Raw genomic sequence first — 53,995 nt, 5'->3', positions numbered from 1 at the left:
CGGCGAGGGTCAGGTACCGCTTGCCCTCGCGCAGGTACCCCTCGCCGACGAGGCGCAGCAGCTCGGCGTACCGGTCGACGAACTCCTTGGCGCCCGGCTGATCGAGGACGTAGTCGCGCACCTGGGGGTCGCGGCCGGTGAACGGCCGCAGCGCCTCCACCCAGTGCGGGTTGGCCAGGAAGCGGCAGTCGGCGACCAGGTCCGCGTCCAGCGGCAGCCCATAGCGGTAGCCGAACGAGATGACCGTGGCGTTGAGCCGGTTGCCACCCGGCTGCCCGAAGGCGGCGTCGATCTTCGAGCGCAGCTCGTGGACGTTGAGGTCGGTGGTGTCGAGCACCAGGTCGGCCTCTCCGCGCAGCTCGGCGAGCAGCGCCCGCTCCCGGCTGATGCCGTCGACGACCCGGCCGTCGCCCTGCAGCGGGTGCGGGCGGCGGACGTGGTCGAACCGGCGGATCAGCGCGTCGTCGCTGGCTTCCAGGAACAGCACCCGCGGCCGGGTGCCGGCGGCGTCGAGCGCGTCGAGCGCCGCCCGCAGGTCGGCGAAGAACGCGCGGCCGCGCACGTCGACGACGACCGCGATCCGGCTGACGCCGCCGCCGGAGCGCCGGCCCAGCTCGGCCATCGTCGACAACAGCGCCGGTGGCAGGTTGTCGACGACGAACCAGCCCAGGTCCTCCAGGCACTTGGCCGCGGTGCTGCGGCCGGCGCCGGACAGCCCAGTGATTATCGCGAGATCCAGCGGCCCGCTGGGTGCGGCGGCGGTCACGGCGTATTCCCCCCTGTCACGGCGTGCTCTCCCTCTGTCGTCGAGTTCTCTGTCGTCGAGTTCTCTGTCGTCGAGTTCTCCGTCAGGACCTCGCCCGTGAGCGGGTCGACTGCCGGCGCGGGTGCGGCGGGCGCCCCGAGGGCGCTCTGGGCGAGCGCCGCGACGACGGCGGCGGCGGTGCGCGGGCCGATCCCGGGCACGCCGGCGATCTCCTCGACGCTCGCCGCCCGCAGCTTCGCGACCGAGCCGAACGTGCGCAGCAGCGCCTTGCGCCTGGTCTCGCCCAGTCCCGGCACGCCGTCCAGCAGCGACGCCGTCATCGACGCGGACCGCTTCTGCCGGTGGTAGGTGATCGCGAACCGATGAGCCTCGTCCCGCACCCGCTGCAGCAGGTAGAGCGCCTCGCTGGTGCGCGGCAGGATGACCGGGTCCGGGTCGTCCGGCAGCCAGACCTCCTCCAGGCGCTTGGCGAGCCCGCACAGGGCCACCCCGCCAGGCCCCGATTCGATCCCCAGGTCCGCCAGCGCCCGCGCCGCCGCGGCGACCTGCGGGGGCCCGCCGTCGACGACGACCAGGTTCGGCGGGTAGGCGAACCTGCGGGGCCGCCCGTCGACCACCAGCGGCTCGCCGGCGGGGAGCTCGCTCGACCCCAGGGTCCCTGCCGGATCGGCGGACGGGGTCCCTGCCGGATCGGCGACAGGGTCCCTGCCGGATCCGGGGTCCCTGCCCGATTGGCGAAGCCGATCGGGGAGGTCTGGGAGCCGATCTGGGAGGTCGGCGATCTGGGAGGTCGTGATCCGGGAGGTCAGCGCGCCCCCGCCGTCCTCGACGGTCAGGCCGGCTGGCCCGGCCTCGCTCCGGGCGTCCTCCTCCGTGCCGGGCAGCTCGCCTGTACGCGACCGTTCGGCCAGGTACCGGCTGAACCGCCGGCCAACCGTCTCGTACATGCTCGCGACGTCGTCCTGGCCGGCCACTCCCCGGATGGAGAAGCGCCGGTACTCGGACTTGCGGGGCAGGCCGTCCTCGAAGACGACCATGCTCGCCACGACGTTGGTGCCCTGGATGTTCGAGATGTCGAAGCACTCGATCCGCAGCGGCGCGTCGGCGAGGCCGAGCGCCTCCTGCAGTTCGGCGAGCGCCTGGCTACGCGCCGTCAGGTCACTCGCGCGCCGGGTGCGGTGCAGCATGAGCGCCTGCTTGGCGTTGCGCTCCACGGTCTCGAACAGCGTCCGCTTGTCGCCGCGGCGCGGGACGCGCACCTCGACCCGCCCGCCGCGGTAGCGGCCGAGCAGCTCGGCCACGGCCTCGGCGTCGGTCGGCAGCTCCGGGACGAGGACCTCCCGCGGGATGTCGGCCCGCCCCTCGCCGCCCGAAGGGGCACCGTCGCCCACGTCCTTGTCCCCCAGGTACTCCTGGGTGAGGAACTGCTCGACGAGGTCGGGGGTGCCAACGTCCGCCAGTTTGTCGACGACCCAGCCGCGCTGGCCGCGCACCCGGCCGTCGCGCACGTAGAAGACCTGGACCGCCGCCTCCAGCTCGTCGTCGGCGAACGCGACGACGTCGGCGTCGGTGCCATCGGGCAGCACGACAGCCTGCTTCTCCATCGCGCGGCGCAGCGCGCCGGCGTCGTCGCGCAGCCGGGCGGCCCGCTCGTAGTCCTGGGCGTCGGCGGCGTCCCGCATCTCCTTCTCCAGCCGGCGCAGGAACCTGCCGGTCTGGCCGCCCATGAAGTCACAGAAGTCATCGACGATCTGGCGGTGCTCGCTCGCTGTGACCCGTCCGACGCAGGGCGCGCTGCAGCGGTCGATGTAGCCGAGCAGGCACGGCCGGCCGACCTGCCCGGCGCGCTTGAAGACGCCGGCGGAGCAGGTACGCGCCGGGAACACCCGCAGCAGCAGGTCCAGCGTCTCCCTGATGGCCCAGGCGTGCGCATAGGGGCCGAAGTAGCGGACACCCTTGCGCTTCGGCCCGCGCATGACCTGGAGTCGCGGGAACTCCTCCTGCAGCGTCACGGCGAGACTCGGGTAGCTCTTGTCGTCGCGGTAGCGGACGTTGAACCGCGGGTCATACTCCTTGATCCAGGTGTACTCCAGCGCGAGCGCCTCGACCTCGGTGGACACGACGGTCCACTCGACGGAGCTCGCGGTGGTGACCATCGTGCGGGTGCGAGGATGCAGCGCATAGACGTCGGTGAAGTAGTTGGCGAGCCGGGCGCGCAGGTTCTTGGCCTTGCCGACGTAGAGGACGCGGCCATGAGGGTCCCGGAAGCGGTACACGCCCGGGGTCTCGGGGATCGAGCCCGGCGCGGGTCGGTAGGACGCCGGATCAGCCATAGGTCGAGCCTACGGCGGCCCGGGTCACGATCAGACAGCGCCTCCACGTAACCATTTCATCACGCAGAGCGTCGATACCCGCCTAGGGGTGCCCCGCGAACCCGACCGCTCCGTGTCCTTACCGTGTCTCGCGCACGGCGTACCGGGCCCTCACAGCCTTATGAAGTCCCTCGCGCGCCGCGTTCCTGGCGGCCCACGCGCGTCGCGGCACCCGTCCGCCGCGCCGCCGTTCCCGGGCGCGGCGGTCGGCGCGGCGCGCGCACGGGTGAGCGGCCACCGCCCGCGAGAGCCAGGTCAGCCCGGCGAGCGGCGCGCCAGCGCCGAAAGACAGCTACAGGTGTGTGGCCGCCGATCGGGCGGGGCGGGGCCGCCGCCCCGTGGGACAGGCCGCCCGCACGGGCCTCTTTTCTTTACCGCCCTTTCCCTACCCGTCCAGGCGCGGGCGAGGAGCACCACGTATCGTGGACGTAGCGTGCTTGCGCGAGTGCGCGCCGCCGCTGGGGGGTGGCGGCGCGCAGCGTGGCCGGCGTTGCCGCCGGGCGGATGGTGATGTCGCCGCAAGGCCTATGGCAGTGGGGCCGGAAGGCGCGCGTCGGTATTGCCATACCGCGTACGGCAGCAAGGGCGCATCACCGTAAGGGTGCACGGCTATAGGGGCGCATCCGCTGTCGGGGACCTCCCGCGAGAGCGCCACCAGGAAGACAGCACAGCGGCGATGACGCCGCGGGGCGCGGCTGCCTGTCGGCAAGCCGTCCGCATCCGGCTGGCACCTGGGACGCGACGCTGCGACCCTCAAATCAGCAACTGGGAAACTTGGCTGCTGGGAGAAAGCGTCGTCGTCGGCCTGGCAGGCGCATCAAGGGAGGGACCCACCCGTGCAGGGTCTGGACGTCAGCACCGAGTTCGTCGTCGACGACGCGTCGACGAGCGGGCGGGTCACTGTCCTCGTGGTCACCTGGCGTGCCTGCGACCCGCTGGCCGTCAGCATCACCCTGGTCTCCCGGCCCGACCACCCGGCGCTGCCCCAGGGCAACTGGGTGGCCCCGCGGGACGCGCTGCGCGCCGGGCTGGAGAAGCCCACTGGCGACGGCGACGTGCGCTTCACCCCCGACCCGCGCCGCGCCGAGGTGCAGCTGGAGCTCACCGACGGCGCCTCGCGCTCAACCGTCATCCTCGGCGCCGAACCGCTGCGCGACTTCCTGGAGCGCACCGAGCGGGTCGTCCCGGCCGGCCAGGAGCACCCCGAGCGCGAGCTCGACGCCGTCCTCGACGAGCTTCTCCGCGCCTGAGCGGGCGGTCAGCCCACAGGCGACGTCCGCCCGGCTGGCGCCGCCGCTTAGCTCAGTCCGAAGTCGCCAGGGTGCCGCTTGAGCACCCACTCAAGCGGGCGCGGTCCCGAGGCGGAGTAACGGCCCGTCGCCAGGGTTCGAAACGTGACCGGCTGGGTGCCGCCCTGCTCGACCGTCCAGTACCGCTCGATGCCCGCCCGGGCGTACTCACTGGCCTTGTCCACGAGGTCGTTCTGCCGCGACCCGCGAGAGACGACCTCGATGACGACCTGAAGCCCGTCCACCGGGACGTAGACCGAGGCGACACCGACGTCGGGCGCGGCGTCCGACCACACCGTCAGGTCGGGCTGGCGACCGCCGCCCGTGTAGATGCCAAGGTCGGTCCGCAGCCGCTCCTCGTCGGACCCGTTCCGCAGGAACCAGGCGGTCAGCCGCATGACGATGCGGGAGTGCTCCGGTGTCGGCGTCATCATGACCCGCAGCTCCCCCTCGTCACTGAGCTCGTAGCGATGCAGTTCGTCGGCCTCCCCCATGGCGGCCACATCGCCAAGCGTGATCTCAGCGGGAACACTGATCATGGTCATGCGCCGATTGTCCCCGCTCACGTCCTCGATCGCCACCAGGACGCGGTAGTGCATGATCGTAGAGGCGGCCTGGCCGGGCCGGGCACGGAGGGTGAGGGCAGATGACGGCGGCGGGCAGCCCGGCGGCGGATGAGGATCGGCGCCCGACGGTGCGGTCGCGACCGGGTCGGGGCCCGACCCGGCTGACCTGTCTCGGGCGGGAGGCCCGGCCGGCGTTCGAGGCCGTGACGAGCGCCTCGGTGGTCGCCGTCGACGACGACGGCCGGTTGGTGCTCGCGGAGCTCGCGCGCGGGCTCGACCTGCCCGGCGGGCACGTCCAGTGGCGCGACACGTCGCCCGAGGAGACGGCCCGCCGCGAGGCGCTCGAGGAGATCAGGGCCGAGCTGGGCGAGCTGACGCTGGTCGAGGTCATCGAGTCGGACTACTTCGGCCCGGACGACCTGACCTATATGATCATCTATGTCGCCCGGGTCCACCGCCTGCTCCCCTGGACGGGCGGTCACGAGTCGGCGGGCCGGGTCCTCCTGCCGCCCGCCGGGTTCCTGGCCGGATACCGCGGCACCCGGCCCGGCCTGATGCGCCACCTCGTCACGTCCGCCCTCGCCGCGCTGTCCGCCGGCTAGAGGGCCAAAGGGTGTGCGAAAATGATCTTCCTTCGCACACCCGGCGGCCGTTGTCCCCAGGATCACTAGAGGGCCAAAGGGTGTGCGAAAATGATCTTCCTTCGCACACCCGGCGGCCGTTGTCCCCAGGATCACTAACAGACCGGATCAGGAGACTCCCGGCGGCCACGACTGTCGCCGGGCCCATACCGGCCGCTCTCGGCCGGCTCGGCACGGAAGGTGCCGGCCGGGTCGACAGCGCCGCCGGTTCTGGGCCGCCGTCAGTCGACGCCGGCGGCGGTCATGCCGCGGAGCTCCTTCTTGAGCTCGGCGATCTCGTCGCGCAGGCGGGCGGCGAGCTCGAACTGGAGCTCCTTGGCGGCCTCGTGCATCTGGTCGTCGAGCTGGCGGATCAGGTTGGCCAGGTCGTGGCGGGGCATGCCGGCGAGCTCCGCGGCGTAGCGGCCGACGGCGTCCTGCCTGCCGGTGCGCGACTTCATGCCGGGCACCGGGGCCTTGCCCCGCGACTGCGCCCGGCCGCCGCCGTACAGCTCACCCTCGGCGTTCTCCCGGACCATGTCGTCGAGGATGTCGATGACCTTCTTGCGCAGTGGCTGCGGGTCGATGCCGTTCTTCTCGTTGTAAGCGACCTGCAGCGCGCGCCGGCGGTTCGTCTCCTCGATCGCGGTCCGCATCGAGGGGGTGATCTTGTCGGCGTACATGTGCACCTGGCCGGCGACGTTGCGGGCCGCGCGGCCGATCGTCTGGATCAGTGACCGCTCGGAACGCAGGAAGCCCTCCTTGTCGGCGTCCAGGATCGACACCAGCGACACCTCGGGCAGGTCGAGGCCCTCGCGCAGCAGGTTGATGCCGACCAGCACGTCGTAGTCGCCGCGACGCAGCTCCGTGAGCAGCTCCACCCGGCGCAGCGTGTCCACCTCGCTGTGCAGGTAGCGCACCCGGATGCCGAGCTCCAGCAGGTAGTCGGTGAGGTCCTCGGACATCTTCTTGGTGAGCGTGGTGACGAGGACCCGCTCGTCACGCTCCGCCCGCTGCCGGATCTCGTGGACGAGGTCGTCGATCTGGCCCTTCGTCGGCTTGAGGACGATCTCCGGGTCGATCAGCCCGGTCGGCCGGATGATCTGCTCGACGACACCGTCCGCGCACCCTAGTTCGTACGGGCCGGGTGTCGCCGACAGATAGACGGTCTGGCCGATGCGCTCCAGGAACTCCTCCCAGCGCAGCGGCCGGTTGTCCATCGCCGACGGCAGCCGGAAGCCGTGGTCGACCAGGTTGCGCTTCCGGGACATGTCGCCCTCGTACATGCCGCCGATCTGCGGCACCGTGTTGTGCGACTCGTCGATGACCAGCAGGAAGTCGTCGGGGAAGTAGTCGAGCAGCGTGTGCGGCGCGGTGCCGGCGGCGCGGCCGTCGATGTGGCGCGAGTAGTTCTCGATGCCGGAGCAGAACCCGACCTGGCGCATCATCTCGATGTCGTAGGTGGTCCGCATCCGCAGCCGCTGCGCCTCCAGCAGCTTGCCCTGCCCCTCCAGCGTCTCCAGCCGGGCGGCCAGCTCCTCCTCGATGCCGGCGATCGCCCGTTCCATCCGCTCGGGGCCCGCGACGTAGTGGGTCGCCGGGAAGACGTGGACCTGCTGCACCTCGCGGACGATCTCGCCGGTCAGCGGATGCAGGTACGAGAGCCGTTCGATCTCGTCGCCGAACAGCTCGATGCGCACCGCCAACTCTTCGTACACGGGGAACACCTCGACCGTGTCGCCGCGCACCCGGAACGTGCCGCGGGTGAACGCCAGGTCGTTGCGGGCGTACTGGACGTCGACGAGCCGGCGCAGCAGGATGTCGCGGTCGATCTCCTCGCCGACGGTCAGCCGGACCATCCGGTCGATGTACTCCTGCGGAGTCCCGAGGCCGTAGATGCAGCTCACGGAGGCGACGACGACCGTGTCCCGGCGGGTGAGCAGGCTCATCGTCGCCGAGTGGCGCAGCCGCTCGACCTCCTCGTTGATCGAGGAGTCCTTCTCGATGTAGGTGTCAGTCTGGGCGATATACGCCTCAGGCTGGTAGTAGTCGTAGTAAGAGACGAAGTACTCGACCGCGTTGTTGGGCAGCAGCTCGCGGAACTCGTTGGCCAGCTGGGCCGCGAGCGTCTTGTTCGGCGCCATCACCAACGTCGGGCGCTGTAGCTCCTCGATGAGCCACGCCGTCGTCGCGGACTTGCCGGTGCCGGTCGCGCCGAGCAGGACGACGTTCTTCTCGTCGGCTCTGATGCGCCGCGCCAGCTCCTTGATCGCCGCCGGCTGGTCGCCGGACGGCTGGTAGTCGGAGACGACCGTGAAGGGCGCGCTGGAGCGCTCCACGCTCAGGGTGGGGCGTTCGAACGTCGTGCTCATGTCTTCCAGAACACCACAAGGCTCCGACAAGTTTCCGAGGCGAGTGGCCGGATCCGTTGGAGGAACACATGATCCCTGGTACTGGAGGCGAGATCGCCGGTTCGGGCGGGAGGGCTAGGGGCACGACAGACGTTGAGTGAGCGTAGGGCAACAGCGCAGGGCAAATCTGCGCAGGCAACCTCGAAAGGAGCCGCAGGCGCAATGACCACCCATGACGCGGGCCGGGGCGGGCGGCTGCCCCGGATCACCGTGCGTCCGGGGCTGGCTGTCTCGGTCGCGGTCGTCACCGCGCTGCTCGGCTGGCTGACGCTGCCGGTCACCGTCCCGAACCGGACGGGGTCCGCGTACTTCAGTGCCGGCCTGCTGGGCGCTCTCCTGCTGCTGGCGATCCTGGTCGCCGCTGACCTGCTACGGTCCGTCGCGGCCCGGCGGGCCGGGCTCGACGTCCACGCGATCGTGCTCGGCGCGTTCGGCAGCCGGCTCGTGCTCGCCCGGCCGTCAGCGCCGGGCGGCTGGCACCGCCCCGACGACGAGATCGTCTGGGGAGTCCCCGCGGAGCCCTACCCGGCGGAGCCCTCCAGCGGCGCGCAGCGGCCGGGCACGCCGGCCGAGCCTCGCGAGGCGGCCGGCGGGAGCCAGCCCTGGCCGGGCGGGCTCGACCCGCGGGCGGACGCGGCCATCGCCCGCGCGGGCCTGCTGACAACGGGCCTGCTCGGCGCGGTCCTCGTGACGCTCGGCGCGCTCGCGCCCGGGGGGACGCTCGCCCTCGCCGCGCAGGTGGCGCTGTGGGTGGGGACGTTCATCCTGCTCATCACCCTGGTCGATCTGCTGCCGTCGCCCCGCACCCCGGGCGGGCGGATCCTGGCCGCGTTCGTGCTGCGCCGTACCGGAGACCCCCGCCGGGCCGAGGCGGTCGTCGCGCGGACCGGCGTCTTCATCGGGTGGACGATGATCGCCGCGGGTGTCGCCGCCTGCTTCCTCGTCGGGCTGATCGGGCTCTGGGCGGTGCTGCTGGGCTGGATGGCGCTGGGCACCTCCCGGCTGGCGCAGGCGCGCCAGCGCGCCGGCACCGCGCTCGAGGGCGTGTTCGTCCGCGATGTCATGCTCCCGCCGCCACCCCGGCTGTCGTCGTGGCAGACCGTGGACGAGGCCCTGCGCTCCGTCGCGGCGCCGGGGAGTGCGGTGTCCAGCGTGTTCACCGTGCATGACTTCGACGAGTCGCTGGCCGGGGTCGCGCTGGCGCGTGCCCTGGCCGCCGTGCCGCTCGACGACCGCGGCCTCGCCAGGGTGAGCCGGGTGACGATCCCCCTGTCCTCGGTCCCCACGGCGCGTCCCGACGAGCCGCTGACGATCGTCGCCCCCCGGCTCGCCAGCCGGCCCGCCGCCGGCTACGTCCTGGTCCTCGACGAGGAGCAGCCCGACGAGCGGGGACGTCCCCGGGTGGTCGGGCTGGTCGGGCCGGCGGAGATCCGCCGCGCGATCGAGACGGCCCCGCTGCGCGGCCGCACCGTGATCCCCTCCAGCTTCGGCCGCCCCAACCACCACCCCGGCCGCTGAGCCCGCCGCCCGGCGCCCGGCCACGGAGCCGGGCGCCGGGGCGCGCCGCGCCGGGGCGCGCCGGCCTCGGGCTCAGGCGCGGGGGCTGGGGGCCGGGTAGACGGAGAAGGCCACGCGGGGCTGGATGGGCGTGGTGGTGAGTTCGGCGCGCTCGATGCGGTCCCAGCGGAACCAGCGCGGCGCGTTCTTGTCCAGGCACCACGTCATCAGGTACCAGTTGCCGCGGGCATAGGCGAAGGCGTGCGGCTCGATCCGCCGGTGGCTCGGTTTCCCGGCCGCGTCGACGTAGTCGATGCTGACGGCGACCCCGTCGCGCATGGCGTCCTCGATGACCGGGGTGGCCGGCGTGCGCGGCAGCCCGTCGGGCCGGTTCCACGTCCGGGAGGCAAGCTCCGTGACCTTGTCGTGGCCCGCGGGGCCGAGCGCGGTGAGCACCTTGTGCAGCGCCTCCCGGGCGGCGTCGCTCGCCGGGCCCTGCGGCAGCGCGACCAGCGCCACCGCGGCGGCGGCGGCCTCGTCCTCGGTCAGCACGACCGGAAGCGGCTCAGCACCGGCCGCCGACGGCGCGGCGACGGCGGCCGCTCGCTCCTTCGACTTCTCCTTGCTCACATTGTCAGCCTGCCACGTTTGCGCACGTCGCAAGCCCAGGGCTCCCGACTTCACCCGACCTGCCGACCGCCCTACCAGCCGCGGGTGCGCCATTCGGCCAGGTGGGGGCGCTCGCGGCCAAGGGTGCTGTCCTTGCCGTGGCCCGGGTAGATCCAGGTGGTGTCCGGCAGTGGGCCGAAGACCTTCGTCTCCAGGCCGTCCATCAGGGAGGTGAAGGCGGCCGCGTCGTTGCGCGTGTTCCCCGGCCCGCCCGGGAAGCCGTAGGGACATAACCGGCTAACATCTCCGGTCATGGGCGACGACCCCGAACCGGCCCTCAACTACGGCCGCATCTCCGACGACCCCCTCGGCATCGACAAAGGCGTCGATGGCCAGCTCGCCGACGGCCGCGCGCTCGCCCCTCGCTACGCGCTGCGGATCGTCCAGGAGTTTCGCGACGACGACATCTCCGCCCTTCGAGGCGCGCACCGGCCCGGCTACGAAGCCCTCGTCGCGGCGATCAGCGCCGGCACCGCCAAGGTCATCATCGTCTACCAGACGTCCCGGCTATGGAGGAACCGCGAAGAGCGCGCCGCCGCGATCGGACTGTTCGGCCGCCACGGTGTTCGGATCATCGCTACGAAGGGGCCGCATCTCGACCTGTCGACCGCCTCCGGCCGTGGACTTACCGGCCTGCTCGGAGAGTTCGACACCATGGAATCGGAGATCAAGTCCGAGCGGGTGACGTCGGAGGCGGCGCGGCGCGCGGCCGAAGGACGGGCGAACGGGATGGTCGCTTACGGGTGGGCACGCGAGTACCTGACCGACGACCGCGGCCGGCGGGTCGGCTGGCAGGACGTCGAGCACCCCGAGCAGGCCGGGACCGTCCGCTGGATCGTCGACCGCCTGCTCGCCGGCGTCTCGCTCAAGGCCGTCACCGCCGACCTCAACGCCCGCGAGGTGGTCGCCCCCGGCGGGAAGGCATGGTTGCCGTCCGGGGTCCGCAAGGTGGCGCTGCGCCCCGCGAACGTGGCCCGGCGGATCTACCGGGGCGAGGACGTCGGGCCGGCGGCATGGCCTGCGATCGTCGACCCGGCAGACCACGCCCAGGTCGTCGCCCTGCTCGGCGATCCTGGCCGTGTGACATCCCGGTCGGGCGCGCGGCGCCACATGCTGACGTATGCGGCCGAGATCGCGGTGTGCGGTGCGTGCGGGGCGGAACTGCGGGTTGGCAAGGTCGGTCGCTACGTCCTGTACCAGTGCATCAAGGGCTGCGTCGGCAGGAATCAGGCGAGGGTCGACGACCTCGTGGACCTGGTCGTCATCGAGCGGTTCAGCCGGCCGGACGCCGCCGCCCTGTTCGTGCGCAACGACGACGGGGCACGCGCCGCACAGAAGGAGCTCGCGCGACTGCGCGCGAAGCTCGCGACCGCGACGGATGACTACAACGCCGATCTGATCGACCGGGAGCAGTTCATCCGGATTACCGCGGACCTGCGACCCAAGATCGAGAAGGCCGAAGCGGAGGCCCGGCGAACCGTGCCCGGCGTCGGTGCCGAGGTGATCCGGCGGCTGATCGACGATCCGGAGGTGACCTGGCTCGACATCGACGACCAGGCCCAGAGGCACGCCGTCCTCCGGAGCATCGGGCTATTCGTCCGCATCCTGTCGACCCGGCAGGGCAAGGGGTTTGACCCGCGGTCGGTCGAGGTCACGTGGCCGGAGGACCGGGCTCGCCCGTGACCTCGCCGCCGGTCCGGGCGGCACGGACTCGGGCCTCCGACCGATCCACGGCCCGAGACACGACGGCCGACAATTCGGCGAACCTGGCGTCGGACGGCGGCACGGACAACGCTTCTCCCGCCTCCGCGATCAGGAGCCGGGTCATGCTGCCCCGCTTGGCGCGCAGCGTCTTCGACGTCATCGCCGATGTGTCGCCGAGTCGTCGGTCACGCTCGTCTTCCAGGGGACGGCCCCAGAGGTATTCGGCGATGCCGTGGGCCGCCTCCGGCGTGGTGTTGTAGGCCCGCGCGAGCTGGAGTGAGCGGGTCTCCCCGTCGGTGAGCGGGCGTGGCTGGAGATGGAACCCGTGCGCGGGTAGATGCGGGAGCCCGGGCGGGCGCCCCGTCCCATGCCGGACGCGGGAGTCGTCGTCGGGTGCGTCGCCGTCGGCACGACGGGGTAGCCGGTCGCCGCGCAGCGCCCGCCGCAGGTCGTCGCGGGTGACCGTGACGGTGTCGCTGACGCGAATCTCGCCGGGGCCGTCGAACCAGTGGCCGAGCGGGACGTCGTAGGCCATCGACAGCCCGACGAGGTCCCGGAGCGTCATGGTCTCGCGCCGCCCGTTCTCGATGGTGGCGACGGTGTCCTTATTCCAAGGCAGTCCATGGCGCCGCAAAAAGTCTGCACATGCCGCCTGGGACTGTCCGCGCAGCGTGCGGAGCCGCCGGAGCGCCTCGCCGACCACGACGCCTTCGGGCAGAGCTTGGACCAGATCCACCGTTCCGATTCTGACATCATCGAGAGATCTTGGACGACGTCCAACATCATCGTCAAACGGCCTCGGCCAGCTTGGCAACATCATCGGTGGTGTTATCCATGCTAACAGGCATGATCGCGGGCATCTGGAATTTGACGCGCGGCTGCACAGCGATCACACTCTCATTCATGCAGATGGCCACAGACCATGAGCACGGGTCGCGCCTCCGTGCATGGCGGCTCACGCGTGGATGGCGCCTGGCCGACGTCGCAGACCTGACTGGCTACTCGATCTCGATGATCTCGCTCGTCGAGCGCGGGCAACGCAACCTCTCCGCCGCCGACAAGGTGCGGATCGCACAGGCGCTCCGCTGCCGCGTCTCGGACCTCTTCGACATCGGCGCTGGCGACGGGCAAGCCGCGTGACCGCCCGCCGGGAGTGGAGTCGCGAGGAGCTGCGGGCCTATGCCCGCGAGATTGCCGCGAAGGCGCCGCCGTTTACGCCGGCTCAGATCGTCAGGCTGCGGCGCCTGCTGGGCACCGACGGTCCTGGCCCGGCGCTCGCTGTGCGTATCCGGCCCGCCGAGCGGCCTCCCGAGGACATCATTTCGGCCGCCTAGCGGCCCAGCAACACAACCCGGCCGGGAGTGCCGCCACACCTCCGCGCCGCAGACAGCAGCACCCCCGTGCCCGGCCTCACCAGCCGGTGACGGGCCCCAAACAGCAAGGCAGCCGGCCCCCGCCAGGGAACCGGCTGCCCAGAATCAGGGAGCCATCCGACTATGGCCACCACCGATCCACCACCGGGTGCCAGTCTGCCAGACCGGGCGGGTGCAAGGCCACCGCGCCGGCCGGAATCGCGCCTACCGCGGCCAGTCGGGCGGCACGCTCGCATCGAGCTGTCCGACTGCGAGATCGCGGTCTTCGCCCCCTACAGCAATGACCTGCGGGACGCCATGCGCTCCCTGGGCGCCCACTGGTCGCCCGCGCATTGGAGCGTCGACCGCACCCATATGGCCGAGGCGCTCGAATTGGTCGGCGAGCTGCACCCGACGACCGTCGTCGACGCGCGGGGCGCCGCGTGAGCGGCCAACCCGCCGCGCTCACCTGCGCGGCATGTCGCGCGCCGGTCGACCTCGCCCCGCCGTCGTGGCGCATGGCGATCGTCGAGGCGGACGGCTCCGACCGGTTGCACGGCTGCACAGCTGGCCCGACCGCCGTGGTCGGCGTTACGGACGGCGTCCTCGAGGTCGTTCCAACCCACTCGGCCCTCGACCAGGCGCTTGATGCGCTGCGCGGACGTCTCATTGGCCCGGCCGGGGCGCTGCGCGCCGTGGTCGGTGGCCTGCTCGCCGCGGGGATTGTGCCCGTCGTCGCCAGGGAGGGATCGTGACGGGCGGCCTCTCGGCGCGGGGCGCTGCCGCGCTCGACTACGCCGCGCACGGGTGGCCCGTCCTGCCCCTGCGATGGATCCAGGACGGCCGGTGCTCCTGCGACCACGGCGCGGGGTGCTACGCCGACAGCCCTGGCAAGCACCCGATCCGGGAGGCCGCCCCCAGAGGCCTGACGGACGCGACGAACGCGCCGGACGTCGTCGGCGCGTGGTGGAGCCGCTGGCCGCTGGCGAACATCGGCCTGCGTACTGGCGTCGTCGCCGACGTCCTCGACGCTGACGGTCCGGACGGACATGCCGGGCTGGCCGCCCTCGTTGACGAGGGCAGGATGCCGCCAGTCACCTGGCGCATCGCCGAGACGGGCCGCGCTGGTGGACTGCATCTCTACCTCCCGCCGACCGGCGACGGGAACCATACCGGTGGTAAATCGGGCTGGCCTCCGCACCTCGACTACCGGGGTCGCGGCGGGTACGTCCTCGCGCCGCCGTCCAACCACCTGTCCGGCCGGATATACCAGTGGCGCGACGGCCTGGCGCTCCCCGAGCTCGACACCGCCACAGGACGACCGGAGATCGCAGCCCGGATGCCGTGGGAACCCGCGGCGCCCGTTGTCGCTCGGCCCGTGAATCCCCCGCGCCGCACGTCGCTACCGCCGACGGGCACCACCACCGACGGCACGCCTTACGGCCGCGCGGCCCTGGCCGACGAGGCGGCCACTCTGCGCTCCACCTCGCCCGGTGCCCGCAACGTCCAGCTCTTCGAGAGCGCACTGAAGCTCGGCCGCCATGTGGCGGCCGGCAACCTCAGCGAGGATGCGGTTCGCCGCGAGCTGGCCGCCGCCGTCGACTCGTTCGGCGACTGGTCGTCAGGGTCCCGCTCGTTCGAGGGCACGTACGAGTCCGGGCTCCGTAAGGGGATGACCGATCCGCGACCGGCGCCGGAGCGCCCGTTTGACCCACCGGCGGCTGATGTCGACGAGCTGGCCCGGTTCGTCCGCGCCGGTGGACCACCCGAGAAGGTCGGCGGGCGGTTGGTCTCCGCCGTACGCCGGCTCGGTGACCGGGATAGCGACGTGAAAGCCCTCATCGGAGTAGCCGCGCAGGCAGGCATGCCAGTACGCGACGCCGTGGGGGCTGCGGTGTACGCGATACGGAACCCGAGGGCGGCCCGTGTCCACTGACCGTCACAGCCTGGCCGAGGAAATCGACTCGGCTTTCGACGAGCGGATGCGGGAGACCGAACCCCCACCACCTGTCGAGCTGGACGTCGACGGCGCTATCGCCGCCCTGAAGGGCATCGACTGCGACGACCTGGAGCGCGCCAAGGCGGTGCGTGCGCACGTGAACCTGCTTGGCCGCCACCAGGTGGACGCCCTCGTCATGGCCGAGCACCGCGATGCCCTCGACAATGCCGGACTGATCACGCGGGCTGCGTTCAACGAGATGTTCCGCGCGGGCAAGGCGAGGGCGCGCCAGGAGATCGCAGGCCAGCCCAAACGCGCCAGGGTGACCGCCTGCCCCGTCATCGACCCCGACGAGGGACTCCTGGCCGACCAGGCGGCCCGCATGGTGATGGACGCCGGCCCGCTCCGATGGGGCGCCGACGGCGAGTTCTGGGCCTACACCGGCGGTGTCTGGGCGTCGGGAAGGGACGAGGTTCACGCCAGGGTGGTCGACCTGCTCGGCGATCGGTTCCGCCTCTCGCACGAGACGAACATCCGGGCGGTGATCCAACGGCATGTGCCGCGGATCAGCTGCGAGCCGACGCCCGAGGTCATCAACTTCAGCAACGGCCTGCTCGACTGGCGGACCGGGGAACTCCTGCGCCACACGCCGGACATCCCAACGACGGTGCAGCTCACCGTGCCATGGGACCCCGGTGCCAGGTGCCCGACCTTCCGCGACTTCGCGGCCGACGTCGTCCCCGCCGACGACCTGGGGCGTATGTGGGAAGTCATCGGCTACCTGCTGATGTCCGGAAACCCTCTACACAAGGCGTTCATGCTGACCGGCAGCGGCAGGAACGGGAAGGGCGCCTGGCTCCGGACCGTCGGCGCGCTCCTTGGTCGCGGCAACATCGCGTCGGTCTCGCTGCGGGCGCTCTCCGAGAACAAGTACGCCGCGGCCGAGCTGTACGGCCGGCTCGCCAACATCGTCGGGGATATTGACGCCGCCTTCATCGAGGACACCGGCAAGATCAAGGAGATCACCGGCGAAGACCAGATCATGGCCGAGCGGAAGTGGGGGCAGCCCTTCACGTTCACCGCCTGGTGCTCGATGGTGTTCAGCGCGAACGAGATCCCCGGCTCGGCCGACGGCTCGACCGGCTGGACCGAGCGGTGGCAGGTGCTGCCCTTCCCGAAGTACATCGGCGACCGGGTGAACCCGGGACTCGAGCCGCGGATGCAGTCGTCCGCCGAGCTCGCGGGCATCGCGGCGGCGGCGGTGCCCGCGCTTCGCTCCTTGATGGAGCGGCGGACCTTCGCCGTGACGGAAAGCGGGCAGGCCGCGAAGGACGAGTTCGAGCGCAAGTCCAACCCCGTGAAGGCCTGGCTCGACGAGCGCACCAACCGCGACGAGGGCGCGTGGACGGCGCGGGCGACCGCCTATGAGAACTACCGCGAATGGACGGACGAGAACGGCCTCAAGCCGTTGTCACGGCCGAAGTTCCTAGCCCGCATCCGGCAGGCGAACTACGCGGAGACCAAGCGCCAGGGCACGTACGGCCTCCTCGCCCTGGAGCTCATCGGCGGGCGTGGCTATGGCGTGGCCCCGCCCCCGGCGGACCGAGGCGAACCTGCCCCGGTGCTGCCCCTTGGGGGACGGGGGGCAGCCGCGTGATTGGCGACGACTCGTCGGCGATGCCCCTTGGGGGCATCAGTCGGGGGCACCAGGGGGCAGAAGGGGCATCGTTTCTCTATTTTGCACGCGCGAGGCAAGAAAATCGGGTGCAGAACGGTGCAAATGCGGACATAAAGTCAAGATCGCATATCTTGCAAGAGCCTCGTACGGGGGGAAGTAGGCAAGTAGTGCCCCCGGTGCCCCCTGGTGCCCCTGCAGCATCGGCCCCCACCTCACTACCCGCCGACGTCGAGGCCGCCATCGCCAAGCGGGTAGCGGAGCAGATCGCCTCCGCTCGCCGGCGAGTGGAGGACCGCCGCGCGCTCTACGCCGAGAAGAACCGCCGCCGGGATGCCGGGTTGGAGCGCAGGCACGCCGAGAAGCTCGCCCGCCTCGCCGCCCAGGCACGCGACCGCCGGGCCGCCGGGCCGGTCCGTCGTGCAGGTCACCGGGGTGCGTCGTGACCACCCGTCCCGGTACGCCATCGCCAGGCTTCGCGCCCTGCTCGCGCTGCGGCGAGAACCACCTGCTCCGCGCCGACGGCAACGTCGGCTGGCATCGCGTCGGCGGCAGCACCTCGTGCCCCGGTGAGGGCAAGCCGCCCCGGCAGCCTCGCCCCGTGGTGTCCGCCTGGTGTCCGCCGCGCTCGTGCTGGTGGTGCGGCAAGCCGGCCGACCCGAAGATCGGCCCTCCGCTGGGCTGGTGCTCGACCCGCCACCACGAGGCCGGCCGCCGCGAGCTCCGACGCCGAGCCGCCGCGCGATCTCGCGGCGAGCTGGTCGGGAGGTCGGCGTGAGCGCCCCGACGGCCGCGGCGCGCGGACCGCCAGCGGGCGCGCTATCCGACCGACCCGACCCCGCCACCCGAGAGGACCGGTCATGACGACCGAGACCATCACCTACACGGACCCCCGACTGCACGGCCTGGAGCCGGGCAGCGAGCTCTACCGCCGCGCCGAGCGGGCGCTGGACGCCTACGACAAGAAGACCAGCGATACCCGGATCATCGAGTGCCTCGACGCCTGGGGAGACAACTCGCTGATCTCCGTGGAGGTCGCGCCGTTCACCGCCGACGGCCGGACTCACTACGGCATCTACAACCCCCGGCCGATCAGCGACGTCGCACGCGACTACCTGGGCCTGGTCGACAAGTGGTGGGAGGCCGTCGAGACGCTTGCCCGCGACCTGGCCGACGGGAACCCGGCCCTGCCTGACGCGCTCAACCCGCTGGTGTCCCGGGAAGCCGGCGCCGCTCTCGATGCCCGAAACCGGGTCCTGATCTCGTGGGCGCGACTCACTCTCGGCGCCGCTGGTCCGACCCCGGCGAACCTCGGCGGCTACGTCGAGGCCGGCGGCGTCGCGGTCCACCTCGCCGACCTGCCGCTCTGACGATCGGAGGAACCACGTGACCGACACCGCCGCCACCGGCGCCCCCCTGTCATTCGCCCTGGCCCGCGGCGGCCGGGGCCGCGTCGTCGAGGCCAGCGCCGCGGCGCAACGCCTGCTCGACGTCTACGTCGGCACCGGCCAGCGCCGTGCGCAGGTCGCGCTCGACCGCGCCCGTCCGTCCGGCGGCGGCGCGTACGTCGTCGAGTGGGAACGCATCTTCGGGTCGCGCCTTGGTCCCGACCTCCACCTCGAGCGCGTCGGTGCCACACCGGACGGGCCGACCTATCGGCTCCGGCTGGCCACCGAGGATGCCGAGGCCACCTCGTGACCGCCGAGCCGGCCACCGCGCCCTGGTCCGGCCCGCGCTCTCCGGCCTGGTGGGCGTGCCCGACCTGCCTGGTCGAGGCCGTCCCTGACCGACTGGGTGCCCTGGCCATCCGGCACGCGGCGGCGTGCCCCGCCTCGCCCGCCACTCGTGCCCGCGTGCGCGAGGTCCTGGCCGTCGACCGGGCTGCATGGCAGGCCGAGGCAGGCATCCGGGCGGTGGGGCGGTGAGCGGCAGTCCGACGGCGCGGCCGGTCCGACGGCCCGAACGGCCGCCAGTCGTCGCCCGCGCGATCGCCCGTACTGACGCCCGGATCGGCCGGCTCGCCGGGAAGATCCGGCGCGAGACCGCCAGCTCGGCTGCGGGACTGAAGGCGGCGCCGACCGAAGCCATGGCGCCCTGGGACGGCCTGCGATCCCCCGACGCATACGCGTGTCCGAACTGCCAACGCGAGGCCCGGCCCGACCGGAGCGGCGCCCTCGCCGTGATCCACGAATGGACGTGTCCCACGCGGCGGGGGCCGCGGTGACGGCCGAAACGGCGGCGTCATCGAGGGCCTGGAGTGAAGTTCTAAAAAATCTTGGGTCATCCGCGATCACTATGGCCGGGCCCCCATCCGGCGACGACAGGACTGATCAACATGTCTCCTGACCAGCGGAGATCGCCGATCGGTGGGTGGGCGACCAGGATCTCGGACAAGGTGTGGCGGACCCTGCGACGCAAACGCCTGCTTGCCTGCAAGCACATCGCCGATGCGGCGATCGGCGCCGGCCTCGACGCCGACCTGGCCGAGCTCGCCGGCGAGGACGGCGGCACCGGGGTCGCGCTCGTGCCGACGCCGGTGCTCTGCGCCTCACACACCTCCGAGATCCGCTGCCCGGACTGCCACGAGGCACACGCCGCGGCGACCCACAACCCGCTCGCAACGCGCTGCCACATGTGCAACGCGCTGCCAGCCCTGGTCCGCCGTCACCTGGACGTACACATCGTCGGTCCCGTGCGGGTCTGGCACGCCGATGTGAGTGCCCAGCTCGGCGGGGCGCTGCGCCTCGACGGAGCGCTCCATCTGTGCGACCGCTGCACGCCGATGTTCCCGCAGGCCGGGCTCCAGCCGATCGTCATCGACCCGTTCCCCGACCCGGCCCGGTGGCCGTGGCCGGGAGCGTTGTGGTCCTCGCCGGCGGCACTCCCGCCACCCTGGCCGCCGCCACCTCCGCCCCGGAAGGACTGAGCCCGATGCGTCTCACCCCGACCCGAAGGAAGACACCCCGATGACCGCCCGCCCCGCCCCGCTGCTGCCTCACCTCGACCCGGCGACGCCCCTCGCCTTCGGCCTGCGATACGGCGGCCAGGGTGTCGTGACCGAGATGTCGGCCGGCGGCGCCGACCTGCTATCCCGCCTGCCTCAGAAGCTTGTGCGCGAGGCTGTCGCCGGCGCCACCGCCTATGACGTGGTGCCCTCGGACTACCTGGTCCACGTCAATTTCAACGGGCCGTGGCCGCAGGCCGACCTGGTGCTCCGCCCACTCGGCGACGGCGCCTACCGGGCCGAGCTTCCCGGCGAGCGCCCCGCCTTCGACGTGTCCATCGCCCTCGGCGCCGACCCGGCCGAGGTTGCCCGCCAGCTGCGTGCCCTCGCAAAGGCCATTACCGCGGAGGCGGCCCTGTGAAGCTCCGTCGCGGCCTACCTGTCACCAACTCGACCCCTCCGGAGGATCTTGTGACCGCCCACCTCGTTGTCGACCCGCGCCTCGCCGGCCTGCCCGCCGAGCTCGCGGCCGAGGCCGCCCCGCTGCTCGCCGACCACGCGGGGCGCGTCGCGGAGTGGTCGGCCGTGCTGCTGCCCGCCGGCGGCATCACCGCCGATCGGTTCGAGGTGCAGGACGGCTCTCGGCCGGTCCGCTGGGAAACCTGCGGCCACCTGCTCGACCTCGCCCGCCAATGGGCCGACGACGCCGCCACCACGGTGGCCGAGCTGGTACGTCTGGCCGACGGGGCGCTCGACGGGGCGGCCCGCGTCCTGCTCACCCTTGCCGGGGAGCTGCTGTCCGCCCCGCACCGTGCCCGCGTCGCAGTGCTCGCCGCCTACATCGCGCCACACATGGTCGACCCGGCCCTGGCTTACGGCACCCGGGTGGCCGAGGACGGCACCACATCCGTTGCCGGCGTTCCGGTACTACTGACCGGGGCAGCCGTCGCCGCTGCGCCATGGGCGGATCCGCGGGTGACCCTGTCGATCGGGCAGGGCTCCGACCCGACCGCCGTCGCCGCCGAGCTGCGCAGGCTTGCGGACGCGGTCGCGACGTCCGGCGAGTACCCGGCCGCGGTGAGCCACCGGTGAGCGCCGGCCGCGCCTCGCGGGGTGGATCATTGAAACCACCGTCGATCACTCCGGGAGACCCGATGCCCCCGACTCGCCTTGCGATCCGTTCGCGGATCACCTACCTGGACTCCACCGTCCACACCATCCTGGCCGAGCGGGATCGTCGGCAGACTCATGCCGCTGACCTGCGTCAGCGGATGGCCACCTACCGGGCCGCCTCGGCTAGGCGTGCCCCCGTTGGCGCGCTGACGGCCGCCGCGGCCCCGATCGAGCCGCCCGCGGCATGGTTCGCCAATCCTGGCTTGAGGGCGCCGACGCCACTGACCGTCACTGCCGAGGGACGTGTCTACGGGCATTTGGCGGCATGGGACACCTGCCACACCGGGATGTCGGGGCGCTGCGTCACCCCGCCCCGCTCGACGTCGAGCTACTCGCAGTTCCGTACAGGCGCGGTGCTTACCGCCGAGGGGACGGAGGTCCCCGTGGGCCACCTCACCGCGGGCACCGGGCACGCTCCCGTCGAGGCGAGCATCCCGGTCGGTGACGTCGTCTCGCACTACGACCACACCGGCTACGTCGTGGCCGACGTTGCCGCCGGCGAGGACGAGGTCGGAATCTGGTTGGCCGGCGCCCTGCGGCCGGACGCGTCGCCGGAGCAGATCCGGACGCTGCGCGCCTCGCCGCTGTCGGGCGACTGGCGGGCGCTGGGCGGCAAGCTGGAGCTCGTCGCCGCCCTCGCGGTCAACACGCCGGGGTTCCCGATTCCCCGCCAGCTCGTCGCGCACGGAGCTCCCGTCGCCCTCATCGCCCCCGGGCCGCGGCGGGCGACCGGCGCGGGGATGGCGGCGACCCGGCCGATACTGACGGCCGCCACCATGCGGGCCCGCATCGATGCGGGCCGCCGCGCCGTGGGCGACCCCGAGGGCAACGCCCGGCTGGCCGACATGCACGTCCGGCTCGCGCACATCGCCCTCGATCGGGGAGATGCGGCCCGTGCGACGCACTCGGCCCTGAAGGCAATGAACTGGCGACACGACCCTGCGCGAGCAGTCCGCGCCGCTTCCAACCGGGCGGGTACCCGGTGAGCGCCGAGGACGCGTCCTGGGACGGGGTCGTGCACTTCGCGGTTTACGCGGATCTCCCGGTATGAGCGTGGCGAGGCCGCCGTGGTGACCATGTCCGTAGAGGGCCGGTTACGGACATGGTCAACAACCACCCCGCTGGGTGCCAATACGGCGTCCTAAAACGTTGTCCGATGTCCCATCTACGGGATGACCGTTATGGGACATGATCGGGTCATGGTAGACCTCGGCTACGCCCGTGTCAGTACCGGCGAGCAGAACCACGACCTCCAAGTCCGCGCGCTCACCGACGCGGGCTGCGCCCGGATCTTCGAAGACACCGCGTCTGGGTCGACGACCACCCGGCCCAAGCTCGACAAGATGCTCGAGTACGCCCGCGCGGGCGATGTCATCGTGGTGTGGAAGCTCGACCGGCTCGGCCGCAGCCTGCGCCACCTCATCGACGTCATCAGCGGCCTGGAGGAACGCGGCGTCGGGTTCCGGTCGCTGACCGACGGCATCGACACCTCCACCCCGGCCGGGCGGCTCTGCTTCCACGTCTTCGGTGCGCTCGCCGAGTTTGAGCGCGACCTCATCCGCGAGCGGACCCGCGCGGGCCTCGATGCGGCCCGCGACCGCGGCTCCCAACTCGGCCGCAAGCCGGCGCTCACCGCGGAGCAGAAGGCCCATGCCCGGCGCATGGTCGCCGCGGGCACGACCGTCTCCGAGGCCGCCCGCATCCTCAATTGCCCACGCCAGTCGGTGTACCGGGCGCTCGACGAGGTGGTGGCTGCGGCGACGTGAGCGGCGAACGCCGAGCCGCCCCTGGCTGGCCTACCCATCGCTGTCCGACTCGGCACCATCCCGTGGCGAATAGGCTCCGGTCGTCCGACTTGCCGGATCGGGGGGACTCGTGACCGACCTGTTCGCGGAAGTTCTCGAAGACTTGGACGACGCGTGGATGCGACTCGTCCGCGCTCCGTCGGAGCGGTTGCAGCACCGCGCGATGCGCGAGGCACTCGGGCACCTCTACTCACTGCGCGAGTACCTCAGGGAGAGCGAGGGAGCGCAGAACTACTACCGGCGGGCCGCAGCCGACCCGGATGGCGTGGTGCTCGAAGGTCTCGCCCTTATTCGCGGAGTGCTCGTCCATGATCTGGTCCGCCCGATCGGCCCAGTGCTAGGCGACATCGTGGCGGACATCGTCACGGAGATGGTCGGCACCTTGGTGTGGCGAACACGCGACGAGATGAGGCCACTTCCCGTGAAGTTGACCGAGTCGGCGACCAACCCGGACCGGAACGCGCGGATCAAGGCGTACGACGACCACGTAGCTGGACGGGCCGTGGTCGACACTCTGAACGACGCCCGCCGATTTCTGGGCCCATAGTCAGTCCCACGGAACGAGCGGCGTACCTGCCGGGTGCTCGTAGGACCCCTCGTGGAGCCGGCCGCGCTCGTCGCGGTACCAACACAGGCCCGCATCGTCTACGAAGGTGACGATCACGGGAATGTCTGGCAATGGGTTCGGCGGGGGCGATCCGAAGAACCTGTTATAGGCGACAGGGGCGCGCCCGCTGTCGTGTGCGCCGATCGCCACGACCGGGCATCGGGCGTGCTCTCCTAGGCACCCGTCAAGACAGGGGATGACCGTAGCGTCGTAGATCGGGGCGCCGCTTGCGTTGATCACTGCAGCTACCAGTTCCGTCGGGTAGTGAGTACCAGCCTTTTCCCATGCCGTGTAGGCGACAACCTGTGCTGCCTGCGCACGGCGGGCGGCACTTTCAAGTACCAGCCGTTCGGTCGCAATCCGGCGCTGTTCACGCCGGATGTCACGTTGCTGGACGGCGACGTAGACCAGGCTCGCGAGCGCGAGGATCGAGGCGATGGTTGTGGCGATTGCGGACACACCGTCAGGTTCGAGCCATTTGTGCACCCGCCGGTCCTACCAGGTCAGCTCGCGGGCTTCCGGTAGGCGCGCAGGATCTCGGCGGCACGCTCCAGCGCGTCGGCGTCGCCCTTCGTCGGGGCGTACTTCAGCACCTTGTCGATCGTGGCCGCGATGCGTAGGAGCGCCGGTTCGCCCTCTACCGAGCTTCTCCGGCCCGCGAACATGCCATCCGGCGTCTGTGCGCGCCGTTGTCCATCGCCGATCGGCGGCAGATCGCTCAAGATCCGGTAGGTGCGCGCGAGGGTCCTGAAGTCCGCCCCCGCGAACCATGGCAGGTGCTGCTCGAGTTCCGCAATGACCGGGATCAGCGCTGGTGGCGGACCGCCACCGACGGGCAGCGTGTCCTCGCCCGCCTCGTCGCCCGCGGCTTCCTCCAACCGCCGGAGGCGGGTGCGGATCGCCCGCTCTGTCCGCCCGTGGATCTCCGACAGCTTCGTCTCCCCGACGGAGGCCTCGACCCCGGCGAGCAATGCCGCGTCCTCCTCGTCGGTCCACAGTTCATACGCCCGGACGTCGGCCATGTGCCAATCCAGCGCGGTGATCTCACCCGTTGGCGTCTCGACCTCTTCGCCAACCTTGCGCAGCGTCAGCGCGCCATCGGTGACGTCGGCACCGTCGGCCACGACATGGACGCTCTGCCCGTCAGTCGTGGTCACGCGCACACGAAGCTCGGGCCGCGGACTTGCCTCGGGGGTTCTGGTCATGAGGACGGTCAGCGGGTCGACGCCGGTGATGCCGATCGGACGCCACCCCTGTGCGCCGAGCTCGTCGAGCCGCTGCTCCATCTCGTCGGGCCGGGCCGTGACCACGCGGTGCTCATAGCGCTTCACAGCGTGATTCTCGGCGACCGTGCCGAAGCGAACAGGAGATTCGGCGTATCCGGTGCCGCCGGACTATGGAGGCTGATCTAACTGGGATAAAATCAGATCACCACACGGCGCTGGTGACGTAGTCATCCAGTAAGGAAAGCCAGGGTCGCAGGCGTAGCCGGACCTTGACGCGCAAGCGGGCAGGCGTAGCCGCCGCGAGCGAGCCGATCCATTCGGCATGCTCGCGAAAGGCCCTCGCTCGTGGCCCTCACCCTTCTCGGCGCCCCGCCGGACGTCGCGTCCCGCATAGCCGCCGCCGACGACATCGGCGGCCTCTACGGCCCCGGCCAGCGGCTGGAGTTCCACTGGCCGACGCCGGACGGCGGCGCGTACCTCTTCTTCGGATGGACCGCCGGTGCCGCCGAGTTCGGCGAGCAGATCGACCGCGAGGCGAAGGCGCGCCGGCTGACCGTGGCCGACCTGACCGCCGCGATCAGCCCGCACGTCACGCGCCACCAGCATGGCCACGCGACGGTGAACGCCGCCGCGCTCGCGCCGGTCCTGGCCTCGGTGCGCACCGACCTCCGCGCCAGTCGCGCCTGGCGCCGGGTCGCTCGCGCGCAGATCCCCGACGCCGACGAGCGGGCGAATCCCGGCTGGCGGCTGAGCCTCGGTCCGACCTGGACTGAGCTGTGGTGCGCCCGGACCAACGAGCTGATCGCCGAAGCGGTCGCCGCGGCCGAGGCAGAGGGCCGCTGACATGGCTGTCAACGTCCTCGGGTCTGCCTACGTGCGGATCGTCCCGCAGATGGATGCAGGCTGGGCCCGGCTCGGCGACCAGGTCGCCCGCGGTCTCGGCCCGGCCGTGGATGCGGCGCTCCGCCTGCAGGTCAACATCGATGCGGTTGGTACCGCGGCTCGCCGTGCGGCTGGTGACGTCGACCGGATCGGCGACGCGGCCCGCGGCGGCGGTGAGGGTGCTGGCGAGCTGGAGCGCCGGCTCGCTGCCGCTGAAGAGGCCGCGCGGCAGGCGGGCGACGAAGCGGAGGAACTGCGCCGCCAGCTGGCCAGCGCCGGCGGTGGTGACGTCGCGGACCTCGCGCGTCGCCTCGGTGAGGCTGAAGAGGCGACGCGGCGCGCGGCTGCCGAGGCCGAGGACCTGCGCCGCCGCCTGGACGATGCCGGTGAGGCGGGCCGTCGCGGGGCCGATGAGACGGCCCGTGGCTGGCGGGGGGCGCTCGACGGGATCGGGTCGGGTGTCAAGGTCGCGTCCGCGGCGATCGGTGCCGCCACCGGTGCTGCCCTCGCGGCCGGCGTGCAAAGCTCGCTGTCCGCTGGCGGTGACAATGCGAAATTGGCCGCTCAGCTCGGCCTGGACCCGACGGCCGCGGCGAGTGCCGGGAAGATCGCGGGCTCGATCTACAGCAACAACTGGGGCGACAGCCTGGGAACGGTGAACACCGCGATCCGCGGCGTCTACACCAACATCGGCGAGGGGAATGCCACCTGGCTAAAGGACACCAGCCAGAAGGCCGTCGCCATCGGAGATATTTTCGAGACGGACGTCGGCGGGGTGACGGCGAGCGTCGGCCAGTTGATAAAGACAGGACTTGTCGACAACGCCGACCAGGCTTTCGACGTCATCACGCGCGGCTTTCAGTCCGGGGTGGACAAGAGCGGCGATTTCTTGGACACGCTGAATGAGTACAGCGTTCAGTGGTCCAAGTTCGGGCTCGACGCCAAGACCGCGACGGGCCTGCTGTCCCAGGGCCTACAGGCCGGCGCGCGCGATTCGGACCTCGTCGCCGACGCGATCAAGGAATTCTCGATCCGGGCTATCGACGGCAGCACCACGACGGCCGCCGGCTTCAAGGCGATCGGCCTGGACGCCGGCGCGATGGCCGCCGAGATCGGCAAGGGCGGCACAGCCGCCACCGGGGCGCTCGACCTCACCCTCGACCGGCTGCGCGGGATCAAGGACCCAGTCGCCCAGGCCGCCGCTGCGACCGCCCTCTTCGGAACCCAAGCTGAAGATTTGGGCGCCGCACTGTTCGCCCTGGACCCGTCCGAGGCGGTGTCCGCGCTTGGCCAGGTCGAGGGTGCGACGACGGACGCGATGGCCACCATCAGCGCCTCGCCCGCGTCAGCGCTCGAAACATTCAAACGTAATTTCCAGATGAAGCTGACCGAGGTCGGCGGAATCATCGTGAAATGGGCCACGGCCCATCAGAGCTTCGTGCAACCGCTTCTCATCGGCCTCGGCGCGCTCGCGGCGGTAATCGTGACAGTGCGCATCGCAATGGCGGCATGGACGGCTGCACAGGTCGCGTGGCGTGTGGCGACAACCATCGCGACCGGCGTGCAATGGGCATTCAACGCGGCTATGTCAGCCAACCCCATAGGGCTGATCATTATCGGTGTGCTCGCGTTGGTCGCGGGCATTGTGCTGTTGTACCGCAACTCGGAGACCGCTCGCGCGATCATCCAAGGCGCCTTCAACGGCATCAAGGTCGCGGCGATGGTCGTCTACGACTTCTTCACCGGCCATTGGGGTCAGGTCGGCGCGGTCCTGTCGTGGCCGTTCGTGCAGGCCTGGGGCCTCATCCAGTCTGGCTTCAGCCTGGTGACCGGCGCGGCCTCGGCGGTGATCGGCTGGGTGCGGAGCAACTGGCCGCTGCTGCTTGGGATCTTGACCGGCCCGATCGGCCTCGCCGTCGTCATGATCGTCAAGCACTGGTCTGACATCCAGGCCGCCGGCGTCGCCGTCCTCAATTGGATCATCAGCCTCCCGGGCATGATCGTCTCGACGCTCGCCTCCGTGGGTCAGTTCCTGGCCGCACCCTTCGTGTTCGGCTTTCAGCTCGTCTCCGGCTGGGTCGAGACCGGCGTCGGCTGGTTCCTCGCCCTGCCCGGCCGCGTCGGCTCGGCGATCGTCTCCATCGCGCAGGTGCTGCTCGCGCCCTACGTCATCGGGTTCAACCTCGTCTCCGGCGCGGTGACGACCGCCGTCGGGTGGTTCGTTGCGCTCCCAGGGCGCGTCGGCTCCGCCCTGGCCTCCATCGGCTCGACCCTGGCGTCACCCTTCGTAACCGGATGGTCCGCCGTGTCTGGCGGCATAACGACCGCCGTGGGGTGGTTTGTCGGGATTCCAGGGCGCCTCGGCACCGCGCTGGTCGGCGTGGCCGGCGCCATCGTCGGACCCTTCAAGTCCGCGTTCAACTCCATCGCCAGCCTGTGGAACCGCTCGATCGGCAAGATCGGCGTCAGTATCCCGAGCTGGGTGCCCGGCATCGGTGGCAACAGCTTCTCCGTCCCCGACATCCCGCTACTCGCCCACGGCGGTCTCATCACCTCGGCCGGCTGGACCGTCGTCGGCGACGCCGGACCCGAGCTGATGTGGCAGGGCCGCGGCGCTGCCGTCGCCCCGCTGCCACCCTCGCTCGACCTGTCCGCCTCGCGGTCCCGGGCGCTCGCGGCGGCCGGCGCCGGGGGCCGCGGCGCGGCGACGATCAACCTGCATCAGGAGGTCGACGCCCGCGGCGCCACCGACCCGGCCGCGATCGAGGCCGCCGTCCGCAGGGCGAACAACGAGATGCTCGCCGACCTCGCCCGCCTCCTCGACTCCGGCGTGGAGGCCTACTGATGGCGACCGCCACCCTGCGGCCCAACGCGACGACCGCGACCAGTTGGACCGTGACCGGCGGACCATCTGCCGTGCACGCCGCGCTCGCCGATGACGAGGACGGTACCTACGCAGCCGGACCCGAGGGTCTTACTCAACCGGGATGACGAACTCGAGCTCGTAGCGATCGGCTGGCACCGTGATGTCGGCCGTCTCGACGGCCTGGTCGCCGGCGTAGTGAGTGCGCTCGATCTGCTGCACCCACACGCCCTCGGGGATGTCGAGCTGGCGCCGTTCTTCCTCGGTGGCTGGCCGCGCCCGGACGCGCTCGACCACGCGGTCGATGCGGACGTCGATGGTGTCGAAGCGGGCGACCACACCCCGCGAGCCTGGGCCCTCCTCCGGCTCCTCGATAGCCGTGCCGCCGACGATCTCGAACGGCTCCCAGCTCGTAGACGTCTGGATCGGGCGCCCATCGGCGCGGAACAGGTAGTGCGTCCGCATGACGTGCACGCCGACCTCGAGGCCGAGGCGCGCCGCGACATCCTCGCCGGCCCGAATCCGATTGGTCTCGTGGTCCCAGTCCGGTCGCGCGCCCTCCCGCTTGGCATCGCGCGCGAACGGTGACGTCTCGCCTGGCTGGCGCGCGTAGCGGGTCGACGAGCGGGTGGTGAGCGCCGGCCGGCGCCGGACGAACGTCCCCACGGTCGGGATCTTGTCGATGAGCTGCTCGCCGTGCAGCACGTCGAGTGCCTGTCGCACGGTCGGCCGCGAGGCGCCGTAGAGCTTCGTCAGCTTCAGCTCTGACGGCATCTGGGTACCAGGTGCCAGGTCCCCCGAGGTGATCTGTCGTCGCAGGTCATCGGCGATGCGGAGATACGTCGCCGCAGCCTGCCTGTCGCCATCTGGGGTCACGGCTGAAGACGTTACCGACGATCGCCCCCCTCGTCAGTACTGGTCTTTACCGATTGGTCTTGACCAGTCTTAACCAGTGACCTACCGTCAAAGCCGTCACATCCGCCAGGACGGGAGACCAGATGACGAACGAGACCGGGCCGGGGGAGTCGTTCGCGCTCACCACCGGTCAGGCACTCAAGGAACTGGCGGCCAATGGGCTGCCCATCTCGGAGTCCACGCTGATCCGCTGGGCGCGTGCCGAACTGGTCGCCTCGCGGGTCCTGGGGTCCGGTCGTCGCCGATTCCGGCGCTGTGACCTGGTCGCTCTGGCGACCGGCCACGCTCCTACGCCCGGCAATCCCGACGCTGCCTGACCAGCCCAGAAACGAAACAGGCCCGCCCGGAGCTGCGAACTCCGAGACGGGCCCTCGAACCGGAACCCCTGACCGACAGGAGCCCGATCCGTGACCAACAGCATCCCACCCGACCCGTTCGCCCAGCTCGCCGACGTGGCCGACTCACCTGCGGCCCGTATGGCCGCCGACCTCCTCGACCTGAACGCCGCGGTCGCCAACCTGGAGGATGCCGCGACCATCTCGGTGGCGTCGCTCGCAGACCGGTTCGCCGCCGAGCAGAAGGCCCAAGGCGCCCGACTCGCGGCGGCCGACGTGTCCGCCGACCTGAACGCCCGCAAGGCCGCTCGCGCCGCAGGAACCTCGTACGACCCGGACGACGTCGAGTCCCATTTCGACCGCCTGCGCGCCCTGGTCGACGACGAGGAGGCACCGCTGGCCGACCGACTGGCCGCCGACCACCAGCTCGACGGATACGACATGGCGGCGGGCTACCTGCAGGCCGCGCTACGTGCCCGGATCGGGGGCGCGGCATGAGTCGCCGAGTCCTGGCCGCCCACCTGCGCGCTATGGCTGACAGCCACGACGCGGCGATCATCGACGCCGACCTGACGATCCGCGACGGCGACACCCTGCCCGAGGCAACGCTCGACGAACTGTGGGACTACAGGGGATCGCTCATCGGCTCGTGGCGCCGGCTACGCGACGAGGGCGACCACCTCGCCGGGGGCGCGGCATGAGCGCCGTCACGCTGACCGCCGCCGACCGGTACGCCGCGCGGGCGATGCTCGCCCACCACGGCGACCCGGCCAGTCGGCAGTCGTTTGCGTTCGGCCTGATGGCCGCCACGATCGAGTCGGTCCTGATGGGCGCCTATTCGCAGAGCACCGTCACGGCCAGCCTGCGCCGCGCGCTTGCGGTGGCGGCCGTGGTCGACGAGATCCCCGACCGCCGCACCGTCCTGGCCGCCCAGCTGGCGCAGGCCGACCGGTACGCCGCGACCAGCACGACCGTGCCCGACTGGTGGGCGAGTCAGGCCGCCAAGCTGCGTGCCCAGCTGGCCGCGCTCGACGCCGCCGGGGGTGCCGTATGAGCACCAGCTCCGTGCCCGTCCCGGCGGCCGACCCGCTCGCCCGAGCGGGGGCGGCCCTGCGCGCGATGGAGAACGACGACCGGCCGGACTACCTGGCGGGCCAGGACGACGCCGTCGGCTGGCTGCAGGGGCAGCTTGAGCGGCTGTACTCGCCCGAGCCGCCGACCCGCGACGAGTTCACGGCCTGGTTGGCCCCGCGCGGCCAGGAATACCGGGAAGCGGTCGGCGACCTGTTCGGCATCCTCGCGCAGCTGCTCGCCGAGCTGCGGGCGGCGATTCCAGGGGGTGCGCGATGACCGCATCCGCCATCCAGCACGCCCAGCGCTTCGCCCCCGGCGCCGCGGTCGAGTGGACCGACGTCAACGGCGGCACGCGCACTGGTGTCGTCGTGCCCGAGACGGGCGGCATGGGCGACTTCCAGATCGGCCCGCCCGGCGGGCCCGTGCGGTACTTCGCGCTCGTCCTGCGGGACGGCGCGGAGGACACCGAGTACGCCGACAAGGCCGACCTTCGTCTCATCGCAGGAGGTGCCCGATGACGACGCCCACGATCACGACCGCGGGTGCGCCCGACGATGACCCACGCGGCTTCGACCTGATCGACATGCCGATCCCCGAGGCGGCGGATGTCGCTTCGCCGCCGGAGGGCACCGAGGACGAGGTGCTGGCCGTGTGGTCGGCACTGCGCGACCCGGACGCATACGGCGAGCTCTACCGCCGGTACGGCCACAACGTCGCGGCCCACCTGCGCCGCCGGGTATGGGACCGCGACCTGGACGAGGTTGACGACCTGACCCAGGAAGTCTTCACCAGCGCGCTGGAGTTGCTCCAGGCCGGCATGTTCCCTCAGGGAGCGTTCCGCAATTGGTTGTACGGCCACGTCGTCGCCGTCGTCCTGACCCGATACATCGTCAGCCGCTGGGCTGACGGGAGGGCGCTCGCAGGCATGACGGCGGCGCTACTCCTTCCGGCGCCGCACGCCGCCGACGGGCCGGTTCTGTCGGAACGCCTACGCGCGGCTCTCGACTCCCTCTCGCCGCGGCGGCGCCAGGTCCTGGAGCTGCGCTGCATCGAGGGACAGTCGGCCGCCGCGACAGCGCACATCATCGGCATGCGCGAGGGCAGCGTCGGGCCGCTGCTCTCGAAGGCCGCTCGCGACATGTACAAGATGCTGGCCGGTGCGGACAAGCCCCGCAGGCCGCCATGGAAGTCGATGGAGGAACTGCTCCCGGTCGCGCTGGAGGTCGCTGCCACGGCGCTCGCCGCCGGGACGCCATGGAACTACTCCGTCCTGACGCACGGCTTCAAGGCGCGAGGTATCCCCCTGGGGGCGGGGCGCCGGACGGAGCTTGACCGGCAGGTCCGGGCCGCGATGCCGCAGCTCGGCCCCGCCCGCCGCGGCCGTCCAGGCGGCCTTGCCTGCCTACGCCCGCCCGGCGGTGCCCGATGAGCCGGCGCGAGGACTCTCCCGAAGGAGAACGCCCGATGACCCCCGACCGCCCGCGCCGCAAGGGCCGCGCCGAGCGGTTCGCCCGCCGCGCCCTACCGTTCGTGCTCGGCGCCGGGGCGTTCGCCGTCGCCGGTGTCCACACCACCGCCGTCGCGCAGTGGGCCGGACAGCCCCTGTGGGCCGCGATTGTCATCACCGGCACCGGCGAGGCCATGGCGATCGCCGCCGTCCTCGAAGTCCGCCACCGCCGGCGCACCGGCGGCGGACTGTTCTGGCCGGTGCTGGTCACCATCGCCGCGTTCGGTTTCTCAGCGGCGTGCAACCTGACTGCCGCCCTGGTCCACGGCGACAACGGCCACCTGGTCGGCCACCCCGGGGCGTGGCGCCCAGTGATGGCGGTCTGGCCGGTAGTCGCGTTCGCGCTCGTAACCCTGATGAAGGCGACGGGCGGGCATGGCGACGATGAGGCCGAGCCCGTCGCCGTCCCCGCGGCCCGTACGGACCCGGCGAACGCCACCACTGGCGACACGGCCGACGGGCCCGCTGAGGTGCCCGGCGAACCGGCTACCAAGGCGGCGAAAATCGCCACCCGTCGTCGCCGCCGGCAGGCGCGGCCGAAGCGTGGCACCGGCCGCCACGAAGTCGCCAAGGCCTACGCGGCGATCCCCACCGACGACGGCCGGTCGATGCGCCAGCTGGCTGCCGACATCGCCACCACCACCGGGCTGACCGCGCCCACCGTCCGGAAATACCTCGGCGAAATCGCCACCGACAGCGCGGCGGGGGTGGCGGCATGACGTCGATCCGGATGGACCTGGGGCGGCTGCCCTGGCCGGTCGCGCTGGGCCTGGTCCTGCTCGCCGGGGTGGTGTTGGCATTGCGGGTCGCGGGGCTCGCCGTGTGCCTGATCGTCGACGGGTTCATGCGGCTCGAGCTGGCGGTGTCGGCTGCGGCCGGCATCGCCCCCCTGGGCGGCTCGAGCTGGCCGCTGGACGCGACCGGAGGGTCATGGTGACCGAGACGTCGAGCGAGGTGGACGGGCTGTCCGGTGTCGTTGTACCCGGGCCGTGGATGCCGACCACGCCGGCTCCCGCTCCGGCCGCCGAACTGGTCCCGACGCCCGCGCCGGCTCCCGCTCCGACGCGCGCTCGTCGCCAGGTCGCGCTGGTCTCCGATCCGCTGCGGGCGCCGGCGTGGACCCGCGACGGGACGGTCGCCAAGGCGCACGCCGCCTACGGCGTCCGGGTTGCCGGCCGGGTTGCCGCCCGCGGACCGCTGCGGACCGTCGGGGCCGTGCTGCGGGGCACGTGGCGGTCGGGTCGCTGGTGGTGGCGATGGGTCAATGCTGGCGACCTGGCCGACGAGCTGCGCGACGAGAACAGCGGGAAGCTCGGCCGGGAGGTGTTCGTCGTCCGCGAGCACCGAAAAGTGCGGTGGTACATCACCGGTGGGGCGCTGGCGACCACCGGCATCGGCGAGACGATCGGCGCGTACATGGCGGGCGACATCGTGCCGATCGTGTCCGGCGCGGTCCTCGCCGGCGCGCTGGCCATCGGCGGCCGGCGCCGCCCGGACCCGGCCCGTCCCAGCATGCTCGACGGCATCGAGCGGGACGTCCGCCTGGAGCTCGCGCCCGAGCACCTCAACGCCGCGTTCCGCGCGGCCGGGCTGCTCAAGCCGGACGCCAGCCTGATCCTGCGAAGCCTGGTCGCCCGAGACCGGCAGGGCCGCGGCTGGCAGACCATCTTCGACCTGCCACTGGGCGGCGGGAAGACAGCGGCCCACGCGATCGCGAAGCGGGACGTCATCGCCGCCGAGCTGGGCGTCGACGAGATCCAGCTCATCATGACCCGCATCCGCGCCGGCGACGGCGGCAACGGCAAGCGGCTGGCGTTCTGGGTGTGTGACGACGACCCGTACCTCGGCAAGCCGAAGATCTCCCCGCTCGTCGACCTGGAGGTGTTCGACTTCTGGGGCGCGGTGCCGTTCGGCCGCGACGCCCGCGCAGACCGGATCGAGATCGGCCTGCTGTGGCAATCGGCGTTCTTCGGCGGCCTACCCCGCCGCGGCAAGACGTTCTCGATGCGGCTGCTCGTCGCCGCCGCGGTGCTCGACCCGTGGTGCCGCATCTACCTCGCCGACGGGAAGGGCGGCGCCGACTTCCGCCCAGGTGCCGGGGTCTTTCATCGTTACGTCCAGGGTGCCGACGAGGCCGACCTCGAAGCGTTCGAGGCGATGCTCGACGAGCTGATCTCCGAGATGTCGCGCCGGTTCGCCGTATTCGCGAGCCTGCCCACGTCGATGTGCCCGGAGGGCAAGCTCACCCCAGCCATCATGCGGAAGTACAACCTGCCGCTGATCCCCGTCGTGATCGACGAGCTGCAGGAATACTTCGAGGCGCTGGAGACCGAGCAGGACCGCAAGCGGATCATCGGGAAGCTCGCGCGGATCGCCCGGCGCGGCCCTGCGGCCGGGTTCATCCCGATCTACGCCAGCCAGCGGCCCGACGCCAAGTCGGTGCCAACGAAGCTCCGCGAGATCGTGACCTTCCGGTACTCCACGCAGGTCACCGACAAGACCAGCTCCGACATGGTCTTGGGCGACGGGAAGGCCGCGGCCGGCGCGGATGCCTCCATGCTGTCCGAGGACCACATCGGCGTCGGCGTGCTCGTCACCGGGCCGGCATCCTTCGTCACGGTCAAGGCCGACCTCCTCGACAACCCCGCCTTCGAGGTGGTCTGCCAGCGCGGCCGGAAGCTCCGGATCGACGCCGGCACGCTGACCGGGCAGGCCACCGGCGACATCGGCACCGTCGCGGCCGAGGTCGGCTACGTGATCCCCCAGATCATCGGCGACGTCATGGAGGCGTTCGGCTCCCGTACCCGGATCTGGACCGAAGACCTCCTCGCCGCCCTGGTGAACCTCGACGAGGACACCTATGGCCACTGGGACGGAACCACGCTGGCCGACGACCTCGAGGCCGCGGGCGTGAAGCGGACCATGAAACAGGTCAAGATCGACGGGGTCAACCGGGCGGGCTACCTGCTCCGCGACGTCGAGGGCGCGATCCCGCCGGAAGTCCTCGCCGCCCGACCGGTAGAGGGGCCCTCCGCTACCCGTCCCGCCTCGCCGAGGTCGGCAACGGTCACCGCCACCGACGACCCCATGTAGACATCCCCCTCTACGGCCGTAGACGGCCCGGTAGTGCCCGCTGACCTGCGAGGTAGCGGCCGTAGAGGGGGGCCCGCCCATCGCCCACCGACGCGCCAAGACGCCCCTGTGAGCCCTTCGGGGACCGGGCCGCGCCTCCCTCCCCAACCCACAACCACTACCCACAGTCACATCCGATTGGAGATCGTCATGAGCGTCTGGAACAACGAGAACAAGCAGACCGACCCGAAGGGCCGCACCGACCCGTGGGGCGAGCCGCTGACCAAGGCCGACGGACGCGTCCGTGACCTGCGCGAGTCCGGCTACAAGGGATGGGTCGAGTGGAAGGTCGGCGACCGCGTCTCCGACACCGAGGTCGACGCCAAGGTGGGCAAGGGCTTCTCCGCCCAGCTGCGCGCCACCCACCGCCGCGCCGAGGACTGAGCGGCCATGCGTCTGCCGAAGATCGGCAAGTCCCGGCCGGTGTCGGCCGCCGAGGACGAGGCGGCGCGGGCGCGCGGCGCCCGGACCCTCGCGGACGTCGAGATCCGAAACCTCGTCGAGCACATCGGCGGCTGCCACGGCCGGCGGTGCCGCGGCGGCTGCATCGATCGCACGCGGCGGCGGTGGGCCGCGGCCGGGTGGACCGACGAGCAGAAGGCGGACCGGTGAGGGTCGCGGCGCTGATGGGGGCATCGCTGCGGCTCAACCGTTACGGCGGTGCCCGGTGAGCTGGCTACGCCCGGCCGACCCGGACCACCGGCGAATCGTCGCCGTCCACGAGGCCGGCCACGTCACCGCCGGCCGGCAGTACAGCCGCGGCGGCGTCTTCCTCGGCACCACCTTCCACGCCACGGTGACCGAGACCAAGCATCACTGGCGCGGGATGACCACCGCTACCCGCCGCACCTGGAGCGGCACCGACCAGGAGTTCGTCGTCTACCTCCTTGCGGGGGCCGCCGCCGGCCGGCTCATCACCGGCTACCCCGGCCTCGACGGCTCGAACGACATCGCCAACGCCCGGAAAGTGTGCCGCGAGATCGGCATCGACCTGGGCCACGCCGAGGACCTCGCCGCCTCGTTCGCCCGTGCCCACCGCCGCCGCATCGAACAGGCCGCCGACCGGCTCTACCGCGACGGGCGAATCTAGCCCGGAGAGGAGACCGCCATGCCACCCAAGAGACGCACCCAGGGCGACCGCGACGCCGCGGTCAGGGCCGCCCACGAGGACAACGTCGCCAACCAGGCCGACAACGCCGAGCAGTGGGGCGCCGACCTGTCGACGCTGACGCCCGAGCAGCAAGAGCAGGTACGCCTCGCCCGCGAGGCACGAGATGGACGGAGCACGACATGACCATGCACAAGGTCGGCTACTACACCGAACAGGCCCAGGCGGCCGAGCAGCGGGCGGCGAACGAAACGAGCCCGACGATCTCCGCTGCCCTGCGCAGGGAAGCGGAAGAGTGGCGAGACCTCGCGTCGGACGCGCTGACCCACGCCTCGCCGGACCCGGAGACTGACACCCGATCCTGAACCGCCGCACCACTCGGCCCGGCCGGTGGGATCAGCCCTGGTCCCGCCAGTTCGGCCGGTTCGCGTCCAGCCACGTCTCCACGTCGACCCGGCGCCACAGGCGGACCGTGCCATCGGCGCTGACGTACCACGGCGGCGGGAAGCGGTGGTCGCGGGTGATGACGGACGCCCGCTGCTTGGTCACGCCCAGGGCGGCGCGCACCTCGCCGAAGGTGACGAGGTCCTCCGGTCGTACGGGGGCGTCGTCGCTGGCCACGGGCAGGACACTGCGGCACTGCCCGCGTTCGCTGCCCTTGCATCTTGCCCTTGGGCAGCAGGCCTGCCAGAGTGCCCGAGAGATCGCGTGCCGTCACTTGGGCGCGCATAAGAGAAGGCCCGCCCGGTGTGCAACCACCGGAACGGGCCCTGGCTCCCAAAGGGAGCCACGACGCCACGGGAGGGCGCCGTATGGACCCATCATCCCCGTCGGACGGGCAGGCCGCCGAGGCCGCCGAGGTAACCGCCGAGCCCGAGGCCGGCGACAAGCCCGCCGACTGGGACTACCGGACGGACGTCACCCGGGGCGACCTGTGGGACGTCGACGGAGTCCAGGGCATGCGCCGCGCGACCGGCTGGGAGCCGAGGATCACGGTCACCCGTAACGGCGACCGGGTCGAGTTCACCGCGGCGACCGCCGCCACCGCACAGGACGTCATCGACGCCATGTGCGGCGTCCCCGCGCGGGCCCGCCTCGTCGGCAGCGTGACCATCGTGTTCACGCTGTACGGCAGCGGCTTCTACCCGGCCGACGGCGGCCAGCCGTGAGCGCGACCGTCGACGCAGAGCGGGAGGTCGTCGGCCCGTTCTCGGGCGCCAACGCGGTCGACGGCGCGCCGCGGCGGGACGGCCTGTGAGTGCGCCGCAATTCCCCGGCGACCGGGTCACCCTGACCGCACCGGCCGGCGAGACTGCCGGGCAGGCTTCCGCCGCGATGCGCGACCGGCTGCCGGCTGACGCCCGGCTCGTCGAGCCGCTGCGGGCGCGGTTCACGGTGGAGATGTCCGGGTCGGATGTGGCCGGGGACCCATCCCCGCCATCCGGGGAGTGCGCGTGACGGCGCGGCTGCACGTCGTCGGGACGGCCGGGGAGTGCGCCGACGTGCTCGAAATCCTGCGCCAGGCCGCCGACGTACTGCCGGACTCGGACGAGGCACCCGTACCGGCGTGATGAGCCGGCGCCGGCCCGGCGCCCCAGTCCCGCGGGCCCCCCCGCGGGGGCGGCGCCCCCGGGCGGGGGGGGGCCCCCCCCCGCCGCCCCCCCCCCGGCCCGCTAGCCGCGGAGACCCGTCAACCGGGCTGGAAGCCACAGAGGTTCAGCCCGAACCTCTGTGGCCATCACCTTGCCGGCGCCGGCAGAGTGATCGCGCCTCGGCTGGTCTGACGCTTCCCGGAGGCGAGGAGCGTCGGGCGCCGCCGGCGCTCAGCCGCTGCTCCGCCCTGGTGGCCGCCCGCCGCCGACCCCCTGTCCGGGACGCGCTGCGAGCCAGGCCGTGATGGTCGACCGGTGCCACCGTGGCCGGTCCGGAAAGGTGTCGTCATCAGGTTCGGGGAGGGTGCCCGCGGCCTTGTAGTTGCGGAGCGTCCTGACGGAGACGCCCGCGACGGCGGCGGCCTCGGGGTACGCGAGCAGCGGGTCGTCGTCGGTCATTCGGCCATGATGCCACGTCACGAAAGTTGTTCGGGCGTTGTCCGGTTCCGAAACTTCCGTGATGCCATGTCACTATCATTGGTGATGTCGCATCACAGAAGTTCGGGGGACCAAGATGACCACCACCACGACCGCCACCCGCGACCTGTTCGACATCGTCGGCGCCTTCGGCGACGAGACGGACGCGATGGCGGAGCGGTTCGCCGCGGTGGTCGCCGGCGTCGCCCTCGAGGCGGCTCCCGCGGTCACCGAGACCCCCGCCGAGCCGGTCCCGGCTGCCGAGGTCCGCTGTCTGGGCGGCTGTGGCCGGGTTCTCCGGTCCGCCGCCAGCATCGCCCGCGGCTACGGCCGCCGCTGCTGGGAGCGCGCCCACCGCCGCGCCGAGACCCTCGCCGGCTCGTTCTCTGACGACCAGGTCGAGGCCGCCGTCGAGGCCATCGAGGACGGCGCGGTCATCCCAGCCGCCGAGGCCCACGTCTGGCTCGTCGTCTCCTCGCGCGGAGACGAGGTGTACCGGGTCGAGAACGCCGCGGTCTGCGACTGCGAGGCCGGTCAGGCCGGGCGGCAGTGCTGGCACCTCGGAGCGGTCGCGTTGGTGGCGACCTGAGTCACGGTCGGCTACCGGACCGCTCCCCATGGCCGCAGCAAACCGGGCCGGCGTGGGCGATAGGGTGCGGCGCGCATCACATCCGCACGGCAGGGGGAGCACACATGCACCGTCCGCGCACACTCGTCGCCATCGGACTGCTCGCCACCACGCTGGCCGTGGCCGGCTGCTCGACCAGCGACCCCGACGGCAACGGCGCCACCGTCGTCAACCCGTCGGCCGCCACGACGACCGGGGCCGAGAGGGGCGGTGACGGCGGAGCGAAACCCGGCACGCGGGAGAACCCCGTCCCCGCCGGCACGACGGTCAAGATCGGCGACTGGCAGGTCAGCCTCGGCCCGACCGTTCAGAACGCCACCGACCAGGTGAGGGGCGAGAATCAGTTCAACGAGCCGCCGGCCGCCGGCCGCCAGTTCGTGATGGTGCCCGTCACCCTCGTCTACAAGGGCAGCAAGTCAGGAACACCCCTGGTCGACCTGAGCATCAAGTTCCTCGGCTCGGGTGGCAACACCTTCGGCTCCGGCGGTTCGCAGGACGACTACTGCGGCGTCATCCCGAACCCGATAGACAACCTGTCGGAAATGTTCCCTGACGCCACGGCGTCAGGAAACGAGTGCGCCTCCGTCCCATCTGATCAGGTAGCCAGCGGGCTGTGGATCGTGGAGCAGTCGTTCGCCCTGAACGATGACCGGACGTTCTACGCCCTCGCCTGACGGCCGCGTCTGGGGCGCCACGCGGGCTACGGACGTCGACCGCTTCGTGGTCTGACAACGACCTAGCCAGCCCTGCCCTCTCGAATACGGGGGCGGGGCTGGCTCGCGCCTGGCAACGCCACCTTGCCCTGCACGGACGCCGCTGCCACCTTGACCGATCGCACAAGCAAATCGCGCTGCGGCCGTTGATGTCCGGCCTCGCGGCTACTGGGGGACCGGGGGGAAAGATGAGGATTCGGATCATGGCGACCGTCGCGTTAGCGGCGATGCTGGCGGCCTGCGGGGGTGAGTCTGGCGCGGACAACAAGCCAGTAACGCCGACCACGACGACGAGTGCCAGCCCGACGCCAAGACTGGCGCCGACGATCGCCCCAGCCGTGATCGTCAAAAGGCAGTACCCACAGTTCACGTCCGCGGACGACTCGAAGATCGACGAGGTCGGGGCGAACGTCTGCAGGCTGACGCGCAGCAACAACCCGGAACCGTTGATCTCCACCAGCCAGGAGAACTTCCACATGTCCCGGACCGAGGCCGTGGACTTCGTGTACGCGGTCGCCATCGCCTACTGCCCGGAGGTGCCCCGGCCCGATATCGCGCCGCTGCTCAGCACCACACCCACTGCACCGGTCGCGCCGCCCGCACCAGCGACGACCATCACCCCGGGAACCTGGCTGGTCGGCACCAGCATCCAACCGGGCACCTACGAGACCACGACCGCTGGCACCGACGTCCTGGACTCCTGCTACTGGGCGCGGCTGTCCGGCACGTCCGGAGACTCGGGCGAGATCCTCGCGAACGGCAATGTCCAGGGTCACGGCGTCGTGACCATCAAGCCGACCGACGCCGCGTTCCAGACCCGCTGTACGTGGACGAAGCTCGGCTGAGCCGCGAGCTGGCGCCGGGCGCGGGTGACGGGTACCGCGCCCGGCCTGCCCAGGGTGCGCTGTTTTCGGGCGGACGGGGTTCGGGGGGTTGGGCCCCCGAATCCCGGGGCGCTACCAGCCGCGGGCGCGCCACTCGGCCAGCTGTGGGCGCTCGCGGCCGAGGGTGCTGTCCTTGCCGTGGCCCGGGTAGATCCAGGTGGTGTCCGGCAACGGCCCGAACACCTTGGCCTCCAGGCCGTCCATCAGGCTCTTGAACTCGCCCGGCTTAGTTGTCCGGCCAGGTCCCCCCGGGAAGAGGCAGTCGCCCGTGAAGAGGTGCGGGGCGGCCGGGTCGGCGTCGTGGAGCAGGGCGATCGAGCCAGGGGTGTGGCCGACCAGGTGGATCGCCCGCAGGGTGACCTCGCCGACCCGGACCGCCTCGCCGTCGCGCAGCAGCGCCGCGGTGGGCACCGGGATCGCGGGCGCGTCGTCCGGGTGGGCGACGGTGCTCGCGCCGGTGGCCGCGACGATGTCGGAGAGCGCCTGGATGTGGTCGGCGTGGCGGTGCGTGGTCACCACGGTGGCCAGGCCCTCGTCGCCGATCACGCGCAGCAGGGTGTCCGGCTCGTTGGCCGCGTCGATGAGCAGCTGCTCGCCGGTCGCGGTGCAGCGCAGCAGGTAGCAGTTGTTGTCGAACGGGCCGACCGCGACCTTGGTGACCGTCAGGCCGGGCAGCTCCCGGACGTCCGCCGGCCCGCCCACCGTGACATCGCCCGTGTACCCGCGCACGCTCATCGTTCCTCCAGCACTGCCACCGGCGGCCCGCGGCCGCGCCCGATGTTTCCGGCGTCGTCATTCTCTCCGAGGGCCGCCAAAGCCCGCCGGGCGCGGCGGGATGTCGTCGAGGCCGGCGAGCGCGATCCGGGTCCTGGTAGGAACCGCGTGCCAGCGCGACCGGGCGGCGGGCTCCCGCCCGGGCAGCGTGGCCGCCTGGAGCAGGCCGGCGAGGATCCAGGCGGACCTTCTGGCGTCGGGCCACCGGCCTAGGACCGCCTTGCGGCCGGTCAACAGGGCGAGCTGCGCCGCGTGGACGGGCAGCCAGCCGCGGCCGATGGTCTCGCGGTGGCGCAGGGCGTAGGCCACGGCCGCCCGGCCGAGCTCGCGCTGGAGCTCCGCGTCCCGGCCCGCGGTGCCACCGCCGGTGTGGAGTACCGGCCAGGCATCGCCGCACCAGTCGATCCGCCCGCCGGTTGCGAGCAGCCGGGCGAACAGGTCCGTCTCCTCGTAGTACAGCCAGAAGGATGGGTCGAAGCCGCCGATCCGCAGGAACGCGGACCCGCGAATCGCGAAGAACGCCCCGACCGGGTACCGCAGCGCCGGCCAGCGCACCACCGCTGCGGCCTCCCCGCGCAGCGCGGTGAAGGCGCTGGTGCCGATGGTCGGCAGCACCGCGGTCGACCGCCCCGGGCCGCCGTCGTCCGTGCGGATCGCGAACCCGAGGACGTCGACGTCGGCGGGCGCCTGGGCCAGGAGCTTCGGCAGCATCTCCTGGGTGTCAGGGGGAATGGTGACGTCGCTGTTGACGACCAGCAGCCAGTCCGGAATGCCGCCGGATGAGCCGTCGCCCGGCGGCGGGGCCGCCAGGGCACGCTTGACGGCGAGGTTCACCGCCGCGCCGTAGCCGATGTTGCCGTGCTCGGCGTACACCCGCACGCCATCGGGCACGGTGCCGTGCTGCCCGCCGAGCTTGTTCTCGACGAGCGCGACCTGGCAGCCCGCCATGCCGGCGAGCGCGCTGAGTAGTCCATTCAGGTGGGGCGAGCCGCCGTAGGAGACGACGACCGCGAGCAGGCTGTGCAATATTCCGCCCTCCTGGGCGCGGGCCAGCCGCTATTCGTCGTGATTTCTGCGACCAGCGTTCCTGACGACCGGACCCACCGTAACCACCCGGGACGGGCACGCGCGGAAATTCTTTCCGGCGAGTCGGGGAAACAGTATGACGCCGGTCACGTCGTACCAACTGGCTATCTCATCCCAAGTTTCGTTCCGACCAGATGAAGCATAGGCAGCATACGGATCCGAATCGTGGCCGGAGGGGCGAAAAGACTCATTGTGTCCACCCTGGAATCGCTAAGCCGATCACGGAGATCCCACTCCACCCGGGCCGCGGACGGGGTGGTGGAGCGGAGCTCGACCCACCGCGGCCGGAGGCCGTCCTCGGCGCGACGAGGGCATGCGGGGGTCGAAACGCCGCCCGTCCCGCTCCGCGTCCGCCGCCCGCCGGGCTCGCACCCGGTCCGCACCGGTCCGCACCGGCTCGGATGGTGGCCCCGGCGTGGCCCCTCCGCGGACACTCTCATACCGGCCGCTAGTATCGAACGGACGTTCGGGAAGGCGTCCCGCGTCCGAGAAGTGTCGTATCCCATCCGTACGCTGGGAGTGCCTTTGCTCGGGTCCGGGTTGTCCGTACCGAGGTGAGCACCGGGCAAGGAGCATCGCCGGGCCAGGACCACGGGTCTGAACCCGCGGTCGGCGTTCCGGGTGCCGTGGTGCTGTCCCTCGGCCTCAGGACGCGATGCCGGGTCTGGCGCGGGTGGGGCCGACGAAGCCGAGAAGACGTGAGGGAACGCGGATGACGGATCGTCTCGTCGTGCGGGGTGCGCGCGAACACAACCTGCGTGACGTCGACCTCGATCTTCCCCGCGAAGGGCTGATCGTCTTCACCGGGCTGTCCGGCTCGGGGAAGTCCAGCCTGGCGTTCGACACGATCTTCGCCGAGGGCCAGCGGCGCTACGTCGAGTCGCTGTCGGCCTACGCCCGCCAGTTCCTCGGGCAGATGGACAAGCCGGACGTCGACTTCATCGAGGGCCTGTCGCCGGCCGTCTCGATCGACCAGAAGTCGACCTCCCGCAACCCGCGCTCGACGGTCGGCACCATCACCGAGGTCTATGACTACCTGCGGCTGCTGTTCGCCCGGGCCGGCCGCCCGCACTGCCCGAAGTGCGGCCGGCCGATCGCGAGGCAGACCCCGCAGCAGATCGTCGACCGGCTGATGGAGCTCCCCGAGGGCACCCGTTTCCAGGTGCTCGCCCCCGTGATCCGCGGGCGCAAGGGCGAGTACGTCGACCTGTTCGCCGAGCTGCAAGGCTCCGGCTTCGCCCGCGCCCGGGTGAACGGCAAGGTCATCCCGCTGACCGACCCGCCGAAGCTGGAGAAGCAGAAGAAGCACACGATCGAGGTCGTCGTCGACCGGCTCGCGATCAAGGAGTCCGCCAAGCGACGGCTCACCGACTCGGTCGAGACGGCGCTGCGCCTCGGCAACGGCCTGGTGCTGCTCGACTTCGTCGACCGGGACCCACAGGACGAGGACCGCGAGCGGATGTACTCCGAGCACCTGGCCTGCCTCTACGACGACCTGTCGTTCGAGGAGCTCGAGCCGCGCTCGTTCTCGTTCAACACTCCCTACGGGGCCTGCCCCGAGTGCACCGGCCTCGGCACCCGCAAGGAGGTCGACCCGGAGCTCGTCATCGCCGACCCGACGCTGTCGCTCGCCGGCGGCGCGATCGGCCCCTGGGCCGGCGGGCACAACAAGGAGTACTTCGAACGGCTGCTGTCCGCGCTGGCCGAGGACCTCCACTTCTCGATGGACACCCCGTGGGAGGCGCTGCCCGACCGGGCCCGCCGGGCGGTGCTACACGGCAGCGGCGACACCGAGATCCACGTCGGCTACACCAACCGCTACGGCCGCAAGCGCTCGTACTACACGAGCTTCGAGGGCGTCATCCCGTTCCTGGAACGCCGCCTGCGCGAGGCCGAGTCGGACACGAGCCGCGAGCGCTACGAGGGCTACATGCGCGACGTGCCGTGCCCGTCGTGCCGCGGTGCCCGGCTCAAGCCCGAGTCGCTCGCGGTCACGGTGGGCGGCCGTTCGATCGCCGAGGTCTCGGGGATGTCAATCGGCGAGTGCGCCGAGTTCCTCAAGGACCTCGACCTGACCGAGCGGGAGCGCTCGATCGGCGGCCGGGTGCTGAAGGAGATCGACGCGCGGCTCGCGTTCCTGCTCGACGTCGGCCTCGACTACCTCTCCCTCGACCGCGCGGCCGGCACCCTCGCCGGCGGCGAGGCGCAGCGGATCCGGCTGGCGACGCAGATCGGCTCCGGCCTCGTCGGCGTGCTCTACGTCCTGGACGAGCCGTCGATCGGGCTGCACCAGCGTGACAACCGCCGGCTCATCAGGACGCTGGTGCGGCTGCGCGACCTGGGCAACACGCTGATCGTCGTCGAGCACGACGAGGACACCATCCTCGCCTCCGACTGGGTCGTCGACATCGGCCCGGGCGCCGGCGAGCACGGCGGCCGGATCGTCGTGTCGGGAACCGTCGCCGACCTCCTCGCCAGCGAGGAGTCGCTGACCGGCGCGTACCTGGCCGGCCGGCGGTCCATCGCCGTCCCGGCGGTGCGCCGCCCGCAGACAAAGGGCCGGACGCTCACGGTCCACGGCGCCCGCGAGCACAACCTGCGCGACGTCACCGTCTCGTTCCCGCTCGGCTGCCTGGTCGCCGTCACCGGCGTCTCCGGGTCCGGCAAGTCGACCCTGGTCAACGACATCCTGGCCGCGGTGCTGGCGAACAAGCTCAACGGCGCCCGCGAGGTCCCCGGCCGGCACCGCACCGTGTCCGGCCTCGACCACCTTGACAAGGCCGTCCGCGTCGACCAGTCGCCGATCGGGCGGACCCCGCGCTCCAACCCGGCGACCTACACCGGCGTGTTCGACCACATCCGGCGACTGTTCGCCGAGACCACCGAGGCGAAGGTCCGCGGCTACCTGCCCGGCCGGTTCTCGTTCAACGTCAAGGGCGGCCGCTGCGAGGCGTGCTCCGGCGACGGCACGATCAAGATCGAGATGAACTTCCTGCCGGACGTGTACGTCCCCTGCGAGGTGTGCGCCGGCGCCCGGTACAACCGGGAGACCCTCGAGGTCCACTACAAGGGCAGGAGCATCGCCGAGGTCCTCGACATGCCGATCGAGGAGGCCGCCGAGTTCTTCGCCGCCGTCCCGGCGATCGCCCGCCATCTGCGCACGCTCAACGACGTCGGCCTCGGCTATGTCCGGCTCGGCCAGTCGGCGCCGACGCTGTCCGGCGGCGAGGCGCAGCGGGTCAAGCTCGCCTCCGAGCTGCAGCGCCGCTCCACCGGGCGCACCGTCTACGTCCTCGACGAGCCGACCACCGGCCTGCACTTCGAGGACATCCGCAAGCTGCTCGGCGTGCTCGGCCGCCTCGTCGACGCCGGCAACACCGTCATCGTCATCGAGCACAACCTCGACGTCATCAAGACGGCGGACTGGATCATCGACATGGGTCCCGAGGGCGGCACCGGCGGCGGCCGGGTCGTCGCCGAGGGCACCCCGGAGACGGTCGCCGCGAACGCGGCCAGCCACACCGGCGTCTTCCTCAACGAGATCTTCGCCGGCCGCGCCGAGAAATCCGCTACCGCAGACGCCGCCCAGCTCACGGCCGTCATCGGCGCCACCAGCGCCGCTTAACACCGCAACCATTCAGCGCGACCCAGGCCAAGCCAGGTGACGGCGCCGCTAGCGCGGCGTCAGCCCAGCCACGTCCTCGGCCCGGCACCACACCGACCCGGCTATACGCCAGCATCCGGTACCACGCCCGGAGGGCGCTCCGCGCCCGACCGGCGACGCGGCGAGCGGTCGCGCCGCAACCATTCAGCGCGACCCAGGCCAAGCCAGGTGACGGCGCCGCTAGCGCGGCGTCAGCCCAGCCACGTCCTCGGCCCGGCACCACACCGACCCGGCTATACGCCAGCATCCGGTACCACGCCCGGAGGGCGCTCCGCGCCCGACCGGCGACGCGGCGAGCGGTCGCGCCAGCGACCTTCGAGCCAGCGTCGCCCTACTTGGGCAGGTGGACGACGAGTTCGACGCGGCGGTTGAAGCGCTGGGCCGCGGGGTTGGGGGAGCCGTCCGGGTTGGTCTCCAGGACCAGCGGGTGCGTGCTGCCGAGCCCGACCGACGTGACCGAGGCGGCCTGGACCCCGTGGTCGGTGAAGTAGCGCTGGACGGTCGCCGCCCGGCGTTCCGACAGGGGCTGGTTGACGCTCGCCGAGCCGGTCGCGTCGGTGTGGCCGCGCACCTGGATGTCGCCGCCGGCGTAGTGCGCGTTGATCAGCCTGATGGTCGCGTCCATCGTGTCCGTGCTGCCGATGACGTCACTGCCGGTCTCGAACAGGCCGTCACTGTTGAAGATCAGGATGAAGACCTCGCGGCCGGCATCGTCGACGGCCTGGAGGTTCTCGCCCGAGATGCCGCTGAGGTCGACGTCGTCGGGCCCGGGCAGGCGGTAGAGCGAGTCCGGCACCAGCGTGGTCCCGTCCTCCGGGGTGTGGGCGTACCCGCTGAAGTCCCCGCAGGGGATGCGCAGCACCAGCCCGCCGCCGAAGTCCTGGGTGCCGCACGTGGGGTCGGGGGTGCCGTCATCGTTGAGGTCGAACACGCCCGGTTGCGCTCCCGGCGGCAACGACGCGTCCGCGGACGGTTCTTCGGACGGCGGGGCCGGCGACAGCGCGGCTGTCGCGGCGGTGCTCGGCGCGCTCGGGGTGGACGTTTCCCCTGGCGACCCCGAGGAACCCCCGCAACCACCGGCGAACAGCAGTCCAGTCGCGACGGTCGCCAGCAACGGTATTGCGATCTTTCGCTTCATCCCGTTCCTCCCCCAAACAGCACGATGAGGAGAAGTTAGGCGGAGTCAGTCCCCTGAGCATCGCCATGCCGGGTAGCTGACAGAGCGGAGCGCACCTTCGGGCCCCCGGCCGCCGCACTGTCCGCGGCGAGCGACTGTCCGTAAACTGAGTGCCCATGTCGGTGGTTGACCCGGAAAGGCTGGAAAGGCTGCTCGCGGCCGAGACCGCCCGATTCGTCGAAACCCATCCGGCCGCCGGAGCGGCGTACGAGCGGGCCCGCGGCTCACAGCTCGCCGGAGTCCCGATGAACTGGATGACCCGCTGGCCCGGCAGCTACCCGGTGGTGGTGTCGTCCGCGTCCGGGTGCCGGCTCACCGACGTCGACGGGCACAGCTATGTGGACTTCTGCCTCGACGACACCGGGGCGATGGCCGGCCACTGCCCGGCTCCGACCGTCGCCGCGGTCGCGGCGCAGGCGGCCTCGCCGTCCCGGCTACCCGGCGGGCACCGGGCCGGGGAGCACGCGCAGGCCCGGGGCGTCGTCCCAGCCGGTGACGATGAGCAGGCCGAGCAGCCAGGGCGCGGCGGCGTGCAGCACGAGGCGCCGCCCATCGCGGTTCAGGTTGCCCGCGGAGGCCACCAGCGCCCGCAGGCCGCCGACGTCGACGCGGCGCAGCCGCGCCAGGTCGACGCGGACGTCGCCGCGGCCGTGGTGGGCGACCTTCGCGAGCGTGCCGACGAGCGCCGGCAGTACCGAGACGTCGATGTCGCCGTCGATCGAGAGCATCGGTGGCTCGAAGGTGGCGGCGACGCGCATCGCGCCGGTCTGGATCTCCAGCCGCTCGGCGTCGAAGCTGTGGAAGGCGGACTGCGCCGGATCTGCCGGGCCTGCCGGCTCGGCGGGGCCGACGGGTCCCGCCGGGCTCGCGAGGCCTGTGAGGTCGTCGTTTGGAACCGCTCTGACGTCGGGCACGCATGCCCTCCCTGTTCCACTGGGACCAGTGGCCACGGAGTGACACGCGGCCACTGGCCGGCCGGAACCGCCATGTGCCGGAACGTATTGTCCAACGAACAGGACCCACCGTAAGGTCCGTTCCGGTGAACGTCCTCCGTCCACGAGCCATGACCATGACGGTCGCGGCGGTCCCGTCCCGGTTCAGCCCTTGACGCAGAGGACGGCACGCAGCCGCGCGACCACCTCGACAAGATCGCCGCTGAAGCCGATGACCTCGTCGATGTCCTTGTAGGCGGCGGGGATCTCGTCAAGCACGCCGGGGTCGGTGCGGCATTCGACGCCGGCCGTCTGGGCGAGCAGGTCGTCGACGGTGAACGTCTTGCGCGCCTTGGACCGGCTCATCCGCCGCCCGGCGCCGTGCGGCGCGGACGCGAACGCCTCCGGGTTGCCCAGACCGCGGACGATGTACGAGCCGGTACCCATGGAGCCCGGGATGATGCCGTACTCGCCGGCCCGCGCCGAGATCGCGCCCTTGCGGGTTACCAGCACGTCGGCGCCGTAGTGGTGCTCCTCCGCGACGTAGTTGTGGTGGCAGTTGACGTTCGCGAAGGCCGCCTCGCCGGTGTGCGGGCCCTCGGCCGGCGGGCACGGGACCCGCAGCGACGGGAAGAAACCGCGCAGCGCGTCGGCGTAGAGCGCGAGCATGGTCTGCCGGTTGCGCCACGCGTACTCCTGCGCCCAGCGCAGGTCGTGGCGGTAGGCGGCCATCTCCGGCGTGCCCGCGAGGAACACCGCGAGGTCCCGGTCGGGCAGGCCGGTGTTGTGCGCCAGACCCTTGGCGACGCTGATGTGCGCGTCGGCGATCTCCTTGCCGATGTTGCGGGAGCCGGAGTGCAGCATCATCCAGACCGCGTCGTCGGCATCGAGGCACAGCTCGATGAAATGGTTACCCGACCCTAGGGTGCCGAGCTGCGTCATCGCCTTGCCCAGCAGGCCCGAGACCTTCGGGTGCAGGCCTGGGAAGGCATCCCAGAGGTCGGCGCTGCGGCGGACCCTGGTGGACACGGCGGCGTGATGGCGGTGCCCGACCGGGATGGCGGCCTCAATGGCGGACCGCACCGCGCCCAGGTCGTCCGGCAGGTCGGACGCGGTCAGGCTCGTGCGAAGCGCGGCCATCCCGCAGCCGATGTCGACGCCGACCGCGGCCGGGGAGACGGCTTCCCGCATCGCCACGACCGAGCCGACCGTCGCGCCCTTGCCCAGGTGCACGTCCGGCATGACCGCTACGTGGTGGTGGATGTAGGGAAGTGAGGCGATCGCGCGCAGCTGGTCCAGAGCGGCGCTCTCCACGCCCTCCGGCCGGGTCCACATCCAGATCGGCGCCCGCCCACCACCGAGCCGGGCCACGGGGCTCATGACTGTTGCTCCTGCTTCCATGCGGCGGGCAGGCGTTCCGCTCGCGGGCCGTCCGTCCGCGCGTTGTCGTCGCCGGGAAGCCTGCCCGGCTCAGGTATGCGCGCCGGATCAGCATGCGGGACCGTCCGACAACGGACAAATCGTTTTCCGGCCGCGGCCGACCTGCCCCAACGCCCAGGCCGCTCAAGCCGTTCAGGCGACCCAAGCCGCCCAGTCCACGTTGACCCCGGCGACCGCCGGGCACCCGCGAGCATGCGTCCGCCGGCCGGGGCTCGGGCGCCCTCGGCCGGCGTGCGGGGAGAACCGGGCGTCGGACCCGGCTGGTGACTACCGCATGTCGATGTGCGAGCGGTCGCGGCTGTGGGAACGGCGGCCAGCACCGCCGAACAGTGACGGCCCGCCGCCGACGCCACCGCCCCCGGTGCGCCTGCGCAGGAAGAACGGGGAGGCCAGCGCGACGAGCCCACAGGCGACGCCGATCTGAAGAATATGGCGGATCCAGTCAATTCCGCCGGTGTGGCGTACCCCGATCGCGCCGGCGATGACATTACCGACAAGGGCGCCGATAATGCCCAGGCAGACGGTCGCCCACAGCGGGACGCTCCCCCGGCGCATCAGCGCGCGGGCGAGCAGGCCGACGATCGCCCCGCCGATCACGATCCACAGGATTTGGAACACGGCAGCCTCCGACGTGCTCGACGGTAAGGCCAGTGGAATACCCGGGACCTCGCCCCGGAAACGCTGGGCGAGAGGCGCGAAAGCCAAAAGGAATCTTCGCGAGAACCGGCCGCGCCCGCCCTGGGCCATTTCTCGAGGCCGTCGATCGTCAAACGGATGAGTTGGTCCCTGATGGCGGACCGAGACCCGGTCGGCGCAGGAACCGGGCGGCTTTTGACGGGGCTCCACCCGCCAGGTCACGGGAGTCCGATCGCATGCCCAGTCGACGATCTTCGACGCGCCGCGCGGGCGAGATGCCAGACTGATCGCGGGCCAGGTATGTACAAAGTGGACAAAATAGGGCATGGAGCGCCGGCCCGCATACCCACGCAGCGATCACGGTCTGGGCTCCGCGCGCCGGGCGCCGGTGATCGCGGGTGGGGTATTGGGAACAGGCGCGGGGGGCGGCGGACAGTGACCGCCGCGGGGCAGGAGAGGGCCTAGAGGGCCAAAGGGTGTGCGAAAATGATCTTCTTTCGCACACCCGGCGGCCGTTGTCCCCAGGATCACTAACGGGAGGCGGGCAGCAGCGGGGCCCGGGAGAGCAGCTGGACGAGGTCCCTGGCCTCGGCGGGAACCGGCTCCGCGAAGTGGTGCAACCCGCGGCGGCCACCCGCGTCGACCTCGACCGCGTAGGTGAACCGGTCGGGCCCGGTGGCCCCGACCGGCCCGGAGGCCGCCGGGAGCGCGGCGACGAGCGCCCGCAGGCGGTCCGCCTCCGCGGCCGGCAGATCATCGGTGTCCAGGCCGCGCCGGATCGTCCGGCCGGCGAACCCGCCGGATCGTTCCAGCACGACTCGCACCCGCTCGGCCCCAGCCATACGGCGATTGTCCTCCCCGCGCACACGACGGTTGAGCCTCCGGCCGCCGGAGGCCCGACGAGGTACCCGACCCGGAAGGGTCGCCAGCCCCGCGTGCCCCGGCGAAACCGGATGCGGGCTGTCAGATACTGACGCCGGCTCAGATCTTGACGCCGACCGCCCGCCAGGCGTCCCCGACGACCTTGGCGGCGTCGGCGTCGAAGAGCGTCCTGGCCTGGGTGACCGTCACGTTCGCGAACGCGACGAACGAGGCGTTCGAGCGCAGCTGCGGCGAGCGCAGCGTCTCGTACCAGATCTTGCCGGCCTTCTCCCAGGCGTGGCCGCCGAAGGTGACCGCGGCGTTGTAGAACGCCTTGTTCGGGATACCCGAGTTGGTGTGCACGCCGCCGTTGTCCGAGGTGGTGCGGACGTAGCCGGACATGTTCGCCGGCTGGTCGTCCTTGCCCAGGACCGGGTCGTCGAACGCGGTTCCCGGCGCCTTCATCGAACGCAGCGCCACCCCTTGCACGCCAGGGGCCAGCAGGCCCTCACCGATCAGCCAGTCGGCGTCCCCGGCCTTCTGGCCCAGCTTGTACTGCTTCACCAGGGACCCGAACACGTCGCTGACCGACTCGTTGAGCGCGCCCGCCTGGTTCAGGTAGGTGAGCCCCGCCTCGTCCTCGGTCACGCCATGCGTGAGCTCGTGGCCGATGACGTCAAGCGAGATCGTGAACCGGTTGAACAACTCGCCGTCGCCGTCGCCGAAGACCATCTGCTCGCCGTTCCAGAAGGCGTTGTCGTAGTGGTCGCCGTAGTGGACCGTCGCGAGCAGCGCGAGGCCCTCGTCGTCGATCGAGTCGCGGTGGAAGACCGTCGAGTAGAAGTCGAAGGTGGCGCCGAGCCCGTCGTAGGCCTCGTTCACGGCGACGTCGCCGACCGACGCCTGCCCCTCGGTGCGCACGGTCTTGCCGGGCAGTGTCTCGGTGCCCTGGGTGTCGGCGATCGTACGGCGCGCGGAGGGCGACGCCGGCACCGGACGCGGCCGGCGCCGCGGCAGCGCGGCCGCCACCTGCGCGTTGTGTACCCGGACCATGCGGTTGGTCGTGTCCAGCGAGAGGGTGCCCAGCGCCCAGTCGCGTTGTTCCTCGGTGCCGTTGCGGATGATCCGCTCAAGGATGTTCGGCGGGAGGGCGCAGGGCGTCTGCCGAGTGGTCGCGGTGCTGCGGGGCTCGAGGTGCACGTCGGCTCCCTTGTGGCGGTCTCAGGGCCGGGCGACACCTACGCGCCAGCCCAGCCCCCCGGATGGTGCGCAACGTGACCGACCTTTCCGCCTCCGGTGCGCCTTGTCCAGCCTTGGCACGCATCTCCGTCACGACACACCCTCCCCCGTGGGCCACGGCGTCCGCCCGGCCGCGGGGCCATCCTGGCCGCCTGAGGCGGCCGCCCCGGCGCCCGCCTCAGCCCGCGCGGCGGGCGGTGCCGGTCAGCCGGACGTAGTCGATGACCGGCTCGGGCAACCGTTCCGCGACGGCGTTGACCAACCCGGCGCGTTCGTCGACAGGCAGCCGGTCCAGGTCCGTCCCGAGGATGATCGTCTCCAGGAAGCGGCGGAGCGTGCCGGGGTCGTCGAGCCGGGTCGGGTCGGGGTCGAGCGAGGTCCTGACGCCGACGAAGCCCGCCGTGGTGAGCCGGGCCGCGGTCTCCTCGGCGGTCGCGAAGGGCCACACCGGCGGCCGGTCGGTGACGAGCTCGCCGAGCACCCGTTCGACGGTGGCTATGTTGCCGTGGCCCCCGCAATCGAAGACCAGCTGGCCGCCCGGGCGCAGGACGGCGGCGAGGTTCTTGAACAGCGCGTCGTGGTCGGGGATCCAGTGGAAGGTCGCGACGCTGAAGACGGCGTCGACCTGCTCATGCAGTGGCAGCGGCGTCGTCAGATCGGCGCGCAGCACCGTCAGGCGGTCACGCAGGTCCGGCCGGTCGGCCAGCCGCGCGAGCAGCGCGGCCAGCATCTTCTCGGACCCATCCAGCGCGATCACGCGGCCATCCGGCACCGCCTCCAGCAGCGCGACGGTGTCCCGACCAGTACCAGCACCCGCGTCCAGCACGGTCTCCGTGCCGCTCAGCTCCAGCCGAGCCAGCGTGCGCCGTCCCCACCGCTCGTGCGGGAGGGGCAGGCTGTCGTACGTCGTGGCGTCCCATTCGCGTGCCATATACGGACGCTACTTCTTTAGCCAATCTAAATACATGATCCTCATGTACTCATGACTCGGTCTTCGGTCACGGCTGGGCGTCGCGGCGGGCGACGAGGTCGTGCCACAGGGCGTCGACCTGAGCATGCAGGCCAGCCAGGGTGCCCGAGTTGTCGAGCAGGACGTCGGCGACGGCTCGTCGCGCCGCGTCGTCGGCCTGGGTGGCCATCCTGGCCTCGGCCTGGTCGCGGGGCAGCCCCCGGCCGGCCAGCCGCTCCAGCCGCAGCTCGCGCGGCGCCTCGACGACGACCACGAGGTCGTAGCCCTTCCCCATCCCGGCCTCGACCAGCAGCGGGATGTCGTGCACGACGACCGCGTCCGGCGGCGGGGCAGCGAACCGCCGGGCGGTCTCATCCCGGATCAGCGGGTGGGTGATGCCCTCGAGCCGCCGGCGCGCCGCCGGGTCGGCGAAGACGATCTGCCCGAGCGCCGCGCGGTCCAGGCTGCCGTCCGGGCGCAGGACACCCGGCCCGAACGCCTCGGCGACGGCC

Annotated in this window: 65 protein-coding genes and 1 pseudogene (2 of these 66 cut by a window edge); 43 read left to right on the top strand and 23 right to left on the bottom strand. The window is 71.7% G+C overall.

The window, feature by feature from the left end; genetic code table 11:
* Window positions 1-766 carry the 5' portion of an RNase adapter RapZ gene (gene rapZ, locus QOZ89_RS01965; RefSeq protein WP_071052346.1) on the bottom strand. Its footprint begins 116 nt before the window's first position, so the window shows 766 of its 882 coding nt (coding positions 1-766); the start codon lies at window positions 764-766; its stop codon lies beyond the left edge, outside the window.
* On the bottom strand, window positions 763-3,099 hold the full coding sequence (uvrC, locus tag QOZ89_RS01960) for an excinuclease ABC subunit UvrC (protein WP_312622836.1): 2,337 nt from the start codon (window positions 3,097-3,099) through the stop codon (window positions 763-765). The genes rapZ and uvrC overlap by 4 nt, the downstream gene beginning before the upstream one ends.
* 875 nt (window positions 3,100-3,974) lie before the next feature.
* Here uvrC and QOZ89_RS01955 point away from each other — a divergent pair.
* Window positions 3,975-4,388 (top strand): SsgA family sporulation/cell division regulator, encoded by a 414-nt coding sequence (locus QOZ89_RS01955; RefSeq protein ID WP_071052344.1) that lies wholly within the window; start codon window positions 3,975-3,977, stop codon window positions 4,386-4,388.
* 47 nt (window positions 4,389-4,435) lie between these two features.
* Here QOZ89_RS01955 and QOZ89_RS01950 read toward each other — a convergent pair whose 3' ends face one another.
* Window positions 4,436-4,972, bottom strand: coding sequence for a Uma2 family endonuclease (locus QOZ89_RS01950; RefSeq protein ID WP_312622835.1), 537 nt, complete (start codon window positions 4,970-4,972; stop codon window positions 4,436-4,438).
* Between the two features lie 101 nt (window positions 4,973-5,073).
* On the opposite strand from QOZ89_RS01950, the gene QOZ89_RS01945 reads away from it, so the two are divergent.
* Window positions 5,074-5,595: an NUDIX hydrolase gene (locus QOZ89_RS01945; RefSeq protein WP_312622834.1), complete on the top strand. Its 522-nt coding sequence runs from the start codon at window positions 5,074-5,076 to the stop codon at window positions 5,593-5,595.
* A gap of 260 nt (window positions 5,596-5,855) precedes the next feature.
* Here QOZ89_RS01945 and uvrB read toward each other — a convergent pair whose 3' ends face one another.
* Complete coding sequence (uvrB, locus tag QOZ89_RS01940; protein WP_312622833.1) at window positions 5,856-7,985, bottom strand: excinuclease ABC subunit UvrB; 2,130 nt, start codon at window positions 7,983-7,985, stop codon at window positions 5,856-5,858.
* Window positions 7,986-8,186: 201 nt separating this feature from the next.
* On the opposite strand from uvrB, the gene QOZ89_RS01935 reads away from it, so the two are divergent.
* Window positions 8,187-9,542, top strand: coding sequence for a peptidase M50 (locus tag QOZ89_RS01935; protein ID WP_312622832.1), 1,356 nt, complete (start codon window positions 8,187-8,189; stop codon window positions 9,540-9,542).
* 72 nt (window positions 9,543-9,614) lie between these two features.
* On the opposite strand, the gene QOZ89_RS01930 is transcribed toward QOZ89_RS01935, so the two are convergent.
* Both QOZ89_RS01930 and QOZ89_RS01925 read right to left on the bottom strand, forming a co-directional pair.
* Window positions 9,615-10,151, bottom strand: a complete 537-nt coding sequence (locus QOZ89_RS01930) for a helix-turn-helix transcriptional regulator (RefSeq protein WP_241842187.1) — start codon at window positions 10,149-10,151, stop codon at window positions 9,615-9,617.
* A gap of 71 nt (window positions 10,152-10,222) precedes the next feature.
* Window positions 10,223-10,408: pseudogene (locus QOZ89_RS01925) on the bottom strand (MBL fold metallo-hydrolase); the annotation flags it as partial.
* Window positions 10,409-10,442: 34 nt separating this feature from the next.
* Here QOZ89_RS01925 and QOZ89_RS01920 point away from each other — a divergent pair.
* Entirely contained in the window at window positions 10,443-11,873 is a 1,431-nt protein-coding gene (locus tag QOZ89_RS01920; RefSeq protein WP_312622831.1) for a recombinase family protein, read from the top strand.
* Here QOZ89_RS01920 and QOZ89_RS01915 read toward each other — a convergent pair.
* The gene (locus QOZ89_RS01915; protein WP_312622830.1) at window positions 11,842-12,459 is read right to left on the bottom strand and encodes a hypothetical protein; all 618 of its coding nucleotides are present in this window, start codon (window positions 12,457-12,459) and stop codon (window positions 11,842-11,844) included. The two genes, QOZ89_RS01920 and QOZ89_RS01915, sit on opposite strands and share 32 nt — an antisense overlap.
* 200 nt (window positions 12,460-12,659) lie before the next feature.
* Here QOZ89_RS01915 and QOZ89_RS01910 point away from each other — a divergent pair, with 200 nt between their 5' ends.
* The 6 genes from QOZ89_RS01910 (at window position 12,660) to QOZ89_RS01885 (ending at window position 16,842) form a co-directional block, all read left to right on the top strand.
* Complete coding sequence (locus QOZ89_RS01910; protein ID WP_312622829.1) at window positions 12,660-13,034, top strand: helix-turn-helix domain-containing protein; 375 nt, start codon at window positions 12,660-12,662, stop codon at window positions 13,032-13,034.
* Window positions 13,031-13,228 carry a hypothetical protein gene (locus QOZ89_RS01905; protein WP_312622828.1) on the top strand — a complete coding sequence of 66 codons (198 nt, stop codon included), beginning with the start codon at window positions 13,031-13,033 and terminating at the stop codon, window positions 13,226-13,228. Before QOZ89_RS01910 ends, QOZ89_RS01905 begins: the two co-directional genes overlap by 4 nt.
* Window positions 13,229-13,390: 162 nt before the next feature.
* Window positions 13,391-13,693 carry a hypothetical protein gene (locus tag QOZ89_RS01900; RefSeq protein WP_312622827.1) on the top strand — a complete coding sequence of 101 codons (303 nt, stop codon included), beginning with the start codon at window positions 13,391-13,393 and terminating at the stop codon, window positions 13,691-13,693.
* On the top strand, window positions 13,690-14,001 hold the full coding sequence (locus QOZ89_RS01895) for a hypothetical protein (protein ID WP_312622826.1): 312 nt from the start codon (window positions 13,690-13,692) through the stop codon (window positions 13,999-14,001). Before QOZ89_RS01900 ends, QOZ89_RS01895 begins: the two co-directional genes overlap by 4 nt.
* Window positions 13,998-15,182 carry a bifunctional DNA primase/polymerase gene (locus tag QOZ89_RS01890; protein ID WP_312622825.1) on the top strand — a complete coding sequence of 395 codons (1,185 nt, stop codon included), beginning with the start codon at window positions 13,998-14,000 and terminating at the stop codon, window positions 15,180-15,182. Before QOZ89_RS01895 ends, QOZ89_RS01890 begins: the two co-directional genes overlap by 4 nt.
* Window positions 15,172-16,842, top strand: coding sequence for a DNA primase family protein (locus QOZ89_RS01885; protein WP_312622824.1), 1,671 nt, complete (start codon window positions 15,172-15,174; stop codon window positions 16,840-16,842). Before QOZ89_RS01890 ends, QOZ89_RS01885 begins: the two co-directional genes overlap by 11 nt.
* A 236-nt stretch (window positions 16,843-17,078) precedes the next feature.
* Here QOZ89_RS01885 and QOZ89_RS01880 read toward each other — a convergent pair whose 3' ends face one another.
* Window positions 17,079-17,291 (bottom strand): hypothetical protein, encoded by a 213-nt coding sequence (locus QOZ89_RS01880; protein WP_312622823.1) that lies wholly within the window; start codon window positions 17,289-17,291, stop codon window positions 17,079-17,081.
* A 429-nt stretch (window positions 17,292-17,720) separates the two neighbouring features.
* Between QOZ89_RS01880 and QOZ89_RS01875 the strand changes: the two genes are divergently transcribed.
* The 9 genes from QOZ89_RS01875 (at window position 17,721) to QOZ89_RS01835 (ending at window position 23,329) form a co-directional block, all read left to right on the top strand.
* Window positions 17,721-18,230 (top strand): hypothetical protein, encoded by a 510-nt coding sequence (locus QOZ89_RS01875; protein WP_312622822.1) that lies wholly within the window; start codon window positions 17,721-17,723, stop codon window positions 18,228-18,230.
* Window positions 18,231-18,246: 16 nt separating this feature from the next.
* Window positions 18,247-18,558 carry a hypothetical protein gene (locus tag QOZ89_RS01870; RefSeq protein WP_312622821.1) on the top strand — a complete coding sequence of 104 codons (312 nt, stop codon included), beginning with the start codon at window positions 18,247-18,249 and terminating at the stop codon, window positions 18,556-18,558.
* Window positions 18,555-18,785 carry a hypothetical protein gene (locus QOZ89_RS01865; RefSeq protein WP_312622820.1) on the top strand — a complete coding sequence of 77 codons (231 nt, stop codon included), beginning with the start codon at window positions 18,555-18,557 and terminating at the stop codon, window positions 18,783-18,785. The genes QOZ89_RS01870 and QOZ89_RS01865 overlap by 4 nt, the downstream gene beginning before the upstream one ends.
* A gap of 410 nt (window positions 18,786-19,195) precedes the next feature.
* On the top strand, window positions 19,196-19,786 hold the full coding sequence (locus QOZ89_RS01860; protein ID WP_312622819.1) for a hypothetical protein: 591 nt from the start codon (window positions 19,196-19,198) through the stop codon (window positions 19,784-19,786).
* 40 nt (window positions 19,787-19,826) lie between these two features.
* Window positions 19,827-20,225 (top strand): hypothetical protein, encoded by a 399-nt coding sequence (locus QOZ89_RS01855; protein ID WP_312622818.1) that lies wholly within the window; start codon window positions 19,827-19,829, stop codon window positions 20,223-20,225.
* Window positions 20,226-20,275: 50 nt separating this feature from the next.
* On the top strand, window positions 20,276-20,896 hold the full coding sequence (locus QOZ89_RS01850; RefSeq protein WP_312622817.1) for a hypothetical protein: 621 nt from the start codon (window positions 20,276-20,278) through the stop codon (window positions 20,894-20,896).
* Between the two features lie 62 nt (window positions 20,897-20,958).
* On the top strand, window positions 20,959-21,963 hold the full coding sequence (locus QOZ89_RS01845; protein ID WP_312622816.1) for a hypothetical protein: 1,005 nt from the start codon (window positions 20,959-20,961) through the stop codon (window positions 21,961-21,963).
* 213 nt (window positions 21,964-22,176) lie between these two features.
* Window positions 22,177-22,743: a recombinase family protein gene (locus QOZ89_RS01840; protein ID WP_312622815.1), complete on the top strand. Its 567-nt coding sequence runs from the start codon at window positions 22,177-22,179 to the stop codon at window positions 22,741-22,743.
* 109 nt (window positions 22,744-22,852) lie between these two features.
* On the top strand, window positions 22,853-23,329 hold the full coding sequence (locus QOZ89_RS01835; RefSeq protein ID WP_312622814.1) for a hypothetical protein: 477 nt from the start codon (window positions 22,853-22,855) through the stop codon (window positions 23,327-23,329).
* Here the strand turns inward: QOZ89_RS01835 and QOZ89_RS01830 are convergent, their stop codons facing one another.
* Together QOZ89_RS01830 and QOZ89_RS01825 are read right to left on the bottom strand one after the other, a co-directional pair.
* On the bottom strand, window positions 23,330-23,875 hold the full coding sequence (locus QOZ89_RS01830; RefSeq protein ID WP_312622813.1) for a hypothetical protein: 546 nt from the start codon (window positions 23,873-23,875) through the stop codon (window positions 23,330-23,332).
* Window positions 23,876-23,892: 17 nt separating this feature from the next.
* Window positions 23,893-24,720 (bottom strand): hypothetical protein, encoded by an 828-nt coding sequence (locus tag QOZ89_RS01825; RefSeq protein ID WP_312622812.1) that lies wholly within the window; start codon window positions 24,718-24,720, stop codon window positions 23,893-23,895.
* Between the two features lie 240 nt (window positions 24,721-24,960).
* On the opposite strand from QOZ89_RS01825, the gene QOZ89_RS01820 reads away from it, so the two are divergent.
* From QOZ89_RS01820 to QOZ89_RS01810, 3 genes are read left to right on the top strand one after another with little or no spacing between them, the layout of a single operon-like run.
* On the top strand, window positions 24,961-25,458 hold the full coding sequence (locus QOZ89_RS01820; protein WP_312622811.1) for a hypothetical protein: 498 nt from the start codon (window positions 24,961-24,963) through the stop codon (window positions 25,456-25,458).
* Between the two features lies 1 nt (window position 25,459).
* Window positions 25,460-28,342, top strand: a complete 2,883-nt coding sequence (locus QOZ89_RS01815; protein WP_312622810.1) for a phage tail tape measure protein — start codon at window positions 25,460-25,462, stop codon at window positions 28,340-28,342.
* The gene (locus QOZ89_RS01810) at window positions 28,342-28,488 is read left to right on the top strand and encodes a hypothetical protein (RefSeq protein WP_312622808.1); all 147 of its coding nucleotides are present in this window, start codon (window positions 28,342-28,344) and stop codon (window positions 28,486-28,488) included. The genes QOZ89_RS01815 and QOZ89_RS01810 overlap by 1 nt, the downstream gene beginning before the upstream one ends.
* Here the strand turns inward: QOZ89_RS01810 and QOZ89_RS01805 are convergent.
* Window positions 28,472-29,236, bottom strand: a complete 765-nt coding sequence (locus QOZ89_RS01805; protein ID WP_312622807.1) for a GntR family transcriptional regulator — start codon at window positions 29,234-29,236, stop codon at window positions 28,472-28,474. The two genes, QOZ89_RS01810 and QOZ89_RS01805, sit on opposite strands and share 17 nt — an antisense overlap.
* Before the next feature lie 122 nt (window positions 29,237-29,358).
* Between QOZ89_RS01805 and QOZ89_RS01800 the strand changes: the two genes are divergently transcribed.
* The 15 genes from QOZ89_RS01800 (at window position 29,359) to QOZ89_RS01730 (ending at window position 36,796) form a co-directional block, all read left to right on the top strand.
* Window positions 29,359-29,592 (top strand): MerR family transcriptional regulator, encoded by a 234-nt coding sequence (locus tag QOZ89_RS01800; protein ID WP_312622806.1) that lies wholly within the window; start codon window positions 29,359-29,361, stop codon window positions 29,590-29,592.
* Window positions 29,593-29,682: 90 nt separating this feature from the next.
* Entirely contained in the window at window positions 29,683-30,108 is a 426-nt protein-coding gene (locus QOZ89_RS01795) for a hypothetical protein (RefSeq protein ID WP_312622805.1), read from the top strand.
* Window positions 30,105-30,311 (top strand): hypothetical protein, encoded by a 207-nt coding sequence (locus QOZ89_RS01790; protein WP_312622804.1) that lies wholly within the window; start codon window positions 30,105-30,107, stop codon window positions 30,309-30,311. Before QOZ89_RS01795 ends, QOZ89_RS01790 begins: the two co-directional genes overlap by 4 nt.
* Window positions 30,308-30,664 (top strand): hypothetical protein, encoded by a 357-nt coding sequence (locus tag QOZ89_RS01785; RefSeq protein WP_312622803.1) that lies wholly within the window; start codon window positions 30,308-30,310, stop codon window positions 30,662-30,664. The genes QOZ89_RS01790 and QOZ89_RS01785 overlap by 4 nt, the downstream gene beginning before the upstream one ends.
* On the top strand, window positions 30,661-30,960 hold the full coding sequence (locus QOZ89_RS01780; protein WP_312622802.1) for a hypothetical protein: 300 nt from the start codon (window positions 30,661-30,663) through the stop codon (window positions 30,958-30,960). The genes QOZ89_RS01785 and QOZ89_RS01780 overlap by 4 nt, the downstream gene beginning before the upstream one ends.
* The gene (locus tag QOZ89_RS01775) at window positions 30,957-31,202 is read left to right on the top strand and encodes a hypothetical protein (RefSeq protein ID WP_312622801.1); all 246 of its coding nucleotides are present in this window, start codon (window positions 30,957-30,959) and stop codon (window positions 31,200-31,202) included. Before QOZ89_RS01780 ends, QOZ89_RS01775 begins: the two co-directional genes overlap by 4 nt.
* The gene (locus QOZ89_RS01770; protein ID WP_312622800.1) at window positions 31,199-32,113 is read left to right on the top strand and encodes an RNA polymerase sigma factor; all 915 of its coding nucleotides are present in this window, start codon (window positions 31,199-31,201) and stop codon (window positions 32,111-32,113) included. Before QOZ89_RS01775 ends, QOZ89_RS01770 begins: the two co-directional genes overlap by 4 nt.
* 35 nt (window positions 32,114-32,148) lie before the next feature.
* Entirely contained in the window at window positions 32,149-32,910 is a 762-nt protein-coding gene (locus QOZ89_RS01765; RefSeq protein ID WP_312622799.1) for a hypothetical protein, read from the top strand.
* Complete coding sequence (locus QOZ89_RS01760; RefSeq protein ID WP_312622798.1) at window positions 32,907-33,128, top strand: hypothetical protein; 222 nt, start codon at window positions 32,907-32,909, stop codon at window positions 33,126-33,128. The genes QOZ89_RS01765 and QOZ89_RS01760 overlap by 4 nt, the downstream gene beginning before the upstream one ends.
* Window positions 33,122-35,284: a cell division protein FtsK gene (locus tag QOZ89_RS01755; RefSeq protein WP_312622797.1), complete on the top strand. Its 2,163-nt coding sequence runs from the start codon at window positions 33,122-33,124 to the stop codon at window positions 35,282-35,284. The genes QOZ89_RS01760 and QOZ89_RS01755 overlap by 7 nt, the downstream gene beginning before the upstream one ends.
* A gap of 189 nt (window positions 35,285-35,473) precedes the next feature.
* Complete coding sequence (locus QOZ89_RS01750; protein ID WP_312622796.1) at window positions 35,474-35,707, top strand: hypothetical protein; 234 nt, start codon at window positions 35,474-35,476, stop codon at window positions 35,705-35,707.
* Between the two features lie 6 nt (window positions 35,708-35,713).
* Window positions 35,714-35,935, top strand: coding sequence for a hypothetical protein (locus tag QOZ89_RS01745; protein WP_312622795.1), 222 nt, complete (start codon window positions 35,714-35,716; stop codon window positions 35,933-35,935).
* A 55-nt stretch (window positions 35,936-35,990) separates the two neighbouring features.
* Window positions 35,991-36,413, top strand: coding sequence for a hypothetical protein (locus QOZ89_RS01740; protein ID WP_312622794.1), 423 nt, complete (start codon window positions 35,991-35,993; stop codon window positions 36,411-36,413).
* Between the two features lie 18 nt (window positions 36,414-36,431).
* Window positions 36,432-36,617 carry a hypothetical protein gene (locus QOZ89_RS01735; protein ID WP_312622792.1) on the top strand — a complete coding sequence of 62 codons (186 nt, stop codon included), beginning with the start codon at window positions 36,432-36,434 and terminating at the stop codon, window positions 36,615-36,617.
* Window positions 36,614-36,796, top strand: a complete 183-nt coding sequence (locus tag QOZ89_RS01730) for a hypothetical protein (RefSeq protein WP_312622791.1) — start codon at window positions 36,614-36,616, stop codon at window positions 36,794-36,796. Before QOZ89_RS01735 ends, QOZ89_RS01730 begins: the two co-directional genes overlap by 4 nt.
* Window positions 36,797-36,827: 31 nt before the next feature.
* Here QOZ89_RS01730 and QOZ89_RS01725 read toward each other — a convergent pair whose 3' ends face one another.
* Window positions 36,828-37,052 carry a hypothetical protein gene (locus QOZ89_RS01725; RefSeq protein WP_312622790.1) on the bottom strand — a complete coding sequence of 75 codons (225 nt, stop codon included), beginning with the start codon at window positions 37,050-37,052 and terminating at the stop codon, window positions 36,828-36,830.
* Between the two features lie 191 nt (window positions 37,053-37,243).
* Between QOZ89_RS01725 and QOZ89_RS01720 the strand changes: the two genes are divergently transcribed.
* Window positions 37,244-37,600: a hypothetical protein gene (locus tag QOZ89_RS01720; protein ID WP_312622789.1), complete on the top strand. Its 357-nt coding sequence runs from the start codon at window positions 37,244-37,246 to the stop codon at window positions 37,598-37,600.
* 85 nt (window positions 37,601-37,685) lie between these two features.
* On the top strand, window positions 37,686-37,889 hold the full coding sequence (locus tag QOZ89_RS01715; RefSeq protein WP_312622788.1) for a hypothetical protein: 204 nt from the start codon (window positions 37,686-37,688) through the stop codon (window positions 37,887-37,889).
* A gap of 365 nt (window positions 37,890-38,254) precedes the next feature.
* Here the strand turns inward: QOZ89_RS01715 and QOZ89_RS01710 are convergent, their stop codons facing one another.
* Window positions 38,255-38,482 carry a helix-turn-helix transcriptional regulator gene (locus QOZ89_RS01710; RefSeq protein WP_312622787.1) on the bottom strand — a complete coding sequence of 76 codons (228 nt, stop codon included), beginning with the start codon at window positions 38,480-38,482 and terminating at the stop codon, window positions 38,255-38,257.
* A 115-nt stretch (window positions 38,483-38,597) separates the two neighbouring features.
* Here QOZ89_RS01710 and QOZ89_RS01705 point away from each other — a divergent pair, with 115 nt between their 5' ends.
* The 3 genes from QOZ89_RS01705 (at window position 38,598) to QOZ89_RS01695 (ending at window position 40,686) form a co-directional block, all read left to right on the top strand.
* On the top strand, window positions 38,598-39,089 hold the full coding sequence (locus tag QOZ89_RS01705; protein WP_312622786.1) for a DUF6011 domain-containing protein: 492 nt from the start codon (window positions 38,598-38,600) through the stop codon (window positions 39,087-39,089).
* A gap of 104 nt (window positions 39,090-39,193) precedes the next feature.
* Window positions 39,194-39,802: a hypothetical protein gene (locus QOZ89_RS01700; RefSeq protein WP_312622785.1), complete on the top strand. Its 609-nt coding sequence runs from the start codon at window positions 39,194-39,196 to the stop codon at window positions 39,800-39,802.
* Between the two features lie 242 nt (window positions 39,803-40,044).
* The gene (locus QOZ89_RS01695; protein ID WP_312622784.1) at window positions 40,045-40,686 is read left to right on the top strand and encodes an Rv1352/Rv1906c domain-containing protein; all 642 of its coding nucleotides are present in this window, start codon (window positions 40,045-40,047) and stop codon (window positions 40,684-40,686) included.
* Between the two features lie 111 nt (window positions 40,687-40,797).
* On the opposite strand, the gene QOZ89_RS01690 is transcribed toward QOZ89_RS01695, so the two are convergent.
* On the bottom strand, window positions 40,798-41,460 hold the full coding sequence (locus QOZ89_RS01690; RefSeq protein ID WP_312622783.1) for an MBL fold metallo-hydrolase: 663 nt from the start codon (window positions 41,458-41,460) through the stop codon (window positions 40,798-40,800).
* 57 nt (window positions 41,461-41,517) lie between these two features.
* Window positions 41,518-42,525, bottom strand: coding sequence for a glycosyltransferase family 2 protein (locus tag QOZ89_RS01685; protein ID WP_071052339.1), 1,008 nt, complete (start codon window positions 42,523-42,525; stop codon window positions 41,518-41,520).
* A 772-nt stretch (window positions 42,526-43,297) separates the two neighbouring features.
* On the opposite strand from QOZ89_RS01685, the gene uvrA reads away from it, so the two are divergent.
* Complete coding sequence (uvrA, locus tag QOZ89_RS01680; protein WP_071052338.1) at window positions 43,298-46,210, top strand: excinuclease ABC subunit UvrA; 2,913 nt, start codon at window positions 43,298-43,300, stop codon at window positions 46,208-46,210.
* A gap of 370 nt (window positions 46,211-46,580) precedes the next feature.
* Here uvrA and QOZ89_RS01675 read toward each other — a convergent pair whose 3' ends face one another.
* The 8 genes from QOZ89_RS01675 to coaE all read right to left on the bottom strand — a co-directional run.
* Complete coding sequence (locus QOZ89_RS01675; RefSeq protein ID WP_083419576.1) at window positions 46,581-47,387, bottom strand: OmpA family protein; 807 nt, start codon at window positions 47,385-47,387, stop codon at window positions 46,581-46,583.
* Between the two features lie 473 nt (window positions 47,388-47,860).
* Complete coding sequence (locus QOZ89_RS01670; protein WP_071052337.1) at window positions 47,861-48,340, bottom strand: STAS domain-containing protein; 480 nt, start codon at window positions 48,338-48,340, stop codon at window positions 47,861-47,863.
* 183 nt (window positions 48,341-48,523) lie between these two features.
* On the bottom strand, window positions 48,524-49,738 hold the full coding sequence (locus QOZ89_RS01665) for an RtcB family protein (protein WP_071052336.1): 1,215 nt from the start codon (window positions 49,736-49,738) through the stop codon (window positions 48,524-48,526).
* A gap of 327 nt (window positions 49,739-50,065) precedes the next feature.
* Complete coding sequence (locus tag QOZ89_RS01660) at window positions 50,066-50,416, bottom strand: GlsB/YeaQ/YmgE family stress response membrane protein (protein WP_071052335.1); 351 nt, start codon at window positions 50,414-50,416, stop codon at window positions 50,066-50,068.
* Window positions 50,417-50,964: 548 nt separating this feature from the next.
* Window positions 50,965-51,276 carry a protealysin inhibitor emfourin gene (locus tag QOZ89_RS01655; RefSeq protein WP_071052334.1) on the bottom strand — a complete coding sequence of 104 codons (312 nt, stop codon included), beginning with the start codon at window positions 51,274-51,276 and terminating at the stop codon, window positions 50,965-50,967.
* 139 nt (window positions 51,277-51,415) lie between these two features.
* Window positions 51,416-52,495, bottom strand: coding sequence for a M4 family metallopeptidase (locus tag QOZ89_RS01650; protein ID WP_071052333.1), 1,080 nt, complete (start codon window positions 52,493-52,495; stop codon window positions 51,416-51,418).
* Between the two features lie 217 nt (window positions 52,496-52,712).
* Window positions 52,713-53,465 (bottom strand): class I SAM-dependent methyltransferase, encoded by a 753-nt coding sequence (locus QOZ89_RS01645; RefSeq protein ID WP_312622782.1) that lies wholly within the window; start codon window positions 53,463-53,465, stop codon window positions 52,713-52,715.
* Between the two features lie 67 nt (window positions 53,466-53,532).
* On the bottom strand, window positions 53,533-53,995 hold the 3' portion of the coding sequence (gene coaE / locus QOZ89_RS01640) for a dephospho-CoA kinase (protein WP_071052365.1). Its footprint extends 131 nt past the window's final position; 463 of the gene's 594 nt are visible here — the last part of the coding sequence; its start codon lies beyond the right edge, outside the window; it ends in the stop codon at window positions 53,533-53,535.

It is taken from the genome of Pseudofrankia coriaricola, from assembly GCF_032027725.1.
Classification (GTDB): domain Bacteria; phylum Actinomycetota; class Actinomycetes; order Frankiales; family Frankiaceae; genus Pseudofrankia.
The sequence above is the reverse complement of the archived record's forward strand: the minus strand, read 5'-3'. Positions and strand labels throughout refer to the sequence as shown.

Excerpts from the sequence above, each read along its gene's own strand:
- uvrC (WP_312622836.1), bottom strand. The coding sequence starts at position 3,099 with ATGGCTGATCCGGCGTCCTACCGACCCGCGCCGGGCTCGATCCCCGAG.
- QOZ89_RS01950 (WP_312622835.1), bottom strand. The coding sequence starts at position 4,972 with ATGACCATGATCAGTGTTCCCGCTGAGATCACGCTTGGCGATGTGGCC.
- QOZ89_RS01945 (WP_312622834.1), top strand. The coding sequence starts at position 5,074 with ATGACGGCGGCGGGCAGCCCGGCGGCGGATGAGGATCGGCGCCCGACG.
- uvrB (WP_312622833.1), bottom strand. The coding sequence starts at position 7,985 with ATGAGCACGACGTTCGAACGCCCCACCCTGAGCGTGGAGCGCTCCAGC.
- QOZ89_RS01935 (WP_312622832.1), top strand. The coding sequence starts at position 8,187 with ATGACCACCCATGACGCGGGCCGGGGCGGGCGGCTGCCCCGGATCACC.
- QOZ89_RS01920 (WP_312622831.1), top strand. The coding sequence starts at position 10,443 with ATGGGCGACGACCCCGAACCGGCCCTCAACTACGGCCGCATCTCCGAC.
- QOZ89_RS01915 (WP_312622830.1), bottom strand. The coding sequence starts at position 12,459 with ATGACGCTCCGGGACCTCGTCGGGCTGTCGATGGCCTACGACGTCCCG.
- QOZ89_RS01900 (WP_312622827.1), top strand. The coding sequence starts at position 13,391 with ATGGCCACCACCGATCCACCACCGGGTGCCAGTCTGCCAGACCGGGCG.
- QOZ89_RS01875 (WP_312622822.1), top strand. The coding sequence starts at position 17,721 with ATGACGACCGAGACCATCACCTACACGGACCCCCGACTGCACGGCCTG.
- QOZ89_RS01860 (WP_312622819.1), top strand. The coding sequence starts at position 19,196 with ATGTCTCCTGACCAGCGGAGATCGCCGATCGGTGGGTGGGCGACCAGG.
- QOZ89_RS01855 (WP_312622818.1), top strand. The coding sequence starts at position 19,827 with ATGACCGCCCGCCCCGCCCCGCTGCTGCCTCACCTCGACCCGGCGACG.
- QOZ89_RS01845 (WP_312622816.1), top strand. The coding sequence starts at position 20,959 with ATGCCCCCGACTCGCCTTGCGATCCGTTCGCGGATCACCTACCTGGAC.
- QOZ89_RS01840 (WP_312622815.1), top strand. The coding sequence starts at position 22,177 with ATGGTAGACCTCGGCTACGCCCGTGTCAGTACCGGCGAGCAGAACCAC.
- QOZ89_RS01815 (WP_312622810.1), top strand. The coding sequence starts at position 25,460 with ATGGCTGTCAACGTCCTCGGGTCTGCCTACGTGCGGATCGTCCCGCAG.
- QOZ89_RS01810 (WP_312622808.1), top strand. The coding sequence starts at position 28,342 with ATGGCGACCGCCACCCTGCGGCCCAACGCGACGACCGCGACCAGTTGG.
- QOZ89_RS01800 (WP_312622806.1), top strand. The coding sequence starts at position 29,359 with ATGACGAACGAGACCGGGCCGGGGGAGTCGTTCGCGCTCACCACCGGT.
- QOZ89_RS01790 (WP_312622804.1), top strand. The coding sequence starts at position 30,105 with ATGAGTCGCCGAGTCCTGGCCGCCCACCTGCGCGCTATGGCTGACAGC.
- QOZ89_RS01785 (WP_312622803.1), top strand. The coding sequence starts at position 30,308 with ATGAGCGCCGTCACGCTGACCGCCGCCGACCGGTACGCCGCGCGGGCG.
- QOZ89_RS01780 (WP_312622802.1), top strand. The coding sequence starts at position 30,661 with ATGAGCACCAGCTCCGTGCCCGTCCCGGCGGCCGACCCGCTCGCCCGA.
- QOZ89_RS01775 (WP_312622801.1), top strand. The coding sequence starts at position 30,957 with ATGACCGCATCCGCCATCCAGCACGCCCAGCGCTTCGCCCCCGGCGCC.
- QOZ89_RS01770 (WP_312622800.1), top strand. The coding sequence starts at position 31,199 with ATGACGACGCCCACGATCACGACCGCGGGTGCGCCCGACGATGACCCA.
- QOZ89_RS01765 (WP_312622799.1), top strand. The coding sequence starts at position 32,149 with ATGACCCCCGACCGCCCGCGCCGCAAGGGCCGCGCCGAGCGGTTCGCC.
- QOZ89_RS01760 (WP_312622798.1), top strand. The coding sequence starts at position 32,907 with ATGACGTCGATCCGGATGGACCTGGGGCGGCTGCCCTGGCCGGTCGCG.
- QOZ89_RS01755 (WP_312622797.1), top strand. The coding sequence starts at position 33,122 with ATGGTGACCGAGACGTCGAGCGAGGTGGACGGGCTGTCCGGTGTCGTT.
- QOZ89_RS01750 (WP_312622796.1), top strand. The coding sequence starts at position 35,474 with ATGAGCGTCTGGAACAACGAGAACAAGCAGACCGACCCGAAGGGCCGC.
- QOZ89_RS01745 (WP_312622795.1), top strand. The coding sequence starts at position 35,714 with ATGCGTCTGCCGAAGATCGGCAAGTCCCGGCCGGTGTCGGCCGCCGAG.
- QOZ89_RS01735 (WP_312622792.1), top strand. The coding sequence starts at position 36,432 with ATGCCACCCAAGAGACGCACCCAGGGCGACCGCGACGCCGCGGTCAGG.
- QOZ89_RS01730 (WP_312622791.1), top strand. The coding sequence starts at position 36,614 with ATGACCATGCACAAGGTCGGCTACTACACCGAACAGGCCCAGGCGGCC.
- QOZ89_RS01720 (WP_312622789.1), top strand. The coding sequence starts at position 37,244 with ATGGACCCATCATCCCCGTCGGACGGGCAGGCCGCCGAGGCCGCCGAG.
- QOZ89_RS01710 (WP_312622787.1), bottom strand. The coding sequence starts at position 38,482 with ATGACCGACGACGACCCGCTGCTCGCGTACCCCGAGGCCGCCGCCGTC.
- QOZ89_RS01705 (WP_312622786.1), top strand. The coding sequence starts at position 38,598 with ATGACCACCACCACGACCGCCACCCGCGACCTGTTCGACATCGTCGGC.
- QOZ89_RS01700 (WP_312622785.1), top strand. The coding sequence starts at position 39,194 with ATGCACCGTCCGCGCACACTCGTCGCCATCGGACTGCTCGCCACCACG.
- QOZ89_RS01695 (WP_312622784.1), top strand. The coding sequence starts at position 40,045 with ATGGCGACCGTCGCGTTAGCGGCGATGCTGGCGGCCTGCGGGGGTGAG.
- QOZ89_RS01690 (WP_312622783.1), bottom strand. The coding sequence starts at position 41,460 with ATGAGCGTGCGCGGGTACACGGGCGATGTCACGGTGGGCGGGCCGGCG.
- uvrA (WP_071052338.1), top strand. The coding sequence starts at position 43,298 with ATGACGGATCGTCTCGTCGTGCGGGGTGCGCGCGAACACAACCTGCGT.
- QOZ89_RS01675 (WP_083419576.1), bottom strand. The coding sequence starts at position 47,387 with ATGAAGCGAAAGATCGCAATACCGTTGCTGGCGACCGTCGCGACTGGA.
- QOZ89_RS01665 (WP_071052336.1), bottom strand. The coding sequence starts at position 49,738 with ATGAGCCCCGTGGCCCGGCTCGGTGGTGGGCGGGCGCCGATCTGGATG.
- QOZ89_RS01655 (WP_071052334.1), bottom strand. The coding sequence starts at position 51,276 with ATGGCTGGGGCCGAGCGGGTGCGAGTCGTGCTGGAACGATCCGGCGGG.
- QOZ89_RS01645 (WP_312622782.1), bottom strand. The coding sequence starts at position 53,465 with ATGGCACGCGAATGGGACGCCACGACGTACGACAGCCTGCCCCTCCCG.